This is a genomic window from Candidatus Poribacteria bacterium (assembly GCA_021295755.1).
GTDB lineage: Bacteria > Poribacteria > WGA-4E > WGA-4E > PCPOR2b > PCPOR2b.
The window spans coordinates 1-46,192 of sequence record JAGWBT010000024.1; the positions used below are offsets into that span (position 1 = coordinate 1).

40 protein-coding genes, 6 tRNA genes, 1 other RNA gene and 1 pseudogene are annotated in these 46,192 nt (G+C 48.7%); 16 read left to right on the top strand and 32 right to left on the bottom strand.

Going from position 1 to position 46,192, the window contains the following annotated elements:
* Window positions 1-505 precede the first annotated feature (505 nt).
* Together J4G02_04675 and J4G02_04680 are read left to right on the top strand one after the other, a co-directional pair.
* Window positions 506-1,498 carry a calcium/sodium antiporter gene (locus J4G02_04675; GenBank protein ID MCE2393881.1) on the top strand — a complete coding sequence of 331 codons (993 nt, stop codon included), beginning with the start codon at window positions 506-508 and terminating at the stop codon, window positions 1,496-1,498.
* Between the two features lie 42 nt (window positions 1,499-1,540).
* Entirely contained in the window at window positions 1,541-2,695 is a 1,155-nt protein-coding gene (locus tag J4G02_04680) for a Gfo/Idh/MocA family oxidoreductase (protein MCE2393882.1), read from the top strand.
* Window positions 2,696-2,738: 43 nt separating this feature from the next.
* Here the strand turns inward: J4G02_04680 and J4G02_04685 are convergent, their stop codons facing one another.
* Together J4G02_04685 and J4G02_04690 are read right to left on the bottom strand one after the other, a co-directional pair.
* Entirely contained in the window at window positions 2,739-3,935 is a 1,197-nt protein-coding gene (locus J4G02_04685) for a hypothetical protein (protein ID MCE2393883.1), read from the bottom strand.
* Window positions 3,936-4,012: 77 nt separating this feature from the next.
* Window positions 4,013-4,915: a hypothetical protein gene (locus tag J4G02_04690; protein MCE2393884.1), complete on the bottom strand. Its 903-nt coding sequence runs from the start codon at window positions 4,913-4,915 to the stop codon at window positions 4,013-4,015.
* A gap of 157 nt (window positions 4,916-5,072) precedes the next feature.
* Between J4G02_04690 and J4G02_04695 the strand changes: the two genes are divergently transcribed.
* Window positions 5,073-6,080, top strand: coding sequence for a Gfo/Idh/MocA family oxidoreductase (locus tag J4G02_04695; GenBank protein ID MCE2393885.1), 1,008 nt, complete (start codon window positions 5,073-5,075; stop codon window positions 6,078-6,080).
* A gap of 13 nt (window positions 6,081-6,093) precedes the next feature.
* Here the strand turns inward: J4G02_04695 and J4G02_04700 are convergent, their stop codons facing one another.
* The 3 genes from J4G02_04700 to J4G02_04710 all read right to left on the bottom strand — a co-directional run bounded on the left by J4G02_04700 (window position 6,094) and on the right by J4G02_04710 (window position 8,583).
* Window positions 6,094-6,894 carry an SDR family oxidoreductase gene (locus J4G02_04700; GenBank protein ID MCE2393886.1) on the bottom strand — a complete coding sequence of 267 codons (801 nt, stop codon included), beginning with the start codon at window positions 6,892-6,894 and terminating at the stop codon, window positions 6,094-6,096.
* A 198-nt stretch (window positions 6,895-7,092) separates the two neighbouring features.
* Window positions 7,093-7,881, bottom strand: coding sequence for a phytanoyl-CoA dioxygenase family protein (locus tag J4G02_04705; protein MCE2393887.1), 789 nt, complete (start codon window positions 7,879-7,881; stop codon window positions 7,093-7,095).
* A gap of 84 nt (window positions 7,882-7,965) precedes the next feature.
* Window positions 7,966-8,583: a DsbA family oxidoreductase gene (locus J4G02_04710; protein ID MCE2393888.1), complete on the bottom strand. Its 618-nt coding sequence runs from the start codon at window positions 8,581-8,583 to the stop codon at window positions 7,966-7,968.
* Window positions 8,584-8,833: 250 nt separating this feature from the next.
* On the opposite strand from J4G02_04710, the gene J4G02_04715 reads away from it, so the two are divergent.
* The 6 genes from J4G02_04715 to J4G02_04740 all read left to right on the top strand — a co-directional run bounded on the left by J4G02_04715 (window position 8,834) and on the right by J4G02_04740 (window position 16,142).
* Window positions 8,834-9,931, top strand: coding sequence for a site-specific DNA-methyltransferase (locus tag J4G02_04715; protein ID MCE2393889.1), 1,098 nt, complete (start codon window positions 8,834-8,836; stop codon window positions 9,929-9,931).
* 77 nt (window positions 9,932-10,008) lie between these two features.
* Entirely contained in the window at window positions 10,009-11,403 is a 1,395-nt protein-coding gene (locus tag J4G02_04720) for a phosphoribosylaminoimidazolesuccinocarboxamide synthase (protein ID MCE2393890.1), read from the top strand.
* 828 nt (window positions 11,404-12,231) lie between these two features.
* Window positions 12,232-13,566: a trypsin-like peptidase domain-containing protein gene (locus J4G02_04725; protein ID MCE2393891.1), complete on the top strand. Its 1,335-nt coding sequence runs from the start codon at window positions 12,232-12,234 to the stop codon at window positions 13,564-13,566.
* 126 nt (window positions 13,567-13,692) lie between these two features.
* A complete protein-coding gene (locus tag J4G02_04730; GenBank protein ID MCE2393892.1) occupies window positions 13,693-14,454 on the top strand; it encodes a tetratricopeptide repeat protein in 762 nt (253 codons plus the stop codon).
* Window positions 14,420-15,202, top strand: a complete 783-nt coding sequence (locus tag J4G02_04735) for a hypothetical protein (GenBank protein ID MCE2393893.1) — start codon at window positions 14,420-14,422, stop codon at window positions 15,200-15,202. Before J4G02_04730 ends, J4G02_04735 begins: the two co-directional genes overlap by 35 nt.
* A gap of 76 nt (window positions 15,203-15,278) precedes the next feature.
* Complete coding sequence (locus J4G02_04740; GenBank protein MCE2393894.1) at window positions 15,279-16,142, top strand: sugar phosphate isomerase/epimerase; 864 nt, start codon at window positions 15,279-15,281, stop codon at window positions 16,140-16,142.
* An 11-nt stretch (window positions 16,143-16,153) separates the two neighbouring features.
* Here J4G02_04740 and J4G02_04745 read toward each other — a convergent pair whose 3' ends face one another.
* From J4G02_04745 to J4G02_04870, 26 genes are all read right to left on the bottom strand, one after another.
* Complete coding sequence (locus tag J4G02_04745) at window positions 16,154-17,851, bottom strand: PQQ-binding-like beta-propeller repeat protein (GenBank protein ID MCE2393895.1); 1,698 nt, start codon at window positions 17,849-17,851, stop codon at window positions 16,154-16,156.
* Complete coding sequence (locus J4G02_04750) at window positions 17,848-19,320, bottom strand: CotH kinase family protein (protein MCE2393896.1); 1,473 nt, start codon at window positions 19,318-19,320, stop codon at window positions 17,848-17,850. Before J4G02_04750 ends, J4G02_04745 begins: the two co-directional genes overlap by 4 nt.
* 200 nt (window positions 19,321-19,520) lie before the next feature.
* Window positions 19,521-20,498 carry a phytanoyl-CoA dioxygenase family protein gene (locus J4G02_04755; protein MCE2393897.1) on the bottom strand — a complete coding sequence of 326 codons (978 nt, stop codon included), beginning with the start codon at window positions 20,496-20,498 and terminating at the stop codon, window positions 19,521-19,523.
* A gap of 92 nt (window positions 20,499-20,590) precedes the next feature.
* Window positions 20,591-21,670, bottom strand: a complete 1,080-nt coding sequence (locus J4G02_04760) for an NHL repeat-containing protein (protein MCE2393898.1) — start codon at window positions 21,668-21,670, stop codon at window positions 20,591-20,593.
* Window positions 21,671-21,871: 201 nt separating this feature from the next.
* Window positions 21,872-22,354: a hypothetical protein gene (locus J4G02_04765; GenBank protein ID MCE2393899.1), complete on the bottom strand. Its 483-nt coding sequence runs from the start codon at window positions 22,352-22,354 to the stop codon at window positions 21,872-21,874.
* Between the two features lie 202 nt (window positions 22,355-22,556).
* The gene (locus J4G02_04770) at window positions 22,557-23,360 is read right to left on the bottom strand and encodes a hypothetical protein (GenBank protein ID MCE2393900.1); all 804 of its coding nucleotides are present in this window, start codon (window positions 23,358-23,360) and stop codon (window positions 22,557-22,559) included.
* 176 nt (window positions 23,361-23,536) lie between these two features.
* Window positions 23,537-23,893 carry an STAS domain-containing protein gene (locus J4G02_04775; GenBank protein MCE2393901.1) on the bottom strand — a complete coding sequence of 119 codons (357 nt, stop codon included), beginning with the start codon at window positions 23,891-23,893 and terminating at the stop codon, window positions 23,537-23,539.
* A gap of 112 nt (window positions 23,894-24,005) precedes the next feature.
* Window positions 24,006-24,440: an ATP-binding protein gene (locus tag J4G02_04780; GenBank protein MCE2393902.1), complete on the bottom strand. Its 435-nt coding sequence runs from the start codon at window positions 24,438-24,440 to the stop codon at window positions 24,006-24,008.
* A 4-nt stretch (window positions 24,441-24,444) separates the two neighbouring features.
* Window positions 24,445-25,626 carry a fused response regulator/phosphatase gene (locus J4G02_04785; protein MCE2393903.1) on the bottom strand — a complete coding sequence of 394 codons (1,182 nt, stop codon included), beginning with the start codon at window positions 25,624-25,626 and terminating at the stop codon, window positions 24,445-24,447.
* A complete protein-coding gene (locus J4G02_04790; GenBank protein MCE2393904.1) occupies window positions 25,626-27,959 on the bottom strand; it encodes a HAMP domain-containing protein in 2,334 nt (777 codons plus the stop codon). The genes J4G02_04785 and J4G02_04790 overlap by 1 nt, the downstream gene beginning before the upstream one ends.
* 12 nt (window positions 27,960-27,971) lie before the next feature.
* A complete protein-coding gene (locus tag J4G02_04795) occupies window positions 27,972-28,310 on the bottom strand; it encodes an STAS domain-containing protein (GenBank protein ID MCE2393905.1) in 339 nt (112 codons plus the stop codon).
* Window positions 28,311-29,009 (bottom strand): 16S rRNA (guanine(527)-N(7))-methyltransferase RsmG, encoded by a 699-nt coding sequence (rsmG, locus tag J4G02_04800; GenBank protein MCE2393906.1) that lies wholly within the window; start codon window positions 29,007-29,009, stop codon window positions 28,311-28,313.
* Complete coding sequence (locus J4G02_04805) at window positions 28,999-29,187, bottom strand: type II toxin-antitoxin system HicB family antitoxin (protein MCE2393907.1); 189 nt, start codon at window positions 29,185-29,187, stop codon at window positions 28,999-29,001. The genes rsmG and J4G02_04805 overlap by 11 nt, the downstream gene beginning before the upstream one ends.
* A gap of 66 nt (window positions 29,188-29,253) precedes the next feature.
* The gene (gene mnmG, locus J4G02_04810) at window positions 29,254-31,143 is read right to left on the bottom strand and encodes a tRNA uridine-5-carboxymethylaminomethyl(34) synthesis enzyme MnmG (GenBank protein ID MCE2393908.1); all 1,890 of its coding nucleotides are present in this window, start codon (window positions 31,141-31,143) and stop codon (window positions 29,254-29,256) included.
* Window positions 31,144-31,248: 105 nt separating this feature from the next.
* Window positions 31,249-32,214 carry a M28 family peptidase gene (locus tag J4G02_04815; protein MCE2393909.1) on the bottom strand — a complete coding sequence of 322 codons (966 nt, stop codon included), beginning with the start codon at window positions 32,212-32,214 and terminating at the stop codon, window positions 31,249-31,251.
* A gap of 23 nt (window positions 32,215-32,237) precedes the next feature.
* Window positions 32,238-32,837: a recombination mediator RecR gene (gene recR, locus J4G02_04820; GenBank protein MCE2393910.1), complete on the bottom strand. Its 600-nt coding sequence runs from the start codon at window positions 32,835-32,837 to the stop codon at window positions 32,238-32,240.
* Window positions 32,838-32,982: 145 nt separating this feature from the next.
* Window positions 32,983-33,291, bottom strand: a complete 309-nt coding sequence (locus J4G02_04825; protein ID MCE2393911.1) for a YbaB/EbfC family nucleoid-associated protein — start codon at window positions 33,289-33,291, stop codon at window positions 32,983-32,985.
* Between the two features lie 125 nt (window positions 33,292-33,416).
* Window positions 33,417-35,285 carry a DNA polymerase III subunit gamma/tau gene (gene dnaX, locus J4G02_04830; protein ID MCE2393912.1) on the bottom strand — a complete coding sequence of 623 codons (1,869 nt, stop codon included), beginning with the start codon at window positions 35,283-35,285 and terminating at the stop codon, window positions 33,417-33,419.
* Window positions 35,286-35,368: 83 nt separating this feature from the next.
* Window positions 35,369-35,635: signal recognition particle sRNA large type (gene ffs, locus J4G02_04835), an RNA gene on the bottom strand.
* A 23-nt stretch (window positions 35,636-35,658) separates the two neighbouring features.
* Window positions 35,659-35,749 (bottom strand) — tRNA-Ser (locus tag J4G02_04840).
* Between the two features lie 103 nt (window positions 35,750-35,852).
* Window positions 35,853-35,925: transfer RNA gene (locus tag J4G02_04845), tRNA-Ala, on the bottom strand.
* A 6-nt stretch (window positions 35,926-35,931) separates the two neighbouring features.
* Window positions 35,932-36,020, bottom strand: a tRNA-Ser gene (locus J4G02_04850).
* 6 nt (window positions 36,021-36,026) lie between these two features.
* Window positions 36,027-36,458, bottom strand: coding sequence for a tRNA adenosine(34) deaminase TadA (gene tadA / locus J4G02_04855; GenBank protein MCE2393913.1), 432 nt, complete (start codon window positions 36,456-36,458; stop codon window positions 36,027-36,029).
* Window positions 36,459-36,544: 86 nt separating this feature from the next.
* A tRNA-Arg gene (locus J4G02_04860) sits at window positions 36,545-36,618 on the bottom strand.
* Window positions 36,619-36,626: 8 nt separating this feature from the next.
* Window positions 36,627-36,716 (bottom strand) — tRNA-Ser (locus J4G02_04865).
* Between the two features lie 14 nt (window positions 36,717-36,730).
* Window positions 36,731-36,818: transfer RNA gene (locus tag J4G02_04870), tRNA-Ser, on the bottom strand.
* A 312-nt stretch (window positions 36,819-37,130) separates the two neighbouring features.
* Here J4G02_04870 and J4G02_04875 point away from each other — a divergent pair.
* The 4 genes and pseudogenes from J4G02_04875 to J4G02_04890 all read left to right on the top strand — a co-directional run bounded on the left by J4G02_04875 (window position 37,131) and on the right by J4G02_04890 (window position 42,003).
* Complete coding sequence (locus tag J4G02_04875; protein ID MCE2393914.1) at window positions 37,131-38,342, top strand: ABC transporter substrate-binding protein; 1,212 nt, start codon at window positions 37,131-37,133, stop codon at window positions 38,340-38,342.
* A gap of 360 nt (window positions 38,343-38,702) precedes the next feature.
* A pseudogene (locus tag J4G02_04880) lies at window positions 38,703-39,735 on the top strand (transposase).
* Window positions 39,736-39,832: 97 nt separating this feature from the next.
* Window positions 39,833-41,056, top strand: a complete 1,224-nt coding sequence (locus tag J4G02_04885; GenBank protein MCE2393915.1) for an ABC transporter substrate-binding protein — start codon at window positions 39,833-39,835, stop codon at window positions 41,054-41,056.
* 110 nt (window positions 41,057-41,166) lie between these two features.
* Complete coding sequence (locus tag J4G02_04890; protein ID MCE2393916.1) at window positions 41,167-42,003, top strand: class I SAM-dependent methyltransferase; 837 nt, start codon at window positions 41,167-41,169, stop codon at window positions 42,001-42,003.
* A 48-nt stretch (window positions 42,004-42,051) separates the two neighbouring features.
* On the opposite strand, the gene J4G02_04895 is transcribed toward J4G02_04890, so the two are convergent.
* Window positions 42,052-44,175 carry a BatA domain-containing protein gene (locus J4G02_04895; GenBank protein MCE2393917.1) on the bottom strand — a complete coding sequence of 708 codons (2,124 nt, stop codon included), beginning with the start codon at window positions 44,173-44,175 and terminating at the stop codon, window positions 42,052-42,054.
* Window positions 44,176-44,292: 117 nt separating this feature from the next.
* Here J4G02_04895 and J4G02_04900 point away from each other — a divergent pair, with 117 nt between their 5' ends.
* Genes J4G02_04900 through J4G02_04910 form a run of 3 tightly spaced genes read left to right on the top strand, consistent with a single transcriptional unit; the run spans window position 44,293 to window position 46,150 of the window.
* Window positions 44,293-45,612, top strand: coding sequence for a sigma-70 family RNA polymerase sigma factor (locus tag J4G02_04900; protein MCE2393918.1), 1,320 nt, complete (start codon window positions 44,293-44,295; stop codon window positions 45,610-45,612).
* Between the two features lie 27 nt (window positions 45,613-45,639).
* Complete coding sequence (locus tag J4G02_04905) at window positions 45,640-45,780, top strand: hypothetical protein (GenBank protein MCE2393919.1); 141 nt, start codon at window positions 45,640-45,642, stop codon at window positions 45,778-45,780.
* On the top strand, window positions 45,737-46,150 hold the full coding sequence (locus J4G02_04910) for a hypothetical protein (GenBank protein MCE2393920.1): 414 nt from the start codon (window positions 45,737-45,739) through the stop codon (window positions 46,148-46,150). Before J4G02_04905 ends, J4G02_04910 begins: the two co-directional genes overlap by 44 nt.
* Window positions 46,151-46,192 lie beyond the last annotated feature (42 nt).

Consider the following 46,192-nt stretch of genomic DNA (forward strand, 5'->3'; position numbering starts at 1 on the left):
TACTCTCAATCAAGCACGGCAGAAATTCAAACGATTTTATTATTACACAAAAGCATAATTTATCTGACACAGTACTAGACCGATGGTCATTTTGAAGTAATAGAATTTAGAACTTACGCAGTTGAATACTCAGATACCTGTAGTTCGGCGATTTATCGCCACAAGCACCCGATGAAGTCAATCCCATCAGAATTTAAAGATTCAAATGGGACCGATAAGCGTGGTTGAACACAGATTGCTATCCTTTTTTCTCTTTTTATCTGCGACAATCAGCGAAATCTGCGTTCCTATCTGCTCTTAGAACTGAAGTGTGTATGTCCTAAGAATTTTCAAATGATAAAAAAAATAATTTTATAATGAGGAGATGATGAAACGTAAATTACTCTTTTGTTTAATCTGTGTAGTCATTGTTTTTAGTTTTGCTGCTTTTGGCGACTCTGGGGATGCAGACACCCCTCACGGTTTAGAAGGCTGGCTCGAATCCAAGCTTGGAAATCTACATACAATTTGGCTTTTTGTCATCATTGCGATCACTCTTTATCTGCTTGGAAAAGGAGCGGATATACTGGTCGATGAAGCGGTTACTCTTTCAACGAGGTGGGGCATTCCACAGACGCTTATCGGAGCGACAATTGTGAGCCTTGGGACAACGACACCCGAAGCCGCTGTTTCCGTTCTCGCTGCCGTCCAAGGGGATCCGGATATCGCCCTTGGGAATGCGGTAGGGTCGATTATTTGTGACACTGGGCTTATTCTCGGTACTGCTGCGCTTATCGCTCCTCTACCACTCAATCGGAAAATTGTCAATCGCCAAGGCTGGTTGCAACTGGGAGCGGGATTTCTGTTAGTGATTGCCTGCCTGCCCTTCGGTTCGTTGGGAGCAACCTTTGCAGAGGGCGGTCGTCTCCCGCAGGTGATGGGCTTTGTTTTTCTCATTTTACTTGCCGCTTATATGTGGCAGTCGATTCGTTGGTCGCGCGATGCCGACAGCGACAGCACGATGGAAATGGATCAGAGCCACGAAGATTCCGCTAATACGGTGCTGGTCGTCGCCAAGTTGGTTCTTGGCATCATATTGGTGGTTGCCTCCTCAGTGGTATTGATTCCGGCGGTTAAAATTGTCGCCGAAAGAGTGAGAGTTCCCGAAAGCATCATTGCCGCTACATTGGTGGCATTCGGAACCTCTCTGCCAGAGTTTGTAACCGCGGTGACTGCTGCAAGGAGGGGACATGGCGCACTTGCGGTAGGAAACGTTATCGGTGCCGATATTCTCAACGTGCTTTTTGTCGCTGGTGCGTCTGCTGCCGTAACGGGTGCTGGCTTAGAAGCACCAACACACTTTTTCCGTCTGCTTTTCCCACTGATGCTATTTATCTTGGTTGTTTTTCGCGTTGGCATATTTGTTTCGGGCGACAGCTTGAAACGTCCTTTTGGTGTTATACTTATCGCTGCATACCTGTTTGTGACAATTCTGAGTTACAAAATTACGGGAGGCTAAAACTATTTAAGGTTTCAGAAATAGCCTAACAAGGGGGCAAAAATGAAGACATACCGTGTCAATATTTTAGGATGTCGAGGACGTGGAACAGCGGCAGCCAGAGCGTATCATGCACATCCACGGACAGAAATTGTCGCGCTTTGTGACCTTGTCGAAGAGAGATTGAACACGCTCGGAGACGAGGTTGATGTGTCTGCGCGTTTCACCGATCTGGACGAGATGATTCGTCAAACGGAGCCGGACATTGTGGCTATCCCGACAGGAACGGAATTTCATTATGACCTGTGTATGCGCGTTCTAGAACACGGCGTCAACATTGAGGTCGAAAAGCCGATGTGCGTCGATCTAATCCAAGCCGATGCTGTCATTGCGCGAGCACAGGAGAAAGGTGTGCGCACCGCTGTGCATCATCAAGGACGGGTTGGTGCATCAATGCAAGCGATTGGGCGTGCGTACAAAGAGGGAAAAATCGGCGAGCTGCGATACATCTATGGCAGCGGCAAAGGATACTACGGCGGCTATGGCTTGATGAACATCGGTACGCACATGATTAACAATATGCTTAGGTTCGGTGGTCGTCCCCGTAGTGTGGTCACTCAAGCGACGACAGACGGGCATCCGATCACCCCGGACGATATTGTGCCATCACCGAGCGGGATGGGGACCATTGCCTGTGAGCATATAACAGCATCGCTACAATTTGATAACAACGTGACCGGGACACTTCTTCAGCATCGCTTTGATAAGATGGATTCTTCCGCTTATGCGATGGAGTTGTACGGCAGTGAAGGACGCTTGATGTGGAGAGGGGACCAAGCATGGTGGCTGCCCCAGCCCCATTTTATCCCTGATGGAGAGCATGACCAATGGGAAGCTCTTGAGTCAATCTATCCTGAAAGCTATCAGCCGGACAGCAGCGCAGCAGAGGCAGACTACTGGTTTGTCGAGGAGTATGTCCGCGCCTTGGACGAAGGGCGGGAGCATGAATGCAGCGGATTAGAAGGGCGGTGTGTGTTGGAGGTCTTGATGGGCGTATTTGAATCTGCCGCTTACGGTACGCGCGTAGATCTCCCGCAAGAGAACCGCGAGCATCCATTACACCATTGGCGCAGAGAAGCAGCGTTAAATCCACCCTCTGAGATGCCCCGTCCCTATTGGGATTGGCTCTCAACGGAGTTTGAACGTTTGGGCAGGTAATTTACCGCTGCCCCACCAATTCTTGATTGTGTGTTGGGAGGTTTCAAATCGGTTGCAGCCATCCCTCTGGCACCTGAAGCCCAAAACCGGGTCCCGATGGCAGACCGAGCTTGCCATCAACCGGCATCAGGGTTCCCGGCGGGGTACGATAACAGTGCCGTCCTGACTCCGAGGGTGCCCCTAGGTAACATTCCTCCAATGGAATACCCGGTGCCGAAGCCTGAAAAAGTTCAATCAACGGTGTGTTAGGCATGGCGGCGGTCCAGTGCTGTCCATAAGGGTTGTTGGCACCGGTGTGCAGACACATTGGAATGCCGGCTGCATCTGCAAAATGAGCCAGTTTCATCGCTTCCGTAAAACCACCGATCCAGTGGAGGTCTGCCTGCACGAGGTCTATTAGGCTTTCCTCCACTGCTTTCATACCGGGCCAACGCGTTGTCCAATGCTCTCCGGTGGCGAGGGTCTGCCATGGAACGCGCTGACGTACGGCTTTTAACCCTTTCCAATCGTGTGGAACTAACATCTCCTCCATCCACCGCATCCGGTAGGGACGCAATGCTTCACACATCTGCACGGCGTAATCGGCGTCATAAGCCATCCAGCAGTCGAGCATCAGATCCGCTTCAGGACCAATCTGTTCACGGGTCTTTGCGATTAGCTCCACTGTGCCATCAATCCCTGCTTGACCGTCGTAGACTCCATAGGGTCGCGCCAGCTTAAACTTTTTGAACCCAAGTTCTATACTCCAATCCACATCGTTACCGGTCACATACACATCCATAGAACGGCGCGCGGGACCTCCAGCGAGTCGATAGACTGGTTGATCCAAGATTTTGCCCCACAAATCCCAGAGCGCGAGATCCACGCCAGCCACGGCGTGTGCTGTCAAGCCTTCATTGCCGAAGGCGAGTGTTCCGCGCCACATCAAATCGTTGCAAAGATCAATCGCACCCACTTCTTGCCCGATAACTAGCGGCGCAAGACACTCCTTGATAAGTATCGTCGCGACGTGACCCGTGTCAGCAAGCCCCAAGCCCCAAGTTCCATCATCAGCGATGGCCTTAACCCATACCAAGCCACCCGGACTTCGTCGATGAACCGGTTGATCAAATCTGTCTAGAGGGGTCGCCTGCACAAATGTATGCCCCCAAGACGGGCGACGGGCTGGCGTTCCTTCTTCGCTCGGCGGTGGCGGTTGCAATTCGCACACCTGTATATCAACTATCTTATTCGCAGCCATTCAAATAGTCCTCGCGTAAGCATTAGAAACCGAGTTTTTGTCAAAAACTCGGTTTCTTTTAGTACGAGCTCCTCTAATTATTGTGTTGTTTCCCCGTCGTCTTGTGCGCGGTCCAGCCAACCCTCCAGTTTAATCTTACTCGACAATTCCCAAGCTGTCAGATAGAGCGCAGCTGTAAAACGTGTGGCTTCACGCGCGCGCTCAGTCGCAAAGTCAATGACTGCCGGGACACGCTCCCAATCTTTGTCTCGGAAAGAGGGTAGGCTATCTCCTAGCTCATACACCGGTTTGAGCAGAGCAAATCCCGCATGGAACTCCTCCACAATACCAGCCATCAGGTCATCGAGCGGTTGAATTTCCTGATCTTTTGCCAGGGTCGACGGATCAAGCTCTAGATACTCGATAAGCGCGTCCGTTTTCTCATGAATTCCTTTATGTAGGACAGAACCATCTGGCTGTTTCCAGCCATTGAAATGAATTGTCAGATGCAAGGGTTGACACATATCTTGTGCATAGTGAGCAACAAATCCGGCATAGACTAGGCACTTGCTCTGAATAAAGGAATTGTTGGGCCATTTTCGGTGTTCAGCAAATGCCACGGCAAGACGCTCTGTCCATTCAGCGAGAGCGTAAGGCACGAATCCCACCTTGTCGGGCTTAATTCCCAATTCGGTGCACAACTGGGTAAACTCATACCGGCTTTTCGGGAGAGGTTTGCCCTGCAAAAGTTCTAGATCGAGATAGTGTTCTGGATGTTCTGCACTATTAACGTGGGGTGCCCCACGGTTCTTTGAGATATCCGGATCATAGGAACAGTGAGCAATCATTCCTTCCCCAGCGCGAAAAAAATCCGGCACGCTATCGGGCAACGCTTGAACTGCTGCTCTCGTCAGGATGCCATGTCCTCCTGACCACCAGCCCCATGCTGTGCCTCCGACAGCGAATGAAATCATACATATAACAAGCAATAGACGTCTCATTTTTGCACTTGACTCCTTATTGGATATGGAATATGCTACATAAAATCCGACCTTAAAGATGTTAAAAACCTCCGCAAGGTTTAATCGGCATTATAGCACTGATTGGGAATTTGGACAACAACAATTCTATTGAAAATGGACTCTGAACGGGGGAATTATGATGGGTGAAGCGAAACAAAATGTGCGTTGGGGGATTTTGAGCACAGCTAGGATCGCAACGAAGGTTGCACGCGCTATCAACTTGGCAGATGGTGCCGAGTTGACCACGATCGCGAGTCGAACGGAAGAACGTGCCAAAAGCTGGGCGTCTGAGCATGGTGTTGAAATAGCCTACGGAAACTATGAGGTACTCCTCGCAGATCCAAAAATTGATGCCATCTACAACCCGCTACCGCCTTCAATGCACGCCGAATGGACTATCAAAGCGGCGGAACAGGGCAAGCATGTGCTGTGCGAAAAACCGTTGGAAGCAAACATGGAGAAAACAATAGAAATGGCAGATGCCTGTCAGCAGCACAATGTGCAACTGATGGATGGCGTCATGTGGGTGCATCACGTGCGCACCCCTGTAATGAAGCGGGTCATTGATGATGGGAATTTAGGACAGCTGCGCCGGGTGACGGCAGCATTTACCACCGGTTGGGACACAATTCCAGAAGACAACATCCGCGTCAAAAAAGAACTTGCTGGCGGTTGCCTCGGCGATCTCGGTTACTATTGCGTTCGCTGCATTCTCTGGGCATTCGACGATTTACCGACGCAGGTCTTTGCTACTGCACGCTATTATCGTGATGTAGAACTCAACCTGTCGGGCACACTCTGGTTTGAAGACGAGCGGGTAGCCTCATTCGATTGTGGTTATGATACGGCGAGCCGCAGGTGGTTTGAGGTTGCTGGCACCCAAGCCTCTATTGTATGCGACGATTTCGTAATACCCCGGGCAGAGGATTCGACCCGTTTCTGGGTGCACGGTGCACAGGAACGGAACGAGGAACATAAGGGTGGAGGCTGTATCCAAGAGGTGCGTATGATCGAACGGTTTTCAAACATTGTTCGGACTGGGCAGCTTGAGCCGCGCTGGCCAACTGAAGCAATCAATACAATGCGTGTCTGCGACGCATTAAATGAATCTGCGCGACGCGCACAGGTTGTCCAAATTGGGTAGAGAGTGAGATTCTCTATCCCATGGCCACGCCGCCATCGACATGGATGGTTTGTCCGGTGATGTTTCGAGCCTCCTCCGACGACAGGAAGACGACTAGGTTGCCGATATCCTCCGGTGTCTGCTCCCGTTGGAGTGGTGTGTTCTGTTTGACCCACTGCTCGAACAGGGCACGCGGTTCAAGATCTGCGTAAGTCGGGTCGTTCTCGGCGATTAACGGCGCGAGCCTGTGCCAGAACCCGGTCCAGAGCATCCCCGGACAGATCGCATTAACGTTGATGTTATGGGGTCCAAAGTCTTTAGCCACCAACCGTGTCAGGTTCAACAGAGCATTCTTCGCGGCGGCGTAAGCCGGTGCAATCTGCGGATCTCGCTTTGCTGCAATTGACGAAATATTAATAATCTTCCCAAATTTCCGCTCGATCATGTGCGAAGCAACGGCTTTACAGAGGAAGAAGGGACCCTTGACGTGGACGGCTAAGTTATCATCCCAATCTGCCTCCGTTTGGTTGGTGAACGGCAGCCCAAGATTCTCACCAAAATGTCCTGCGTTGTTGACAAGGATATCCACCTGTCCGAACGTTTTGAGGGTTTCCTCCACTAGGGCAGTGCAATCTGTTTCCTTGGTCACATCTGATTGGACTGCCAATCCGCGTTGACCTGTCTCTTCGATCTTTTCCACACATCCCTGTGCAGCCTCAAGATTTACGTCCGACACGACGATGTTCGCACCTTCCCTAGCGAGACATAGGCTGATACCGGTCCCCATCCCGCCACCGCCGCCGGTGACAATAGCAACTCGATCTTTCAAACGCATAGAAATCTCCTTTGACTCATGTTAAGAAATCGTGCAGCAGAAACCGTAGGGAACAACAATCCTTGTTCCTTACTACCAAAAACTCGGTTTCTTTTAGCGTTTTGCACTTTTTTATGGGCCCCATAGGTTGGGCTTTCTAGCCCGACTGGACCAATGAACAGATTATTTTTACGTTTCACGCATCACGTTTCACGTTCCTCACTCATCTTTCACCCGCTGCCATTTCAACACCTTTTGTGCGTGGGGAGGTAGGCTTTCCCAGAGATCTCTTGGAAAATGCTTTTCGGTGTACTCATGCAGCCATTGGCTGAACAGCCACGGGACGCTGAATGCCATACACAGTTCATCACGCGGGTGGTCTGATCTATTCGGTGTACCGCGATGGAAATTGCGTGGGTCTTGCACCCAGAGAGACCCTTTCTTCAGATTGAGGCGGATTGGGTGGTAGTTGCCGCGGCGATTGAGTCCCTCGCCAAAAACGTCGTTCAGGTTAGTGGGTAAGCCCTCCTCACCCACATACTGCGTTCCCGGAATTACTTCAAAGCTCCCATTCTCCTCGTTTGTGTCAACAAGTGGAAACTTGACGCCCACAGAGAATGCTGGCGTCTTAATTCCCGGAAACAGGGAGGCTTTGCCGTCCCGGTGCCACCGCTGATAATCTGTTCCCGGCAGCGGTATATTTGAGTCGAAGTGCGTCCAGACATAATCGGGACCCAGCACACGCTCCAAAAACGCAACGAGGGCAGGATGCTCAAAGATCTCCGGGGCTACAAAAGGTCGCTCGAAAGGTACGCGCACGTTATAGCGATGATAGCCGCGGGGCGGATACTTCCCCTGCCGCTCGATGTCGCGGTCTCGAATTGGTATCCACGCCTCAAGGATACGATCTATTGTTTCTGTCGGTATCAGATCCTCGAAAACGATGAAGCCATTAATCCGCCACTCCTCCATCATCTGATCGATGTCATATTTCGTATCCAAGCCCATGATGTTTCTCCCTCCTTGTTGGTTGGACTGAAAGTTGCCTAGTCGGTAGATTCTGTTTCACATACTTCAAAGATTTAGGTTTATTTAGCCGGCTTCCCCTTCTTCCAACCCCAACTCAAACGCCTGTTTGAGCACGGAATAAGGCTGTGCACCGACAACCATATATTTTCCAATGATGAATGTTGGGACACCGGTGATACCATATCCTCTTGCTTCCTGTATCTGTAAATCGACACAGGCTTTCATCGTGCGCTCGGAGAGACATTCAGCTGCTGCCTCTCTCGCAAGTCCAACTTCTTCAACAATGTCTAAAAGCACCGATTCATCTCCCATATCCTGTATCTGCTCGAAGTATGAGTCAAATAGTGCTGCTCGGAACGGTTCACCTTTCCCGGATTGCTCGGCAAATTCACCCAACTCTAGTGCAAGTCGGGAATTAGAATAAATGACGTGATCGGGGAGTTGCAGATTGGCAGCCGCCGCCAACTGCTGTGCGTTTTCAGAAATCCGTTTGAGATTCGGATTGTTCTGATAAAACATTGATGATGGGATGCCGCCCGCCGGTGCTTCCGGGTGAAGCTCAAAACTCTTCCAAACAATCGGCGGATCGTACTCCTGTTGCAGTTGGTGTACTCGCGCTGCACCGATGTAGCAGTATGGACAAACATAGTCAGAGTAAACTGTTACGTTGATTGTTTTCATGGAAGGTATTATATCACCAACCACAAAAAATTTCGATGAATATATAGCGACTAGAAGATTGAAAGCCATCCAAACGCTTCGCAAATTTCTGTCATTGACGTGGTTGTTTGAGAAGAATATAATAAACCGCAAGCCAAATTTTCCCGTTGATTCAGAGGTTATATGTGATAACGCTATGTGGTCCCTATCACTCAGTGAATCCAATAATTCTTTATCGGATAGTTTCACGCCACATTACGCGAGTCTGTCTATGAAAACTAGCCATAAAATCCTTTTTCAAGATGCGAGAAATTTGAAGGAAATCCCTTCAGAGAGCGTTGATCTGGTAGTTACCTCTCCGCCGTATCCTATGATCGACATGTGGGATGATATGTTTAGCACCCAGAACCCAGAAATTCGGAAGGCATTAGCAAATGGCGATGGTAGACAGGCTTATGAGTTGATACACAAGATTCTCGATTCTGTATGGGATGAACTGTTCAGAGTTCTAAGGGAGGGGCGATTTGCGTGTATCAATATCGGCGATGCGACGCGAAAAATAAAAGACGATTTCTGTTTGTATCCAAATCATGCACGAATCCTGAATTACCTCTTAGATATCGGGTTTTCGGCACTTCCTGATATCCTCTGGCGAAAACAGACCAACGCTCCCAATAAATTTATGGGTTCAGGTATGCTGCCCGCCGGTGCTTATGTGACTCTGGAGCACGAGTACATTTTGATAGTGAGGAAAGGTTCCAAAAGAGAATTTAAGACAGAGGACGAAAAAAAGAACAGACGCGAAAGTGCGCTATTTTGGGAAGAGAGAAATATCTGGTATTCGGATATTTGGACAGATATTAAGGGAACAGAGCAGAAACTTTCTAATACGACCGCCCGATCGAGAAGTGCTGCATTTCCGTTTGATTTAGCGTATCGACTGATCAATATGTACTCTGTGAAAGGCGATGTGATACTCGACCCGTTTTTAGGCACAGGAACCACGATTGCAGCTGCGCTGACATCGGGACGCAATAGTATCGGTGTTGAAATCGACAAAAGTTTTCAGCAGGCAATTTGCCCTATTGTATGCGATATTGTCAATTTTTCAAACGACTATTTGCACGACAGATTGATAACACATTTTGAGTTTGTCAAAAGCCGGATCGAAAATTCGGGACCTTTGAAATATACAAACAAACATTATGACTGTCCGGTGGTGACGAGCCAAGAACAGCATATTCTGTTGAATGACTTAAAAGAGATCCAAGCATGCGGCGATAATATTTTTGAAGTCATGTATTCAGCAAAATCTCAAGGTACACGTCCAAAAGTCGTCGGACAATTGCCCCAAAAGAAAATTTCGTAAATATTTCGTAACCTTTTTCTGAGAAATTGGGACTTATCATCAGAAGGCCTTCTAAAAATCTTGATTTGGAATCCATTATGGAAGTGTTGGCATCATTAGTAAGACAAGCGCAAGCTGGAAATCTGGACGCATACGGGGCGGTTGTCCATCGTTTTCAAGACATGGCAGTGGGTTACGCTTATTCGATACTTGGTGATTTTCATCTGGCTGAAGACGCTTCACAAGAGGCATTTATCGAAGCCTATCGAACCTTGGCTCAACTCCGTGACCCCGCTGCTTTCCCGGGCTGGTTTCGCCTGATTGTCAGAAAGCACTGTAATCGACTCACACGTGGAGCGCGGCTTGAAATCATACCGCTGGAAACGGCCGTTGAGATGCCTTCCGCCGAGAAAAGTCCGGTTGAAATCGCTTTGGAACGGGAGCTGCAAGCGGACGTGTTAGCTGCAATAAAGGCGCTTCCAGAAAACCAGCGCTCAGTGACGACACTCTTCTATATGAATAACTATTCACAGAAAGAAATTTCCGAGTTTTTGGAGGTGCCTGTGACAACAGTTAAGAAGCGACTCCATGACGCTCGGAAGCGGTTAAAGGAAGGATTGATTGATATGATGCGAGATGATCTGAGAGAGAGAGGTAAAGTCCGAGATCTCTATGACCTCGGCGAGCAATTATTAATTATCTCAACGGACCGAATTTCGGCGTTTGATGTTGTGCTGCCAAATGGGATTCCGTACAAAGGACAAATCCTGACCGGACTCTCTGAGTTCTGGTTTGACTACACAAAATCAATCGTCGATAATCACATTATCACTACTGATGTTTCACAGTATCCTGACGTGCTGCAGACTGATGCGGAAGTGCTCAAAGGGCGATCCATGCTTGTGCGGAAGGCGAATCGAATTGATATCGAGTGCGTCGTGCGGGGATACATCGCGGGATCTGCGTGGTCGGAGTATAAACAGGACGGAACGGTATGTGGGGAAAAGCTGCCGGCAGGGCTAACCGAATCAGAGCGGTTGCCGGAGCCCATCTTTACGCCTGCCACGAAAGCGAAACAGGGGGAACATGATGAGAACATCTCAATCGCAGAGATGGAGGAGGCGATTGGAAAGGCTTTGTCGGATAAAATTATCCAGACTAGTTTTGCGCTGTTTGAAGCCGCGAGCGAGCATGCCGAAAAGGCCGGAATCATCCTCTGCGACACCAAGTTTGAATTTGGGCAAATTGATGGTCAACTGATTCTCATCGATGAGGTCTTCACCCCCGATTCATCTCGCTTTTGGCTCAAGGATGCGTATCAGCCCGGCAGTTCCCCACCCAGTTTTGACAAACAGTATGTTCGTGACTATCTGAGTGATATTGGCTGGGATAAAGAGCCCCCGGCACCGGAACTGCCAGCGGAGGTCATCCGTCAAACCAGCGAAAAATATCTGGAGGCGTATCGCCTGATTGTTGGGCGGGAGTTGTTGTAAAGAACAACGCGAGCGACTATTCTTGGTGAATCAAGGCAACGAATGCCGAAGTAAGAAGATAGCACAGAGTCCCGATAAATCGGGACTACTGGTCAGTCTATCATAAGAATCCCAAGCATTTATGCTTGGGAGCAGTCAAAGAATAAATCCTTCCGAAGGTTATGAACTTTCAAAAGGTTTGTTTTACGGGCGATAGCAGCCAAGATTGGGTGTTATCGCCCTTTTTGTTTGCGGTTAGACATCATTCAGACATTTTTTGACGTACTCTAAAAGCTGAAGCGTTTAGATTCTTAGCGATTGTTAGGGCAAGCCCATTCAACTGTTTAGAATCCGCTTTCTAATTGTGCTCTCAATAGTGAAGCCGGGCTCTTACCTCCGGTCTTAATTCACCTCTTACAAGGGGCAACGCCCTACCCCTATACCGGCGTCTGTATCCTGCTTCCCGGTGCCGGTAACTTTGACGTACTCCCACACCGCCGATAGATCAGGACAAACCGAATCGGAACCTAAAGGCTTAGGCTTTACCCCTAAAGGAAATTTTCGGTAAATTTCTGCTGTTGACAATGGCTGCCTAAGAAATATATAATAATCTAAGTTGCTAGTACTCTGTCAGATAAGCTTTGCAATTATTATATATGTTATCGTTTGCTTTCAATCAATATACACAAGCATAATTTGCATGACAGTGTACTAGTTAATACGACTTAAAAGCGGTTCAGGCATGCGGAGATAGTATTTTTGAAGTTATGTATTCAACGAAGCCTCAATATCTATAGGACTTTTACGTTTCACATTTTACTCCTTTGTTTATTGATCGCGGCGCCTCAAATGGGGGAGGCCCAATCAAAGTCAGAGCGGCAAGCAGATGTATCAATTTCCCGACGGAACGCCATCGTCAATGCCGTTGAGTATGCGAGTCCTGCCGTCGTTAATATCAGCACAACGCGGACGACAACGGTAAATGTCTCTCCATTTTTTGATGACTTCTGGGCTCCGTTTTTCGATTTCCCCTTCCAAGTCCCACAACGGCGCACCCTACACGGACTTGGATCTGGAGTAATTTTTGACCAAAAAGGCTATGTAATCACCAATCAGCACGTTATTGAAAGGGCCGATTCGATAACGGTACTCCTTTCAGATGGACGGGAAGCGAGCGCCGAAGTTGCCGGGGAGGACTTCCTCACAGACCTTGCTGTCTTAAAAATTGATATGCCCGAACTAAAAGCCATTGAATTAGGCAATGCTGAGGATCTGCTGATCGGAGAATGGGCAATTGCGATTGGACATCCCTTTGCGACCATGGTTGAGGATGCAAGCCCTACTGTTACCGTCGGTGTTGTGAGCGCAACGGGGCGTTCCCTGAAGACCGAGGATCGGCTATACCGTAACCTCATCCAAACGGATGCGTCCATTAATCCGGGTAATAGCGGTGGAGGACTCGTCAACCTATACGGGCAGTTGATTGGTATCAACACGGCGATCTATTCCACAAGCGGTGGCTCACAAGGTGTCGGTTTTGCCATTCCGGTTAATGTCGTCCAAAAAGTCGTCGATCAATTGGTCACCTATGGGGCGGTCATACCACCGGAAATTGGTATTGAACCCCAAGATTTAACGCAGAGGTTGGTGGAAGCACTCGATTTGGAAGAGGGCATCGGCGTGTTGGTTGCGGGGGTAAAGAGGGGAAGCCCGGCGGAGGCAGCGGGGTTTCGCCGTCGCGATGTCATTGAAGCGATAGATCAAAAACCGATCTCCAATTCAGAGACATTCTGGGCAATCACCCGTCTTCTGCGTGAAGATCAGGTAAAAACTTTCCGCGTGCTCCGCGATGGGAAGCGCAAAGATCTACGCCTAAGAATTCGAGAACTTCAATGGAGTTACGCTGTACCCGGCTGGGGTATCACAATTGAACAATTGAATCAACAACAGACAGAAAAATACACGCAGCGTGGCGTCCTCGTTACAAAGATTCAGCCAAGAGGCACGTTGGCGGAGCGTGGATTGAAACGAGGCGATCTCATTTACCGTATTAACAGTCTCAAGGTTAATTCGCTCGAAGATTTCAAACGTATCATAAACCAGTTACAGCGCCCTCAACAGATTAGTCTTTATTTTCAGCGAGACAGCAAGCGGTGGGAGCTGTCCGACTTAATCATTCGCTGAACGTAGACGAATCGCAACTTCAGCCGTTGCACGGTGTTTATAATTACAATGCTGGCAATTCTCATGAACAGTATAACTGATTGGGATGTATCGTTGCTATATTCTAAAGACAAGAGGTGAGGAAACATGCGTTTACAATTACCAACAATTATATTCCTTTGTTTGTCTCTTATTGTAGTTGTTCCACTCATCTTCTATATGCAGACCGGCGATCAGATGGCAACACGGGAAGCCATCAATTTGGAGGGACAGGAATTTAAGAGCTTGCGTGAACAGGCTGCGGTCGCTCATAACGCAAAAAGACACACCGCAGCTATCCAGATTTACGCAGAGGCGCTAAAGATGCGCCCAGACAACGCCGAAGTCCATAATGATCTTGGAGCAACCTGCTACGAATATGGGCTTGATTACGCTGGACCGAACTGGCCCTCTTGGACAACTGACTTGACAAATCAAACACCGGTTGAAGCTGTCCATGAATTGGAGACGGCGATAATGGAGGTCGGTTCCGGTTATATTGTAATGAACTCGGATAAACCAGACGTCACTGCAGCCATTGATGAAAGAGCCCAAACGGCTGATGCCTATATCTATACCCAACAATTCAACGAAGATGTAACGATGAATATAGTCATCGGCAAAACTAAGGAATTATTCATGAAAGCGCGGGACCACTACCTTCGAGCGATTGACATTAAACCGACTTATCCTCGCCCTTACTATAACCTCGGTGCCCTGTACATGAAGATCGGTCAACATGATACCGCAGTCGATTATCTGGAAAAAGCGTATCAATTGGATCCGCGTGATAAAGATCTTGAGGCGTATCTCAATGAGTTGAGGTCGGATAACCGTGGATACATATCAGTTCCAATCGATGGGCGTTAGGCAGATTTTCCTCGGCGCGCTACGCCACTATCGAGTGAATTTTCTGAAGTTAGTTGGAATTGCTGCACCCGGCACTCTGATTGGCGGACTAGCTTTTCAAGCTATTTGGATCTACGGATATGCTGAGATTGGGGGACCGCAAGTGTTGGCGGCAGCGTTGCCATACACGGCAATCACCGTCTTCCAATCTTTGGTTGTGACGGCGGCTGGAACATTTGTGGTTTCGCAGGATTTGCTGGGCAGATCGATAAACGTCGGGGAAGCGTACTCACGGGTCTTGGGTTCGCTCTTTCCGCTGCTTGGGGTGCTCATTATTTTTATGCTCGGGTCGCTTGCTCTTTCCACGATTGCTGCGGGCATCGGTCTGATGGTTTTCATACCGGGAATCGTCGTTTACATTTGGTTCTGCTTGGCTGCGCCGGTTGTTATAATTGAGAGAGAAGGTGGATTCGGGGCACTCAAGCGCAGTCGCGTACTCGTCAAAGGTTTTTTTGATAAAGCATTCTTTCTTGTTGTGTGGCTAACACTCGTGGAAGCATTTGTGGTCATCCTTGTACTCTCCCTTCCGCTTCTCATTGGCAGCTTCCCCGGTTTTCCCTCCCTTCTCTCTTTCCTTTCAATTTGTCTTTCACTACCTATCAATACGTTTAGGATTATATCAACGACAATGCTTTACTACGATCTTCGCGTTCGCAAGGAAGGTTATGACCTTCAGATATTGGCGCAGGAGCTTGCTACCCCGCTGTAAAATGTCAAAACCAATCGCGAACTGTGTGTTACGGGTGCTGAGAAGATCAACGATCAACCATATAATGGAGGTTTAGATGAGACTCGGAATTGTCGGCATGTTGCCGGGGAATTTTCGCACGTTTACAAAGGAACAGATGGAAGCGATTCGGAGGCTGGAATTCACGGGATTCGGATTCCATTTTAGTAGCGACGATGTCTTCGATGTAACAACGGAGGACTGTGAAAAGTACAATCAATTCATGGCGGGGGAAAGGTTGGATCTGGTTCAATTCGCTCTCACTTACAGCGAGTGCCTCTTTGATCCGAATCCAACGGTTAGGGAGTCAGTCATCAGAAGGATTAATCGGGGCGTAGAAATTGCGCGGCAAATCAACGCACATAGCTGCCTCATCCGTCCCGGCAGCCTGAATCCCGACGGGGCGTGGACATCGCACCGGAATAATCACCTGCCTGAAAGTATGGATCGTCTGATTGAGACACTAACACCAATCGCTCAGAAGGCAGATGCAGAGGGAGTAACCATTATTGTCGAGACGCATGCTGTTTCGATAATGGACTCGCCGGAAACGTGCAAGGCGGTTGTTGATACTATTGGCTTGGATAGCCTGCGCATCGTTATGGATTTTGTCAACCATTTTCAGACGCTTCAGCAGGTTTATAATAGCACCGATCGGTTGAACCATATCTTTGATGTGATGGGACCAATCGCTCCTGTGGCACATGTTAAAGATATCAAGGTTGAAAATGGCTTAGTTCTCCATATTAATGAGGAAATGCCCGGCGAGGGCGAGTTAGATCTTGCGCAGGCACTCAGAAGATTTGATGGGTTATATCCGGATGGGTACGGTCTGATTGAACATCTGCCGATAGAGAAAATTCCCCTTGCTAATGCGAATGTTCGGCGAATCGCTGCAGAAAATGAAATTGATATCCACTGATATAGCCAACCCTATTTATCATGACCTTTCTCTACCTTTACGCCTTCCGCTAGATTGAGTGTGACACGTTGGTACTGCGTCAAGTTCGCAAAGGCGGGGCGGAATTGCTCGCCGGTAAAGGTGACCGTGGGCCAATCCTCTTTGTCGAGGTCTGGAAATTCAATGAGGAATACTGCCTCAAACTCACCGTTGTCGGTGGTTTCACCCATATAGTATCCTGTAATATTGAGTGGAAATTCCGATGCCTGTTTGGGCTCACTTTTCTTCTGCTTTGATACCTGTGATTTGTTTATAGTCTCCGGTTGTGGATCCATTTCGTAACCCTGAGCAAAGCAATATAGATGTGTCAGAGAACGGACGATTATGGTATTGCCAGCGGTTGCTGGAGATGCGATAAAGCCCTCGTCAAACTCGTTTTCGGCAAGTATCTCAAATTCTCGTCCCGCTGAGATCACCGATACATTTCCTTCTCGGCTAAAGAAGTAAATCTTTCCGTCTGCATACAGAGGCGAAGCCCAGTAATCACCATCGAGCCGCCCTTTCCAAACCTCATCCCCACTCTTCGCTTCTAGACAAGATACAACACCACCTTCAGTGACCATGAACATCAGATCGTCCACAATCAGGGGTGATGGTATTTCAGGTGTCCTCCTGCGAACGCTCCAGGCAACGTGTGTATCCGTTACATCACCTGTTCCTGAGGGGCGGATTGCTAGCAATTGCCTTGCTACGCCGGTTGTGAAATAAACAAGGTTGTGTTCAAAGATTGGGCGACACGCCACGTTAAAGCCCATACCCCGATGACGAACGCGCCAAAGTTCATCGCCGGTCATCGGGTCATAGGAAATTGTAGCGCCCGCGGCTGGGCTAATGAGCTGCTGTTTCCCTTGATACTCGATGATTGTCGACGTTGCGTAAGATTTTTTGTTGTCGTTCGGTTTTTCCTTTTGGGTCGTCTCAATATCCGCGTCGGAGAAGCCTTCCGCCTTAAGCATGGTAGCCATATCTAAATCTACCTCCCGATTCCGTATCCAGAGGGTGTCGCCGGTGTGCTTGTTGAGCGCTGCAACATACTGAGTATCAACCCCGTCAAAAGTCAGAAAGAGCGAATCGCCATCAATAATGGGTGAGGACGCGGGACGTACTCGGTGATCAGTATTGAGATCTCGACGCTCCCAGAGTTTCTCGCCACTGTTCGTGTCTAGACAGGCAGTGCCATAGGTTCCAAAGTGAACATAGACACGATCCTTTTCTACAATAGGGGTGGGCGTGGCGTGGCTGTTCAGGTCATTATATTTCAACTGTGGCTGCGCTACATCGAATACCTTGATGTCGTGCATGATTTTACCACTATTTTTGTCCACACAAATAGCAAACAGTTCTGCTCCGTCTTCACGCCCTGTTGTCAACCAAATCTGGTCACCCCAAACGACTGGCGACGACCATCCCTTGTCGTGAATTGGGATTCTCCAACGTATATTCCGTGTTTCGCTAAACTCAAGTGGAAGATCCGTTGCAGCACTTTTACCGTCTCCGTTTGGACCACGAAACTGATTCCAATACACCTCTTCCACCTCGTTTTCGGCGAGTGTTGTATAAGATGGAATCAGTGCCGCAATGAAAGCGAGTGCTAGGATTGTCAATGATATGTGTTTTATGATTTTATTGATTTCTTCTTTGCTATTATGATGGTTGAGACGATTTTTCATTTCACACGTTCATTCGTACAAGGGAGTGATTTTTCCATGCCTACAGGAAGTCCAACATGGAGCATCTCTCGGACCTGATCGGGATGACTTCTTACCCAAGTGCGTAGGGCTTCGACTTTGATATCATAGTCATCATCCTGCTGCGCACTCTTTACTTGTGCGCTATAGCGATCAATGCTCTCTAGGAGGGCGGCCTCGTCCCACACCTCGTCGAGCAATCTTTTGAGTTCATGTTCCATGCGAATGGCAATGGTTGGTATGCGTGAGAGACGCCGTGGTAGATCGGCTGTCAGATATCGATCTAGACCAAAATCACTAAGAAACGTCTTGTCAGCTCCCCAGGGTATGAAAACGGCGCGGTCAGCATCATTCGGATCAAAATAGACGTAGAAATTATTGCGGTCGGCACCGTAGCCATCAAGGTGGTTCACAAGTGCCTCAAGCGCCCAAAAAGTAATATAACGATCGATGTTCAGCACGGAGGACAGCGCATCGACAAGCTCGTCGTCGGGCTTCCGTAGGGCTTGGGCAACACCTGCTAGCGGCGCATAACTGGTGTCAGTATCGTCGGTCTTGCATTCCCAGCGCGGCAGCCATGCTTCGACAAAGTCGGTGTGCGTACCCTCATAGAGGGAGCCGGTGTTGTCACCGAAACTACGACGGAGGAAACGCTTCTTGATGGCTTCAATGTGCACGTAGGGCCCTTTTGGCTGATCGTTGACCATCACATTTGCCATGTTGCACCGGGGCGCAGGGTAGCCAGCCGCAGCGAAGACTTCGTAGGTCAAACAGGCCGCCATGCGGGGTATAACTCCACCATTGTTATTGAGCGTGATTCGCTCGGTGTCGCCAAGGAATTGATCTTTCACGTATTTGTCAGTCTTGATTTTCAAAGCTGGCACCGGCGAGTACTGGGAACCAACAAAACCCTTCTTACGAATTCCAACCTCTGATAGGCTCACACCGTCGATCTCGATGTCTGCCCGATACCAGTTATACGTTGAGGGCCAGGGTTGCGAACAATCTGGCCATATTTGCTCGAAGTCGTTTCCAGCACCGTCAAAGCGGGTTTCGCTAGCTAACCGATCGAAATCGTGTGGATCCATTGTCACTTTAATGCACACGATATGGTTGGGATCGAACGAGACGCCCTCGGTTGGATCTACGCCATCTGATACGTCTGGTGAACAGGGTAGACCGTTTATTGCTGGTGCTTTCCAGTTTTTTTCGTCTTTGCCTTTGTCCTTCCCGGCTTTTGCGCCTTTCATCTTTCCAGCGGCTTTTTCGTACTCAGCAAGCGCTTCTTCTTCGGTCATTTCACCGCTGGCAATAGTCTCTTTCAACTTGATGTCCAATGCTTCTAGGTCAGTCTCTGTGGCTTTATCTTGTGCATGAGTCGCATAGGGCGAGGTCAACAGTGCAACCAAAACTATAATGAAAAGACTCGATATAACACGATAATTTCCCATCTTTATTATTTCTCTTGCTCAATCGATGGCATATCATAGTAGATAATACTACCGGCATGGCAGAAGTAGAATTAACCAATCCTGATTAAATAGCGGGGGCGCTCTTTATTTCGGCATCAACTCTCAACAAATACTTCCGGGATATTCATAATAGCAGCGTGCACTAATCTGCCTGTGTAAGCTTACCAGCCACCATCTTGTCACACCGTCATAGCGTTTCGATACGGATTCAGATCAATGCCGGGGTAGGCGTTAGCGAGGCGTTGGAGCGCTTCTTCGGTGTAATAGGAATCGCCCGGATTGGGCCAACCGAGTAGGTGACGAGCGCGGGGTGTGGTATCGGCTACGAAACTTACAAATTCAGATGTGGTCCAACCGGGGACAGGGCGCGTGGTATGACACCAATCGGCGTTGTCCGCACGGTGAAAGTGGAAGCCCATCCACCCGCGCTGCCGCTGTTTGTTGGCAAACGGTTGGGCGGCATGAATAAGATAGCTTGAACGGAAGGCGACGCTGCCGGCTTTGGCGGTAACAGGGGTTGGTTCAGCCAATTCGTCACACTTCCGGAGGTCTGACAATCCCATTCCACCCGCGCGTCCCCCGTGACGATCGTATATCGACGCCAGCTGTTTGTGTGACCCACGACAGACCAGCATAGGTGCACCATCTTCATCAATATCGTGCAGGATAATGCCAGAAAGCAGATAGTTATACCGTTCCCAATCGGGATGTGGTGGCAGTTGTGAATTGGTGCCGTTGTCGATATGATAACCTTCCCAAGGGTTCTCACTGTATCGGGTATCGGTCAACCCCTCTCGGAAGAATATTTGCCCATAGCCAAGCCGTATCGCGTCAGTTCCCAACAACTGACATGCACAGTCAATATAGTCGTCATTTTCTAGCAGCTTATCGACCGCCGGCAAGCCGGTGGGAAAATGAACGGCGCCCCCCATTGGCCCCGCCAATTGTTGCATAGGTGATGTTTGTTCATAAAGTTTTTGAATCTCTGTTGGATTTTCTTCCCATTTTGCCCGGTATTCGGCATAAGTTAGTCCCCCATAGGCATTGCGCTCGACCGCCTCTAATGCTGGAGCAAAACTCTCCGGGGGAAAGACGTTGGGCACAACTATACTGCCATCCCGTTTCCAAGTTGCTAGTTGCTCATCGGTTAATTGCATAGTGTCCTCCTCGTATTTTGTACTTTGTGTGGGGATCACCAGTCTCTTACAGCTTTGTGCAGCAACACATCTTCGCTACCTTACATCTGATATCATTGACGGTAGACAATCTGAAAAATCTTAATATCATTCGCGGCGACATCGCTTACGAAGACGAGGTCATTCTTGAAAATCGCGATGCCGACCGGTTCAACAAGCGATTCATCGCCAAATGTCATCACAGTGGCCCCTTCCTTTGTGAAGACTTGAATCCGTTGATTTCCCCGGTCTGTCACATAGAGATACCCCCAACGGTCAATGTCGATATGACGGGGTTCCCGAAATTGCCCTGGAGTTTCTCCCTCAGTGCCCCACGTATGGACGAGGTTACCGCTAAAGTCGTATTTCTTGATCCGATGATTTCCCGAATCGACGATGTAGATATTCCCGTGTGGGTCTGCGACAAGGTCTGTTGGGTCACGAAACTGTTGCCTTGCACCACCAAAACTTCCCCGCATCAACATGCGAATGCCATCCGGATTAAATAGGACAAACCGGTGGTTTCCCGTATCAACGACACAAACCTCCCCGTTCCGCCCGACACTAACCCCGCCGGGCAGATCAAACTCAATTTCAGCGTCCATATCATGATCCTCATCGTCACGTCCCAATCTACTGCCTGCCATGATGTAAAAGATTCTGTCTACTAGGTTACAGTATTGGATTCGGTGGTTATCTGTATCAGCGACATAGAGGAGTTCGGTGCGCTGGAAATTGATAGCAACATCTGTCGGGTTATCAAATTCTCCTGTTCGCCAGCCACGCACACCATATTCCGATACGAAGTTGCCTTCGCTATCGACAACTTGGACGCGGTTGTTTCCTGAATCGGCTACATAGAGCATTCCCCGATGGTCAAGATCGAGTCCGACTGGTTGCAAGAATTGTCCCGCGCCCTGACCGGAGCCGCCTATTGTGCGGAGGTGATTCACACCGAGTATGGGCGGTACGGGCAAATCCTGGATGGAGGAGACAATTTGGGGTGGCGTTATTGGCTTGGTCAGATTCAGATTTGCTTTGGTCCCCCCATCCGCCGGCGGTGTGGGGGCAGCACAACTCAAACAGAGAGGAAGGAACATCAGAAGAGACAGGAAAGTCCATTTGCTCATTTGTTCGTTTATTATCGTAAACATCAGTTCACGCTCCTGAAGGGCACAATACTCCCCGTCCTTTAGGGCGGGGAGTATGTCAATTAGAGCGTATATGAGAAATCGGAGGAAACCGTTGGAAGGCTCTCTTGATGTTTGAGATAGACGGCAAACCAATAGCTGAATGCTCAAAAGGTGAGGATCTTCTTCCGAAGGTTAGCGTCTTACCGCTTTTGGCACGCGCTCTTAGCTTCTTTGGACCTCAAACTTAAACACGAACGTGGTTTCTGTGTCGGTAAATTCGCTGTGGACTTTGGGAACAATGATCCGAAAATTTGAGGATTCAACGCTACGCTTATGGAAATACAGGAAGAACCGCACCCGACGTCTTGGCATAATGGTCGTTTTCTTTATATCTTCGGTCGGCAATGCCACGAGGTCTCCCATGGAACGGAGTACGCGGTTGTCCCGAAAATCTTCTCGGAATTCAGGCGGCATTTTCGGCGTGAAATTGTTTCCGAGATAAAATGTATGCTGAGATCTATGGATGGGCTTGTGGACTTTGCCCGATTGATCGAGCATCGAACAATCCTCCTGCCGCAACGAGATCCAATGATCTGTGCTGTTGAAAACTATAATACCAAAAGCGTCGACCTCTTTGACATTGTTCAGAGGAACAGCTATTGCTGTGATACCGTTTTTGACGTACACAGCGGATCCTGATCTCATGAGGATGGTCGCCTCCGGATCAAAAACGGGTACAATACGCTCGGTCTGAAACGCGGTTTCGAACGTATTTTGAAGCGTTGAACATCCCAAATTTGCAAGGAATAGCATAAGGAGCAATTGTAGGTTCAGTGGTATCTGTTTTTTCATTTTCCTTTTTTTTCAAGCGCAATGTGTGAAATATAATGAGGCAAACGTAATAAGTTCATTTAGCAAAAAAAGCGAGTAATTTACCAAGTCTTGCCGGTAGATCCTGACGCTGAACGTAGTAATCTATGCTCACATCGGCTGGTGTATAGCTAGATAATGAGGACATAGTTTCGGAGGACTCTCCACGCGATGAGTGGGTTCGTCTGCCGGCTGAACTTCCAGACATACGGTTCTGTTCTGCAAGTACGACATCCCCCAATGGGAATTGTGTTAAGAATCCTGTCTGACGATCCTGATCGGTGAGAATTGTAATCTGAGGCAAACGGGCTTGGGACAAATTGTCCATTTCAATAGTCAGGTATGTAATTTCAGTGGGCGACAATTCCGGCTGTTCCGGTGGATCGGATCTCTTCTTAGCAAGCGCATCGCTTGGGTAAACAGTGATAAATGGCAGCTTTTTTTCTAATGCAGTACGAATTGCAACTAGTAACGTTACAAAGTGGACGCGCTGTGGAACAGCGTAGGGTGCAACAACAGCAAGAACAGTCGGACAGTTTGAGATTGTGCCCTCGCCCGCGGAAGCCAGCCATTGGGATTCATCTGGAAATCTATTTTGATCGACGAGATCTGCCATCCCAATGGAATCTAATAGCTGCTTATCGATTGAAGCCGGGTGGAGATTGAATATTGCCTCTGAATCAAATAAATAGCGAAGGCGACCGTCAGCGGGCATCGGAGAATAGTAATCACAATTGGGACAAGTATAGGAATTACGTTCTAGTGCTTGCTTAAATACAAGCTCTCCACAGTTTGTACACTTATTCCACAGCTCACGATGCCTATCTTTGTATAGTGCCACAGTGATCGCATTCCTATTCTATGAAATGTTGTCAGTCACAACAAGGGTTACTTATCTGTAAACTTGATGAACGAGCACACGCACCGTTCGTTGCGAAGGGAACGGTGAATCCCCAGATTAAAAGATATACCGAGATTTGTCAATCCACGGTCAACGGTATTATTCCACAAAGGAGGTTAGTTATTCGACTTGTAGAAGCTGGCGATAGCCTCGTCTTCGTCCTCATATCGATCGAAGATGGTGACTAACTTTGCCATGACAATCAAGCTCCTAATGTTTCCGCCGGGATGCAATAGTGCAATGCGTCCACCTTTTCTTTGAACGGCTGTATAGGAGGCGACGATGATGCCAAGACCGGAGCTATCCACCATACGTACATCCGCAAGATTCAGCAAGATTCTAGCGTCTCCCTCTTCAGCGTCATCAACCTGTTCATCAATGATATTCTTGAGGGCTAAACTATCAGACCCTATAATTCTTCCCTCAATATCCAGAATTGTGATACCTTCTTTTTTACGAATATCTACAGTCATTTGATAGTCTCCTTAAATTTGAAGTGATGACCAACCCATAGGGCTGCTCTGTTTTTTTTCTAGAAACTAACCTAAGTTACGACAATTTTCGTTGCTGTTTTCTATGTTGAAATTACATTTGTTGCTTATCAGCCGGTTTATGCTTAACCATTTTAACGATTGTACCTGATTGTTCGAAAGTGACGTAATCCATACACGCTTCCATCAGAAAAATTCCTCTACCACTACTTTTTAGGAGATTTGCTGGATCTAACGGATCCGGAACTTCCTCCCGGTTGAACCCTTTTCCTTCGTCTTGAACGATAACCATGAGTTTGTCAGGTTGGACGATGAACTCAAAGTGAGCACTTTTATTCAAATCTTCTTGATTCCCATGCTTGATTGCATTTGTACCGGCTTCGATGACTGCAAGCGTCACTTGCTCGCACGTTTCCTCATCGAATTCCATCTCTTTGAGGATTTCGAGGATGACTGTATCTAACAGGTAAACATGCTGCATTGAACTTGGGAGGTCAAGACGAATGACTTGCTCGGTTGTCGGTCCCACGCAGTTATTCCTTTCCGTCTGTTGCTCTTATAACGACAATGGTGACATCATCGTCCCGATGATCTGTTCCGGTGAAGTCCAAAAGTGCTGTCTCAATGGCCTGGCAAAGTGTTTCAGCGGGTTGGTTGCCGTTTGATTGAAGGAGTGCAGCAAGCCGTTCTTCACCGTAAAAAGTTTCATCAGACTTCCGTTCCGCTTCGGTGACTCCGTCTGTATAGAGGAGGATTTTATCACCCGGGGCAAAGTGAATCGTTTCTGATTCAAAGGTCGCATAATCAAAGGTGCCTAATATCATCCCTCCGACCTCTAGTTGTGCTACTTCTGTTCCTCCATTTTTCAGATGTAACGGATAATTGTGCCCCGCGCTTGAATAGGTAAAGGTCATCGCTGCTGAATCTAAAATCCCGTAGACCATTGTTGCAAACAGATCCGGATCTGTGTCAATTGCTAGAAGATCATTGATGCGCTTGAGGACAGCGTCGGGCGAAGTTTCTTCACGGCAGATGAGCCGAAGCGTTGTCCGAATCATTACCATTAATAAGGCTGCGGGGATCCCTTTGCCACGAACATCGGCGATTGCTATGCCTAAGCGATTACCGTCTAACAGAATGAAATCGTAGAAATCGCCGGACACTGTCATCGAACTTCGCAGGAAGCCAGCGATATCAAATCCGGGCAGATCCGGTGCTTGTTGGGGTATCAGATTCTGCTGTATCATTGCCGCGGCTTCGAGGTGTGAAGCGAGTTGTTCAATACCTTCTTCAGTGAACCAGTCTCCCATCGTGCTGATGAGTGGGTTGATATATTTAGTCGGCAGGGTCCGTCCGAGTACAGCTTCAATTCGTGCTGTCAACTCATCAAGATCAAAAGGTTTAGTGACGTAGTCATCTGCCCCTGCATGTAATCCCTGAACTCTCTCGTGCGTTTGCGCCCGCGCTGTGAGCATGATAACAGGAATGGTGCGGGTTTGCTCATCTGTTCTCAATTTACCTATGACCTCAAACCCATCCATCACAGGCATCATCAAATCAAGGAGGATGAGATCCGGTGAATAAGCTCTGGCTTTTTCTAACCCGCTCATTCCATCGTTTGCCGTAATAACGTCGAACCCTTCAGCGGTCAGACTCATTTGGATTAGCTCAAGAATATCAATATCGTCATCCACAGCGAGGATTGTCTCAGCCATTATTTTAACGCTCCCTTACGTTTTGCATTATCATCTTCTCTAACGAGCGGTAACACAAACTGAAAATTGCTCCCTTTGCCCTGATTCCCATCGTCAATCCACAATTTCCCGCCGTGCGCTTCAATGATACTTTTGCTAATTGATAATCCCAAGCCGGATCCGCCTTGCTGACGTGTGCTAATGTCACTCAGTTGGTAAAACTTGTCGAATATCTTTTGGCGTTCCTCCGGGGGGATACCGGGTCCTGTATCAATGACTTCAACGTGCAAAAGATTCCCATCGGCTTCAACTTTGACGTTTACTTCGCCATTGTTTGGTGTAAACTTGATAGCATTGCCAATCAGGTTTGTAAATACTTGCCCCATCCGCGCTTCGTCTCCGAGAATGTCGGGAACCGATTCAGGGGCGGTCAGGACTAACCGAATCGATTTTTCATCCGCTTGGGGGCGAATCTCTTCAAGCCGCTGCGTCACAATCTCCAAAAGCGAAATCGGTGCCTGATCCATCTGTATCCGACCGGACTCAATTCGGGAAATATCGAGCAGATCGTTGATGAGTGCGGCGAGTCGTTTCGATTGCCTTTGGACGCGAGCGAGGCTATTTCGCTGTCTGTCGTTGATTGCACCCGCTTTGCCGTCTAATATGAAGGAAACAAAACCGATGATTGAGGTCAGTGGTGTACGCAATTCGTGCGAGACAAGCGAGATGAAGTCAGATTTCATCTGATCAATCTCTTTTTCACGGGTAATATCGTCAAACAGGTAGACTGTCCCAAGGATCAGTCCGTTTTCGTCAAGGAATGGGCTGGCAATAATACGCAGCACCAGCTTCTCATCGTAACGAGCCAACGTAACCTCGGATATAAGGTTTAGCCCCTCGTTCTTTGAGGGAATTTGATCTGTCGGTTTATGCTGAAGAATTTGGCGTTGGTCCTCTTCAAAGATGTTAATCAGTTCATCGTTCTGGATAATCTCGGTAATATCCTTATCAATGCTATCTGGATTGAGATTGAGTAGACGTTCAGCGGCGGGATTAATATGGAGCACTCGGTTGCTCGAATCTACAAGGATTAAACCTTCGGCGATGCTATTGACGATAGCAGTCATCTTCTTTTCTTCCGCCGTCAATTTTTCGACTGCACTTTTGAGATTCCACCGCATCGAATTAAACTCTTCTGCTAGAATGCTGACTTCGTTGCTACCGGTGACCGGAATTTCCTGATCGAATTCTCCACGACCGATCGCGCGTGCTGCCCCTGTGACTTGCCGAATCGGTCTTACAATACGTTGGGAAACAACGAGGGCAATCGCAATGACGACCAAACAGGAGATCAGCGTGAACCGCAGGACACTCTTTGTGAATTCTGTTACTCCTTTGAAAGCCAATGAGGTGGGTAGCGATACCAGCACCCTCCAATCGGTAAAGTTTTGTCCCCTAGGTTGCAAACTCAGCCGCCTCCGGTTGGTAAAGTTTTGTCGCTCATCAGCCCTTGGTCCCCATGATTTTGTGCGTGCCCAGCCAGAGATTCTTTGTTCCCCGCGTGCATTGGTTTCCCCCTTCATATCAGATCCATGGTATTCAGTGCCCGCATTAATTGCGTTCATTGCAGCTTCAGTCATTTCAATACGCGCCGAGAAGTGGTGTCCGCTTTCCGGTGGAGCGCAGATAATCCGTCCGTGCTTATCAAAGAGGCAGATTTCTAACCCCTCTTTTTTAGAATCAGCTATCTCTGCGAGTTTCGGAAGAGGGATCACAACTCTCAAAATGCCGGCCGCTTTCGACTCGGAAGGGGGGGCCGGAATTGGCACAGCGATCGGCAAAAAAGGCTGCTGCGTTTCGGTATCATATTGGACATCACCAATCAATTCATAGCCGAGGCCGTTATTATAAGCCTTGTGCCACCACGGCTCATCTATTTTGTGGAAGAGTAATCGCTTATCAGTGGCGAAGATCACCTGCTGATTCCGGTTGGTCATAATGATTTGACCATTTTCGCCGACGCGCCTTTCAAGATATGTAACACTGTTCAACAAGGCTTCGTATGCACTCTGTAGGGAGGATGGATTGTTATCATTATTAGTGGAGGCAACTTTCTGGCTGATGTTTCGCAGTGAAAACCGTCGAAGCGAATGCAGCTGCTCATTAATCACACGGTCTGCCTGATCTAGGCTATATTGAGCTTGTTCAACGAGGGTTCTTCTAATTGTACTTGTCAACCCACGTATCCCAGCCTGGTGTGTCCAAAGAGCGACGATAAGCAAGGGGATAAGCGATACCAGTAGAAAGAGGAGAACGAGTTGCCAACGCAATCCCATTCTAAGACGTAGGCGCATGATAAGTCTCTGCTATGAGCCAAGGGCGCTCGTTGCCGATTCTTCATCCGAATAAACTTCAAGAATCGTGTTAAGTCGTGTAACCTGCAAGACGTTGATAACAGCGTGTTGTGGATTGAGTAAGACCAGTTTCTCATCCATCTTCTTGAGGAACTGCAAGGTCGCGATAATTATCCCTAGTGCAGTACTGTCTAACAGAGGCACATTCGCCATGTCCAAGACCAAACCACCTCTGCTCTGCTCAATCTGTTTATCCATTTCACGTTTGAGCGCGTTGGCGGCGCCCCCTATGATTTTCCCATCAATTCGGATAACTGGAACATTATTATGACTCATTGATGTTTCAAACATCTAAAAAACTCCTTGTCGTATGGCAACGTAAGTCCGATTTAGCTTAGGGATATGACTATTGACAATAGATTGATCCCTACTACCTAGTGATTGTAATTTGGAGGTTGCCTGCTGAATTTCATGCTGCACATCAGGGGACTTATAAGCAACCCACGTTCCATTCGGCTTCAATAGCGGAAGACAGTAAGCCGCTGAGTCCTCTATAGAAGCGACATAACGGGTCAAGACCCAATCGTAAGCAGTTATGTGCTGACCGTTTGTGATACATTCTTCGGCCCGTTGGGTGACGATACGGGGATTCTCCCACGAGCTAGAAGCATTTGATTGGCAGTTCCGGCTCAGTTGAGAGATAAGGAACCGCAGAAAACTTGCCTTCTTTGATGAGGGTTCAACTAGCACTAACTTAATGTCAGGGATATAGATTTTAATCGGTAATCCTGGAAAGCCTGCCCCCGTCCCAATATCGACTACTGAATCTCCGGGTTTGATGTCAAAACATTGTAACACACTTAGAGAATCAAGGAAATGCTTTATAATGATTTCTCGATCCGTCCGAATCGAGGTCAAGTTCATCCGTGAGCTCCAGCGTTTCAGTTCACGCCAATAAGTGACAAACTGATCAACTTGCGCTGGTTCCAACGGAAAACCGTGTTGAAAAAATACTTGCTCTAGCTCTGATCGAAATTGGCTAGATATCATAAAGTCGCGTATTCACCTCTTTCGGAGAAGCACACTCAAAAAATAACTCCAAGGCTTCGCGCAGATTTTCTCGCGCTTGTTCGATGGTTTCGCCTTGACTTGCAATATCTAGTTCTGGACACAATGATACATATCCATTTCCTTCACGTTCAATGATTGCTGTTAATTGGCGGGTCACTAAAAACTCCTAGCATTTATCGGGTGCAAAATGAGTAAAGCTGCGCTTCAATGATCGTCTTACGCATCATGCCTGTGGAGGCATCTGTCGCTTATACTGCTCGACCCAGACCATAAGTATCGAAATATCCGCAGGCGAAACACCGGGAATACGCGACGCTTGTCCAACAGAGATTGGACGAATCTTTGCGAGTTGTTCACACGCCTCTGTTTTTAGGCTGCGCACGGAGGCATAATCAAAATCATCCGGAATCCGAAAGTGCTCCATCTTTTTAAACTGTTGAATCTGCGTAGTTTGACGATCAATGTATCCCTCATACTTGATCTGAATTTCGATCTGTTCCTCCACGACTTCGGGCAACGGTTGGGGCGGCGGTTCAAGCTGCTTGATTTGCTCATAATGGATTTCTGGACGTTTGAGCAGTTCTGCCAATGAAGTTGGTTGACCGATTTCGCTAATTCCAACCGATTTCAAGCGAGTTTGTGTGTCAAGTGATGGTTTCAACCGCGTCTGTTCTAGACGGTTCTTTTCCTCCTCCACCCGTTTCCGCTTTATCTGGAACCGCTCATAGGTGTCAGTCTCAACTAAGTCGATCTGACGTCCCATCTCCGTCAATCGTAGATCTGCATTATCCTCACGCAGCTCTAGCCGATACTCCGCGCGCGAAGTGAACATCCGATACGGTTCTCGGATATCCTTGGTTACGAGGTCATCAATGAGGACGCCGATGTATGCTTGGGAACGGTCAAGAATGAGTGCTCCCTTACTACGCACCTTCAAAGCGGCATTTATCCCAGCTATCAATCCTTGTGCGGCGGCTTCCTCGTAGCCGGTGGTGCCGTTGAGTTGCCCTGCAAAGTAGAGGTTCTCCACCCGCTTGGTTTCGAGGGTTGGATAGAGCTGTGTCGCCGGGGCAAAATCGTACTCCACAGCATAGGCGAAGCGCATAATCTCAGCGTTCTCCAGACCCTTGATGCTGTGCACCATATCCACCTGAACATCCTCCGGCAGACTTGCGGAAATACCATTAAGGTAGATTTCGTCTGTATCTCTGCCCTCCGGTTCGACGAAGACCTGATGCCGATCCTTGTCAGCAAAGCGAACAACTTTGTCCTCAATAGATGGGCAGTATCGGGGACCAATGGCGGTTATTCTGCCGCTGTACATGGCGGACCTATGGAGGTTATCACGAATAATCTGATGCGTTTTTTCATTTGTGTATGTTAGGTGACACGGCATTTGCGACTGCGTGATTTGTTCCGTTGAGAATGAAAACGGGCGCGGCTGTGCATCGCCGGGTTGAAGTTCCATCGCATCAAAATTCACGGTATGTGCATTGACGCGAGGCGGCGTGCCGGTTTTCAGACGACCAATTTCAAATCCGAGGTTCAGAAAACTATCCGATAGTTTTTCAGCTGACGACTCTCCTGCCCGCCCAGCACTGTAGGATACATCGCCGAGATGCACTAAGCCCTTAAGAAATGTGCCCGTTGTCAAGATGACTGTCTTGGCGAGGTAGGCGGTTTGGGTGTGTCCCAATATACCGATACACTCACCGTTTTCGGTCAGCAGCTCATCAACTAGCAGCTGCTTGATATCGAGACGGGGCTGCCGCTCTAGGACGCGCTTCATCTCAGACTGGTACGCATACTTGTCCGCCTGCGCACGGCTTGAACGGACTGCCGGCCCTTTCTTTGTGTTCAGTTGACGAAATTGGATGCCCGTTTTATCAATGTTCTTTGCCATCTCGCCGCCGAGTGCGTCAATCTCCTTGACGAGATGCCCTTTTGCAAGCCCACCGATTGCTGGGTTGCAGGACATCTTTGCGATGGTGTCAAGGTTGATTGTGACGATCAACGTCTCGCAGCCCATCCGTGCTGCGGCAAGCGCAGCTTCGCAACCAGCATGGCCCGCGCCAACAACAAGAACATCGTATTGTTTATGATAGGTATTCACTGTTAAGTCACTCGATTTCGTTGGTTCTAATCCTGTAAGAAAAACAGAACTTTTGCTATTACGAATTATTACTTCTTAATAAGAGGGGACACGCCTCCGATTCCATCAAAGCCCCGAATAGATTATATCTAGCACCAACCGCCCAACAATTTCCAAGCTTTCTGCGCTACATTTGTCAGGGGTATCTTCCACTGTGTGCCAATGTGGGTAGTCGAAATCAATGATATCGATTGTTGGGACACCTGATTGAATGAGTGGCAAGTGATCATCCATAATTGCAGGTCCCAATCGGCGTTGAAACGCCGGCAACCCCAATTCTTCAGCCCGTCGCCAAATGGCTTCCGTCAAGTCTCGTGCTGCATTCCACGAATACCGTTCCATCGGCAAGTCTAGCGTCCGGTCACCAACCATATCTAACAAGATACCAAAATCCGCCTTCCAGCCATCCATGTTCTGGGCAAAGTGCGTCGAACCGAGGAACATAGTGGAAACCGTTCTGCCGTAATCTTCGCCATCAAACAGGACGATAATCACTGGCGTTGGAGGTGGTTTAGATTTCAAAACCCGTGCGACCTCCAACAGAACCGCTACGCCCGAAGCACCGTCATTTGCACCGAGAATTGGCGTGTTCCGGTTCGCTGAATCTGGATCCCGATCTGCGAATGGACGTGTGTCCCAATGCGCTGCGAGGAGCATCTTCCCACTTGAATCTTCCCCGAAGCGCGCCAGGATATTATTCATCTGAATCGTTCTATCTTGATGCTGAAACTCAAAAGGTTGAAACACGACCTCGTCGGCATATTTTTTGAGTTCTGTAAATAGATATGCCCCTGTTTCTTGGTGAACGGTTGTCCCCGGCACTCGCGGACCAAACTCACACTGTTTTTCTAAGTAGGCAAAAGCACGTTTGGCATTGAAAGTATCATCGCTAAAGGTTTCCTCTACTAACGCCGGCGAAGGTGAATTGACATCGGGTTCAGCATGTGTATAAACCAATAACTCATCCGAACCGAAAAACATTATGCCTAGCAAGCTCCACCAGCAGAACCAAAACGTCAGTTTACGAGGCATGCGATTCATCATCTGTTTTAGGCTCAAATACGCCGGCGTCCTTCCAAAGCTTTAGCGAGCGTCACTGCGTCTATATACTCAAGATCACCGCCGACCGGAATACCGTAAGCAATTCGAGTGGTGGTAATCTCAAGGTTTTCGAGTTGTTTTGTCAAATAGAGCGCAGTTGCCTGACCTTCGGTGGTGTAATTTGTTGCAAGGATGACCTCTTTTATATCCTCGCTGCGGATTCGCTCAAAAAGTTGGTCAATCCTGAGATCTTGTGGCCCTACACCGTCCAACGGCGATAGAACACCCATGAGCGTGTGGTATAAACCCTTATACTCCTGCGTACGCTCAATTGCTAAAAGATCGTCTGGCTCTTCGATAACACAAATCGTTTGGCGATCACGTCTAGTATCCGTACAGATATAGCATGGCTGCTGATCTGTGATATTTCCACAGACCGAGCAGTAATCCAGATGAGTCTTTACCTCGGAGAGTGCTTGTGCTAGTTTAGTCGTGTCAGATTCGGGCATTTTTAACATAAAAAATGCTAAACGTTGCGCCGTTTTGGCACCGATTGTAGGTAGCTTTTGCAACTCGTTGATAAGACGTGCTAGCGGTTCAGGATAATGGAGCATACTGAGTTTTGGTTCCGGTATGCTGCGCCAGAGAAATCCAGTTCTTATCGTGGAAGATTATGGATTTTGGATTGGCGATTGATATAAAAATAGTCATTCACCGATGCGTTCCAACGCACAGGCCAAAATCTATTGCCCGCAGTCTTCACATCAGTCCCGGAATTTTAACGCCTCCCGTCAATTTGCTCATCTCTTGCGTCATCAATTCTTGCGCTTGATGCCGCGCTTCATTGACTGCGGCAACGATGAGGTCTTCGAGCATTTCGATATCATCTGGATCAACGACGTCTGGTGAGATTGTGAGCGACATGAGTTCCTGTTGACCATTGACAACGGCTGTTACCATGCCTCCGCCAACGGTCGCTTCAACAGTGCGGGTGGCAAGCTCTTCTTGAATGTCAAGCATGCGCTTTTGCATCTGTTGCGCTTGTTTCATCAGATTATTCATATTCATTGGACTGACCTCTTGTAGATCGTGTTAAATAGTTATAGTCTGAGATTCTAATTAAGTATCGGACACACTTTGTCCGTTTAGAAGTTCATTTTCGGAGTGATAGTGACCATGTCCTCCAACAAACGCTATTTGGGTTCGATTTTAAGAATCTTTGCCTCAAACAACTTAAGTGCCGGCGCGACCTCTGGATCCCGTTCGGCTTGGTGCCGCAGCATCATTGGTGTTATTTCTTGGGACCGCCGAGAAGGCGGCAGCGTTGCGTTGGCATGAGGATTTGCACTTGAAGCCACGAAACTAATTTGAACGGGCGTGCCAAGCAGATCGGCAAGCATTTCCTTGAGTAACGTTTTTTCGTCGTCATCAATTAAGTCTGTATAGGCTGGGGGGCAAGCAACTTTCAATTCTAACCCGTTACTTGACGGTGTTGCTGCTCCTTCGTTGCTTGGCTGCGGCATTGCGCTCTTCAAGTATCGGTGTAATAACATTTTGCCTCTGTCCTGCAGCCCTACCAACAATTCTTCCCAAATCTTTGCCAACTCATTTGAATCGGACATCAAGTGCTGTACATCCGCAGGAGCAGATCTGATATGGGACCGGTCCACACTGTCTCTATCCACATAGGTATCGGTAGAAACTGGCTCCGACTCAATCTGAGTTTCCAGAGATGACTGCGCTTTGTATTTTGGAGTTTGATTTTCTGTTATTTCTGGGTCTGTGCTGGGCTCTAAAGCTGGCGATGGGACAGAACTTCTTGGTGGAGGTTCCTCAGTTGATTCCGGAGCGTTTGGCGGAACGTAGGTTCTGCTTGGAGCCTCTCCCCGATCAATCTTGTTCTCGATCTCTGATAACCGTTTCAAAATCTTGGTCAGTTGGAGGCCTTCTTGGATTGAGCACGCATCAATTAACGCAGATTCAAGGTGGATTTGCGCATATCCATGCTGCTTAATTTCACTGCTTGTTCGCATCAGAATTTTGATAATCCGGGAGAGACGTTCTGGAGAAGCGAGATGCGCCTTTTCCTTCATTAGCTCTAGTTCCGATTTGGAGGTCTGAATTATGTTTTCTAAGTTCGACCCAATGGCTAGGAGCCTCAAATTTCTGAAGGAGGTGATCTGCTGATGAAGGCATTGCGTTAAATCAGTCCCATTCTTTACCAGCTTATCGAGCGATTGAAGTGCCGCTGGTAAGTCACTTTGCATAATGGCATCAATCAGTTCATTTATTAGATGATTTGAGCCGAACCCCAGTATTTGGTTAATTTGATCTACATTGAGCTCTGTCCCGATCGATGCGGTCAATCGTTCTAGCAAATTCTCTGCATCCCTCAGACAACCCTCCGATTGCAGGGAGATCAACGATAGCCCTTGCGTATCAATCTGGACATCTTCCGCTTCACAGATTTCTTGCAGCCGTCCCATGATTTGATCTTGCTCCATGTAACGGAAATCAAAATCTTGGCAGCGGGATACGATTGTTTTCGGGATTCTGTGGTGTTCGGTTGTTGCAAGGATAAAGATGACGTGTGGTGGGGGCTCTTCAAGCGTTTTCAAAAGTGCATTAAACGCTTCTTGCGTGAGCATGTGTGCTTCGTCAATGATATAGATTTTATAACGGCAGGCAGCAGGAGCTAGCTTAGTATTCTCGCGTAGCTCGCGAATCGGATCAATACCTCGATTGGAAGCAGCATCCATCTCAACGACATCGAACGAACGCCCCTGAGAGATTTCCGAGCAGAACTGACAATTGTTGCAAGGTTCGGCCGTGGATTCTTGGCTAAACTCGGTTTCTTGCTGACGATTGGGACAGTTCACCGCTTTCGCGAGAATACGGGCAACCGTGGTTTTCCCGGTCCCCCTCGGTCCCCAAAACAGATAGGCGTGGCCAATCCGATCTGATAGGATTTGATTTCTGAGAGTTGTTATCACATGCGTCTGCCCAACTACATCTTGAAATGATTGGGGACGCCATTTCTGAGCTAAAACCTCGTAAGACATAATTTCCCCCATCGCGCGAGGTAGGGTTGACCCAAGGCATTCTATCTGACCAAAGGGAGAGGGGAAGGGATAAAAAATCCTGGCCATGCACCTAGAGCTTGACGAGTTCCCCCAAGCGTTACCCAAGCAGTTAGCTCCGACCAGGCTTCCCTGCGTCACACCCCCAGATTATCTACCGCTGCTTCCTTCCGGACCTGACGGGGTTTGATAATTGTGAGTTGCTCAGGACCCAATCTTCATCACCACTTACATGGGCCAGTCCTCAAGAGAAGTTCGCCGCACAATAGGAATTCAGCCCTGCTATAGCGGATTGCAGGTTCAGGGCACCGCTACCTCCCCGCTTAGCATAGCCAAGTCTCGACAGAGGTGATAATGGCGGAGAGAGTGGGATTCGAACCCACGGTACAGTTGCCTGCACACATGATTTCCAGTCATGCCAGTTCAACCAACTCCTGCATCTCTCCGAAAATCTTGAGCAGCACAGGGTTTCTCGCCATCGCCATAGCAGAAAACCTGTCCCGTGCTGTCCAAAAGTTTGTTCCAATCACTGATGATCGGAAAAATCGATGGAGCAGACGGGATTCGAACCCGTGGCCTCATCCGTGCGAGGGATGCGCTCTCCCAACTGAGCCACTGCCCCAAAAGGCGGAGAGAGTGGGATTCGAACCCACGGTGACGATAACGCCACAACAGTTTTCGAGACTGTCCTGTTCAACCGGGCTCCAGCATCTCTCCAAAAATTTAGGTTCGCCGATCTCGATGGCTACTCTCTTCTGCTAGAACCCCCTGTGTGACCTCCACTTGGTGGTTGAGCCGTTCGTCTTGTAATAGGTTGAAGAGTGTCCCCGCAGCCCCAGCCTTTGGATCTGAAGCGGCATAAACGACCCGTGGGATGCGAGCTAAGACGATTGCTCCACAACACATCGGACACGGCTCCAAAGTCACATAAAGGGTTGTGTCCGTCAGACGCCAATCACCGACAGATGAAGCAGCCAATCGAATCGCAATCAGTTCTGCATGAGCGGTTGGATCCTTTGTTCCTTCTCGCCCATTATGAGCGCGAGCGAGGGGAACTCCGTCCTTGATGATAATTGCACCAACTGGAACTTCACCGAGTGAAGCGCCCTGACGGGCAACCGCGAGGGCTTCACGCATCCAGAGCTGATCCGACATTGCAAAAGATCGAAACGGGGCAATTGCCCCAAGTTGCACTTCCAGCCCCGCAGCCGGAGCCGCGGGACCGAAAACGCATATAATTAAGCGCCCGAGAGGATTCGAACCCCCGACCTTCTGATCCGTAGTCAGATGCTCTGATCCACTGAGCTACAGGCGCATAATAGGTGGCGGAGGAGGTGGGATTCGAACCCACGATGGCGGTTAAGCCATAACTGCTTAGCAGGCAGCCCAGTTCAACCACTCCTGCACCCCTCCATATTTTGTAATAGTGGCGGTGGGAGTAGGATTCGAACCCACGGTGACTTGCGCCACAACGGTTTTCAAGACCGCCGCTTTCGACCTCTCAGCCATCCCACCGAAAAAGCGCCCTTATTGTAACAAAAAAAACAGGCATTGTCAAGAATCATTGAACGCTTAGGAGCGAAAATTAAAGACTTGCATATAGCCCGGTTTTGTCAAACTTATATTGATTGTAGAACCTGTGATTTACTTGCATCCCTTTGCCAGTGCGGATATAATATCGAATTACGGCAATACTACCTCCAAACAAAGGTTGATTCGGTGCGGAAATATCGACGATACCATTGAAGAAAACGAAGGATGTATAGAAGAACTGACATAACTCGTGAGTGCTGATACAACGCCTCATCGATGATAAGGAGAGATTGAATGACCTATCAGGGAATGCGCAGGATTTTCAGAGACTGGAACAAGATCCTTTTTTATACTGTTAATTATTTAGCTCTAGTTATGGGAGTCCTGCTTCTGTTTGCAGGGTGCGAGAATGTCCAACAACTACTTGCACCAATGCCGGCTGAAGATAATGACGGCACGATCAAAATTGGTTTTATGTATACTAGCGACACCCGAAGCAATAGCCTGAACGGTGCGGAATTAGCGGCACTGCAATTAAACGGAGAGGGTGGAGCGCACGGTAGGGAGATCGAAATTATAGCGCATGGTAATATAAGCGACACAGAACAAGCCGCAGTAATAGCCGAGGAACTAATTATCCAAGAAAGGGTATCGGTAATCGTCGGTCCCAACAGATCGAATTATGCTGTAGTCATTGGTCCAGTCGCCCAACGCTACGGGATACCGATGGTGACTACCACTGCAACTAACCCATCAGTTACTGCTGCAGGGGACTTTGTATTTATGGCGGCGTTCACCGACGACTTTCAGGGGAAGGTTATGGCGACATTTGCCACACAAGATTTAGGAGCAAAGACCGCCGCAGTCCTCACGTGCAGGGAGTCTCTTTATTCGGAGGGTTTATCGCAAACCTTCATTGACAACTTCACTGCTTTGGGAGGCGAGGTTGTACACGCTCAATTTTACATGAGGGGCGATACCGATTTTACCGCACAACTGACCGCAATCGCTGAAGCTGCGCCGGATGTCTTTTTTCTACCCGGTTTTGCAGCCGAAATCCCATTGGTGGTTCAACAGGCAAAAACGCTCAGTATAACAGGAATCCTCCTCGGCGGCGACAGTTGGGATAACTCCGTCTTAATTTCTGAGAATAGCGAAATTCTTGAGGGGAGTTTTTTTAGCAGCCTCTTTTCAGCCGACGTTACGCCGGGTGATTTAAGTGAAGATGCGGATCAATTTATCACCGCCTACACCTCAATTTTTCAGGTCCCGCCCGCTGGGGGTGCTGCGCTAGGCTATGATGGAGTCCGGCTCGTCGTTCAGGCGATGCGTCGCGCAGATGACTTGAAACCAGTCGCAATACGCGATCAGCTTGCAGCGACCATGGATTATAACGGGGCAACATTTATCTCCGGTTACGATGAAAACCGACACCCGAACAAGAGCGCAGTCATCAATCAGATTGTTAATGGCGAAGCACAGTTTTATAAATTAATCGAGCCGTAGGTTCGTAGCGGGATAGGGCATTGTCTCTTACCCCGCACTTTACCAATTTTGCGGGCAATGCCCCATCCTTTAGGTTGGGGATGTAGCCCACCCAAGCACGTTATTCGTCAAAAAAGTTTGACGTGCAGGTAAAGTATGGTATACTTGTCTTGGCTTTCGTGGGAGAGGTTCACGCCACCGCACGGTGGTGTCTCCCACACTCCTTGAACCGGATATGAAAACCAGTGCCGTTCCGAGCATTCTCGCCTTGCGGAAAAAGCTGACCTCATGAAAACCTACAAAATCAAGTTGTATTCCAATCACGGCAACCGTGAGTTGTAAAAAACGATAGATAGCCATGCTCAAGTGTGGAATCACTTTGTGGCATTGTGCCGTCGGTACTACGGTATCTACAGTAATTATCCGGGCAAGAAATCCCTCATGCGCCACTTAACAAAGTTGAAACGGTTATCCCGCTATGCTCACTGGAATCTATTGCCAAGTCAATCGTTGCAAGACGTAATAGACCGACTGGATAAAGCATACACTAAAATGTTGGCTGACTCCAAAAGTGGCAAGCGTTCAGGGCTTCCACGCTTTAAGAAACGCTTCAGATACAAATCCTATACCCTCAAACAAGCGGGGTGGAAACTGCTACAAGCCAACTATATCCGTATCGGTAAGCGGATATATCGCTATTTCAAAAGTAGGGAAGTCTTAGCACCCCGAAACGCTGCACGATTAAGCGGGACAGCATTGGAGACGTATGGCTAATCATTTTGACAGACCATGTTGATACCGAATCATGTCAACCCACGACGGGTAACAGCGCGGGATTTGACTTTGGACTGAAACGGTATCTCACCGGTTCTGACTATAATGACTACCAATCACCACAGTTTTTCAAAGGTGGTCTTAATGCGATTAAACGTGCCAATCGCAAACATTCTCCGAAGCGTAAAGTCTCAAAGAACCGGGAACATGCGAGACTCAATCTTGCACGGAAACACCGGCGCATTGCCAATCAAAGAGCCGACTTCCATTGGAAGCTAGCACATGATCTCACAGACAGATACGACTGGATAGCCCTTGAAGATCTGAACCTCAAAGGCATGAAAAGCCTTTGGGGGCGTAAGGTCAGTGACTTAGGTTTTTCTGACTTTGTGCAAAAACTCAAGTACATTGCCAGCAAAAAGGACAGAGAAATCCGGTTCATTGATAAATGGTATCCGTCGAGTAAAACTTGCTTTGTTTGCGGCGCAGTCAATCAAGAGTTGAACCTTTGTGATAGAACTTGGCAGTGTCCAAACTGCCACACACAGTTGGATAGAGACTGCAATGCGGCACTTAATATCCATAGGGTAGGGCGTCTACCCTCTCAGAAGAGGTCGTAAGTCCTGATTCGTCGGGCTAACTTCGTTGATAGAGCAATTCGACTCCTTAAAGGAACGGGGTTTGGGCTGCGAATACCCACCCTTTACGGTGTGGGAGTACGTCAAAGGAGGATTTTAGTGATAGAGCAACGCCCCCAGCTAACTAAACGCGGATTCATTGGTCGGATTTGGATTTCATTATTTTTATTGATTCCCCTATTTTGGGGGTGCGATCAGGTCCAGCAACTGCTTGCACCATTACCGGATGGAGGTGATGAGGCTGCGGTTAAAATCGGTTTTCTCTACACCACGCCAAACCGAAATAACAGTCGGTACGGAGCAGAACTGGCGACAATACAACTGAACGAAGCAGGGGGTGTATACGGATTACCGATACAACTAATCGCTCGCGGTATACCGACCCAACGTTTCGTAAGCGAGAATATAAACGATACGGAATATGTCTCAAAACTCGCGCTGGAATTGATTGTCGAAGAGGAAGTATCCGCAATCGTTGGTCCCAACCGTTCAACCTACGCCGTGGTTGTCGGAGAAATTGCACAAAACCACGGCATACCGATGATGGCAACTTCCGCTACCAATCCGTCAGTTACCGCTGCGGGTGACTTTGTGTTTATGGCGGCATTCACCGACGACTTTCAGGGGGTGGCGATGGCAGCATTTGCGTTGCAAGATTTAGAGGCAAAGACCGCCGCAGTCCTTACACACAAGGATGATGTCTATTCGGAGGGGTTATCGCAAACCTTCATTGATAGCTTTATTGCTCATGGAGGTCAGGTGGTAGCTGATGAGTTTTACGCAGCAGGGGATACCGATTTCACCGCGCAACTAGCGGCAATCGCCGAAGCAATGCCGGACGTAATCTTTAGCACCGGTTTCAGCCCCGAAGTCCCTTTATTGGTTCGACAGGCGAGGGAGGAGATTGGGATAGCGGCGACCTTTATTGGCGGGGATAGTTGGGATAACACGGCATTGATTGAGGCAGCTGGAGCGGTTATTGACGGGAGTTTCTTCAGTAGCGGCTTTTCGGCAGAGGCAGAACCGAGCGATTTAGGTGAAGATGCCTATCAATTTGTGACCGCCTACACCGCAATGTTTGGCGTTATTCCCGATGGAGGAGCTGCATTGGGATATGATGCGCTCCGACTCGTGGTTCAGGCGATGCGGCGTGCGGACGATTTAACGCCGATAGCGATTCGCGATCAGCTTGCGGCAACCATGAATTATAGCGGCGCAACGTCTATCTCTGGCTATGATGAAAACCGACACACGTCTAAAAGCGTGGTTATTAAACAGATTGTCAATGGCGAAGTACAGTTCCATAAATTAATTGAGCCGTAAGCAACAAAGTGTATAAATCTTTGTTGGCTCATATAAAAATAAAACTCGATTGCTGTTGCACGATTTCTTAACATGAGTCTTTTTATTATTCAGCAGGAGGATAAACCGACATGGCCGAATCAAGTAGTGATAGGGCATATACGATGGGACGCAGCCAAGAGGAGACAGAGCGGTTGATTCAGCAGTCAGGGCTGTATGAAGATATAACCGGACGTCTTCTCAGGGATGCAGGTCTCTTTACCGGAATGAAGGTACTTGATATTGGTAGTGGTGCCGGGGATGTGGCGTTTGCCGCTGCGGAATTGGTTGGTAGTAAAGGGGAGGTCCTCGGTGTAGATATGAACCCGGAGATCCTTGAAACTGCCCGAACACGGGCGGAGGCAGCAGGTTTGGCAAACGTCCAGTTCGTGGCAGGGGATGCTCAAGCTTTGGACCTGCCGAACGACTTTGATGCCCTTATCGGACGCTTGGTCTTGATGTATCTCCCCAATCCCACGGAGACCTTAAAACAGCTCGCAACACACCTGTGTCCGGGGGGTATTGTCGCTTTTCAGGAGGTTGAGTTCTCGACCTACTCGTCAATTGCTCGTCCAGATACGCCAATGATGAACCAGTTGGCAGAGTGGGGAGTGGAGGTGTTTCGACGTTCGGGAGCGAATGTTGGAATGGGGCTTGATCTATACAGCACTTTTGTCGATGCTGGTTTGCCCGAACCGAGTCTACAGTATTCAGCACCGGTAGGCGGTCCGGAAACGTGGATAGGTTACCAATTCATAACAGCTGCTTTTCAAAGCATACTCCCGCTCTTGGAAAGATTCGAGATTGCGACTGCTGAAGAGGTCGATCTGGACACACTTGCCCAACGGCTTCGGGCGGAAGTTGTTGCATCAAAACGTCCACTCATCTTGCCGCCGCATATCACGGCTTGGGCGCAACTCCCAACGTAAAGTTACTTGTTAGTTTTGGTGTTCTAATTGATGGGCGATTGGGCTGCTTCATATACGATTTGCGATGAACATTTCCCCGACCGCCAACAGAAACACTCCGAGCATCAAATACCACCACATACCCTGATTTTTTTCGACCTCGCCGTGATACTTCGTAATCATTTCCGTTGTTACAGCCTGCGTGGCGACAGCTTTTTCACTGCCAGCCAACATGCTGGTCAATTCCTCTGAATCGCGGGCGGTGAGGTTGGATTCAATCGTGTCCGGATTGACAACGAAGTAACGCGGTTGTTTGCCGGAGATATGGGCAGAGTAGATTCCCGGATGCTCGGTGGCGTCGTAGATAATGCCGCCGCTCTCAGTAATTTCCGTCCGGGTCTCCTCACCCATTGGGTTAAAAGTGGCAATTTCCGTCCCCGGGGGTAGTTGATAACCGCCCAACTCCACCGTATCGCCAATGCGATAATCGGGTTTCTCAGCCGTCCGTTTGAGCGCGAGGTATTTAATCGCTTCGTACAGAAACGGGAGATAAACGCCGTGAATCGGCAGGTCTGTCCACTCCCGATCAATCGTCGAAGTGAAGCAGAGCACGCGCCCAGTTCCATAAACTTTCTCGAAGAGTGCCGGACTTCCATCGTCAAAACTTGCCAAGACCGCTGCACCCTTTAACGGCACCGCTTGGAGGTACCGGTAGAATCGCCCTTTCCCGAAATCGCCGTGATTCGGTTCCTTGAACGGCTGGAAGATGGGGTGATTGTAGTCGAGCATTGCGAGAACACTGAACCGATCGTGATTGAGTGCGTCGCCAACCGGCTGCACGAAGTTGCACGGCATCAATGGTTCTTCGCCCGCACCGAGTGTACTCCTATATGCCTCCAGGTTCATCCGATCTCCCGCAGTGATAATCAAACCACCACCAGCCCCGACAAACGTTCTCAAGGACTGTATCTCCAAGCCGGTCAATTTCTCTACGTTTGCCAAGATAATCACGTCATATTGTGAAATCTCCGAAGCGTTTGAGAGTTGACGGGATTGTGTCAAGTCGATTGGGACAATCTGAACCCCCGGCTGAAGCGCTGTCTCCAAGAAGAATGTCTCACTCTCATAATCGCGCCGCCCTGGTTCGCCGTTGACGCAATGCACCTTGATTGACTTCAGGCTTTGTAGACGGAAATACCGCTTATCGTCAATCTCTAGATGGTCGTCCGGCAACGCGGCGTAGCCGGTATGAATCTTTTCTGTTCTGAAATGAACTGAGAACAAAACGTCCATTACATCATTGGGTTCGATATCGAGTGTAGTCGTGCCGACATTGTTATCATCGATAAACAGTTGCACCGGTAAACCTTCAAACGCTTGTTCCCCAAAGTTTTGAACGCGAACAACCACTTGTGCTGGCTTCTGTTCATTCAGCACTACCTGCGGCACACTCACGCCGGTAATTGCGAGATTGACCGGTTCTTTCGCACTCACATCAATAAAAGCGATCTCAACATCAGGACTGAGTTTATCGGTATCAACGAAACTCTCCCACCCGATTCGCTGCAAATCGCTGACGAAGTAAATCTGCTTTGCCCCAATATTCGCCTCCCCAAGTATCTCATCCGCTGATTGAATTGCGTCGAGGTAATCCGTAGTGTGATTGGTCAACCGTGCGCCCGTTAGCACTGTTTGGATTTGTCGGTGTTCTCCATTGAGCGGTTTGACTACCTTTGCTTTGTTGTTGGTAAAGATGAGGGCGGAAGTGTCGCTGGGTTGAAGGTCGTCAGCAAGTTCAATTGCCGCCTTTTTCGCCTGATCGAAGGTATCGAGATAACCCATGCTATAGGAGGTGTCCAGAATGATGACAATATTTCGCACACCACCTGTCCCCCCGGTAGTAGCGGGCGTATCCGCGAAAAATGGGCGTGCGAACGCTAGTCCAAGCAACGCCAAGATCAGGATTCGCATCAACAATAAGAGCAGCTGTTTCAACCGGTGCCGCTGCACGTTCGCTTGGTGGGACATTTTGATGAACCGAATCGTGCTGAACACAAGCCGTCTCGCCCGCTCCCGGTTGAGGAGATGAATAATCAGGGGCAGCGATGCTGCCGCCGCGCCAACGGCGAGGAATAAAGGGGTTAGAAATTGGAGTCCAAACATGTTTTTTATTATAATACGTGATGGCAACATTTTCAACTATTTATTTCCTATGCGGCATAACCTTTGAGTAACTTAATGTGTCTAATTATTAAATAGCTTCGGTATCTCGTTGAAGAACTATCGTTGTTTTCGGATCGGGAGATTATTATGCGTTCGGACGACGAAAAATTGGTATCTCAAACACTAGCGGGCGATCGGGACGCCTTCGGGGTGCTGGTCCACAAGTATCAGGAGATGGTCTACGCCTACGCCTTCCAGAAGGTTCGGAATGAAGAAGACGCGCAGGATGTCACGCAAGAGATCTTCTGGCGGGCATATCACGGTCTCTATCAACTCCGGCAGCCGCATCGGTTCCGAAGTTGGCTCTATACGATTATGTCCAACGAGTGTAAACGCCGACTCGCGAGTATTATCAAGACACGTCAACGTGAGACAGCGTTGGACGATGCTACAGGCGATGCCCTACGGATTGAACCGGCCCACACCGCTCCCACAGCAGGTTGGCAGGTGGATTTAGAGCAGGCACTCTCTGAACTTCCCGATGATAATCGAGTTGCGGTGCCAATGTTCTATATGGGTGACAATTCGTTAAAGGAGATCTCCGAATTTCTCGGTATCTCCGTCAACACGGTCAAGGGCAAGTTATATCGTGCGCGTCAGCAGCTTGGGAGCGCATTGTCTGACCGTTACGGTAGGCTTTTGAAAAGCTACAAACTCAAAGGAGGTTTTCTCATGCAATTCATGGAGCAAATTCACCATATACCATCGCCAACAATGGTGTCGTCGTGGAGTAGCACAGCGATTGGCAAGATTCTATTTTCGCTAATCATGGCAGTGTGTGTTTTGATCGGAATTGCTAGGCATGGAACCGATTCGCCAACGAGCCTGCCAATGGATCGTATCGGGATGGAGGAGACAACCGGGGTGATACTGCTGGCACCTATCGCCGATGCAACACGTTCATCAATCCCGGTTGTTCCGGCGCAGGAAAAGCTTCCGCGAGCCGGTTCTAGCCGTGCTTCAGAGGATCAGGGACGTCAGTTGGCTGCCCGTAGAGCAACGCCAGGCAGCGCCGGTGAAGCACAACGCTCTGCTGTTGTAGCGGAGGACGGAACTGAAAAACTGATTTTTTCTGGTCGAGTCGTTGACAACGATGGCGTACCGGTAGCGGATGCTGAAGTGCTATACTCCGTAGGGCCCAATTCATCCGAATCTGCCACACGCACGGAGGTAGATGGGAGGTTTCGCTTTGAATTTCTGCGTCCTGAACTCAAGAAGTGGGATCGTGTGAGCATTGTCGCCGCGCACCCCGAGCACGCAATTGGGTGGCAGAGTCTTCAACCCCAAAGCGCGGCTAACTATTACCCACAAGTAGAAGCGGGCAAACTATCAGTGGGCATCGGTATTTGCTTGATAGGCAAAAGTCAATATGATACATTTAATGGCATTGGTAAACGACTATACTGATACCCCCCAACTCAATAGGAGTCCCTGATGCCTACTGCCAATAATAAGTTAACTCCCTGTTGGAGTCAACAGGAGTTTGAGATGCTTGACTTAGGCGATAAACGTCTCACTCAGCGGCTGATTACTGTCGCTTCGGCCATTATCAGCCTCTCCGCAATCGGCTATTAATGCTGCTTGTGAGGATTGGTCAGCGACCAAAGCGGCGTATCGTTTATTTGATAATGAGCAGGTGACAGCGGAGAAAATCCTATCTCCTCACTTTCAACGAACAGTTGAACGGCTGAGTGACCATGAGCGTGTGTTTGCCGTACAGGATACAACCTATCTCGATTACACACATCACCCATTGACTGAAGGGTTAGGGCCAATTGGCACCGCGTCTCAGCACATCTATGGGTTTGTCAAACACACCACTTTAGTGGTAACAGCATCGGGATTACCGTTGGGATGTCTGCGTTTGGGTTCGGGATGCTCCAAAGCGAAACCGTCGCAAAGCCAACACGCCGCTGACGGAAAAAGAGAGTTACAAATGGATTGAGGCGTTAACTCAAACCCAAGCGCGCACCCCAGATGGGGTGGA

Coding starts and splice junctions, on each gene's coding strand:
- J4G02_04775 (MCE2393901.1), bottom strand. CDS start 23,893: ATGACTGTAGATATTCGTAAAAAAGAAGGTATCACAATTCTGGATATT.
- J4G02_04745 (MCE2393895.1), bottom strand. CDS start 17,851: ATGAAAAATCGTCTCAACCATCATAATAGCAAAGAAGAAATCAATAAA.
- tadA (MCE2393913.1), bottom strand. CDS start 36,458: ATGTCGGATCAGCTCTGGATGCGTGAAGCCCTCGCGGTTGCCCGTCAG.
- J4G02_04815 (MCE2393909.1), bottom strand. CDS start 32,214: ATGCCTCGTAAACTGACGTTTTGGTTCTGCTGGTGGAGCTTGCTAGGC.
- J4G02_04700 (MCE2393886.1), bottom strand. CDS start 6,894: ATGCGTTTGAAAGATCGAGTTGCTATTGTCACCGGCGGCGGTGGCGGG.
- J4G02_04725 (MCE2393891.1), top strand. CDS start 12,232: ATGGGGGAGGCCCAATCAAAGTCAGAGCGGCAAGCAGATGTATCAATT.
- J4G02_04895 (MCE2393917.1), bottom strand. CDS start 44,175: ATGTTGCCATCACGTATTATAATAAAAAACATGTTTGGACTCCAATTT.
- recR (MCE2393910.1), bottom strand. CDS start 32,837: ATGCTCCATTATCCTGAACCGCTAGCACGTCTTATCAACGAGTTGCAA.
- J4G02_04685 (MCE2393883.1), bottom strand. CDS start 3,935: ATGGCTGCGAATAAGATAGTTGATATACAGGTGTGCGAATTGCAACCG.
- J4G02_04900 (MCE2393918.1), top strand. CDS start 44,293: ATGCGTTCGGACGACGAAAAATTGGTATCTCAAACACTAGCGGGCGAT.
- J4G02_04825 (MCE2393911.1), bottom strand. CDS start 33,291: ATGAATATGAATAATCTGATGAAACAAGCGCAACAGATGCAAAAGCGC.
- dnaX (MCE2393912.1), bottom strand. CDS start 35,285: ATGTCTTACGAGGTTTTAGCTCAGAAATGGCGTCCCCAATCATTTCAA.
- J4G02_04695 (MCE2393885.1), top strand. CDS start 5,073: ATGATGGGTGAAGCGAAACAAAATGTGCGTTGGGGGATTTTGAGCACA.
- J4G02_04690 (MCE2393884.1), bottom strand. CDS start 4,915: ATGAGACGTCTATTGCTTGTTATATGTATGATTTCATTCGCTGTCGGA.
- J4G02_04875 (MCE2393914.1), top strand. CDS start 37,131: ATGACCTATCAGGGAATGCGCAGGATTTTCAGAGACTGGAACAAGATC.
- J4G02_04790 (MCE2393904.1), bottom strand. CDS start 27,959: ATGCGCCTACGTCTTAGAATGGGATTGCGTTGGCAACTCGTTCTCCTC.
- J4G02_04715 (MCE2393889.1), top strand. CDS start 8,834: ATGAAAACTAGCCATAAAATCCTTTTTCAAGATGCGAGAAATTTGAAG.
- J4G02_04905 (MCE2393919.1), top strand. CDS start 45,640: ATGCCTACTGCCAATAATAAGTTAACTCCCTGTTGGAGTCAACAGGAG.
- J4G02_04710 (MCE2393888.1), bottom strand. CDS start 8,583: ATGAAAACAATCAACGTAACAGTTTACTCTGACTATGTTTGTCCATAC.
- J4G02_04730 (MCE2393892.1), top strand. CDS start 13,693: ATGCGTTTACAATTACCAACAATTATATTCCTTTGTTTGTCTCTTATT.
- J4G02_04750 (MCE2393896.1), bottom strand. CDS start 19,320: ATGGGAAATTATCGTGTTATATCGAGTCTTTTCATTATAGTTTTGGTT.
- J4G02_04720 (MCE2393890.1), top strand. CDS start 10,009: ATGGAAGTGTTGGCATCATTAGTAAGACAAGCGCAAGCTGGAAATCTG.
- J4G02_04705 (MCE2393887.1), bottom strand. CDS start 7,881: ATGGGCTTGGATACGAAATATGACATCGATCAGATGATGGAGGAGTGG.
- J4G02_04795 (MCE2393905.1), bottom strand. CDS start 28,310: ATGTTTGAAACATCAATGAGTCATAATAATGTTCCAGTTATCCGAATT.
- J4G02_04740 (MCE2393894.1), top strand. CDS start 15,279: ATGAGACTCGGAATTGTCGGCATGTTGCCGGGGAATTTTCGCACGTTT.
- J4G02_04765 (MCE2393899.1), bottom strand. CDS start 22,354: ATGAGATCAGGATCCGCTGTGTACGTCAAAAACGGTATCACAGCAATA.
- J4G02_04680 (MCE2393882.1), top strand. CDS start 1,541: ATGAAGACATACCGTGTCAATATTTTAGGATGTCGAGGACGTGGAACA.
- J4G02_04755 (MCE2393897.1), bottom strand. CDS start 20,498: ATGCAATTAACCGATGAGCAACTAGCAACTTGGAAACGGGATGGCAGT.
- J4G02_04890 (MCE2393916.1), top strand. CDS start 41,167: ATGGCCGAATCAAGTAGTGATAGGGCATATACGATGGGACGCAGCCAA.
- rsmG (MCE2393906.1), bottom strand. CDS start 29,009: ATGATATCTAGCCAATTTCGATCAGAGCTAGAGCAAGTATTTTTTCAA.
- J4G02_04785 (MCE2393903.1), bottom strand. CDS start 25,626: ATGGCTGAGACAATCCTCGCTGTGGATGACGATATTGATATTCTTGAG.
- J4G02_04760 (MCE2393898.1), bottom strand. CDS start 21,670: ATGTTTACGATAATAAACGAACAAATGAGCAAATGGACTTTCCTGTCT.